General features: G+C 66.8%; 43 protein-coding genes and 1 tRNA gene (1 of these 44 only partly in view). 36 read left to right on the forward strand and 8 right to left on the reverse strand.

Annotated features, from left to right (window positions below; all coding sequences use genetic code 11):
• The 25 genes from ACODRZ_RS11655 to ACODRZ_RS11775 form a co-directional block, all read left to right on the forward strand.
• On the forward strand, positions 1 to 483 hold the 3' portion of the coding sequence (locus ACODRZ_RS11655) for a hypothetical protein (protein WP_488970232.1). Its footprint begins 87 nt before the window's first position; the window shows 483 of its 570 coding nt (coding positions 88-570); the start codon falls outside the window, past its left edge; the stop codon is at positions 481 to 483.
• Positions 480 to 2,255 carry a peptidoglycan D,D-transpeptidase FtsI family protein gene (locus ACODRZ_RS11660; protein WP_488970231.1) on the forward strand — a complete coding sequence of 592 codons (1,776 nt, stop codon included), beginning with the start codon at positions 480 to 482 and terminating at the stop codon, positions 2,253 to 2,255. Before ACODRZ_RS11655 ends, ACODRZ_RS11660 begins: the two co-directional genes overlap by 4 nt.
• Positions 2,252 to 3,712 carry a UDP-N-acetylmuramoyl-L-alanyl-D-glutamate--2,6-diaminopimelate ligase gene (locus ACODRZ_RS11665; protein WP_488970230.1) on the forward strand — a complete coding sequence of 487 codons (1,461 nt, stop codon included), beginning with the start codon at positions 2,252 to 2,254 and terminating at the stop codon, positions 3,710 to 3,712. The genes ACODRZ_RS11660 and ACODRZ_RS11665 overlap by 4 nt, the downstream gene beginning before the upstream one ends.
• 3 nt (positions 3,713 to 3,715) lie before the next feature.
• Positions 3,716 to 5,173, forward strand: a complete 1,458-nt coding sequence (locus tag ACODRZ_RS11670) for a UDP-N-acetylmuramoyl-tripeptide--D-alanyl-D-alanine ligase (protein ID WP_488970229.1) — start codon at positions 3,716 to 3,718, stop codon at positions 5,171 to 5,173.
• Between the two features lie 17 nt (positions 5,174 to 5,190).
• Positions 5,191 to 6,261: a phospho-N-acetylmuramoyl-pentapeptide-transferase gene (mraY, locus tag ACODRZ_RS11675; protein WP_488970228.1), complete on the forward strand. Its 1,071-nt coding sequence runs from the start codon at positions 5,191 to 5,193 to the stop codon at positions 6,259 to 6,261.
• Positions 6,262 to 6,274: 13 nt separating this feature from the next.
• Entirely contained in the window at positions 6,275 to 7,612 is a 1,338-nt protein-coding gene (murD, locus tag ACODRZ_RS11680; RefSeq protein WP_488970227.1) for a UDP-N-acetylmuramoyl-L-alanine--D-glutamate ligase, read from the forward strand.
• Entirely contained in the window at positions 7,612 to 8,802 is a 1,191-nt protein-coding gene (locus ACODRZ_RS11685; RefSeq protein WP_488970226.1) for an FtsW/RodA/SpoVE family cell cycle protein, read from the forward strand. Before murD ends, ACODRZ_RS11685 begins: the two co-directional genes overlap by 1 nt.
• On the forward strand, positions 8,799 to 10,058 hold the full coding sequence (gene murG, locus ACODRZ_RS11690; protein ID WP_488970225.1) for an undecaprenyldiphospho-muramoylpentapeptide beta-N-acetylglucosaminyltransferase: 1,260 nt from the start codon (positions 8,799 to 8,801) through the stop codon (positions 10,056 to 10,058). Before ACODRZ_RS11685 ends, murG begins: the two co-directional genes overlap by 4 nt.
• 121 nt (positions 10,059 to 10,179) lie before the next feature.
• Positions 10,180 to 11,601: a UDP-N-acetylmuramate--L-alanine ligase gene (gene murC, locus ACODRZ_RS11695; protein WP_488970224.1), complete on the forward strand. Its 1,422-nt coding sequence runs from the start codon at positions 10,180 to 10,182 to the stop codon at positions 11,599 to 11,601.
• Complete coding sequence (murB, locus tag ACODRZ_RS11700) at positions 11,598 to 12,497, forward strand: UDP-N-acetylmuramate dehydrogenase (protein ID WP_488970223.1); 900 nt, start codon at positions 11,598 to 11,600, stop codon at positions 12,495 to 12,497. The genes murC and murB overlap by 4 nt, the downstream gene beginning before the upstream one ends.
• Positions 12,494 to 13,009 carry a DUF4262 domain-containing protein gene (locus ACODRZ_RS11705; RefSeq protein WP_488970222.1) on the forward strand — a complete coding sequence of 172 codons (516 nt, stop codon included), beginning with the start codon at positions 12,494 to 12,496 and terminating at the stop codon, positions 13,007 to 13,009. Before murB ends, ACODRZ_RS11705 begins: the two co-directional genes overlap by 4 nt.
• Positions 13,006 to 13,950 (forward strand): D-alanine--D-alanine ligase, encoded by a 945-nt coding sequence (locus ACODRZ_RS11710; protein WP_488970221.1) that lies wholly within the window; start codon positions 13,006 to 13,008, stop codon positions 13,948 to 13,950. Before ACODRZ_RS11705 ends, ACODRZ_RS11710 begins: the two co-directional genes overlap by 4 nt.
• Complete coding sequence (locus ACODRZ_RS11715; protein ID WP_488970220.1) at positions 13,947 to 14,900, forward strand: cell division protein FtsQ/DivIB; 954 nt, start codon at positions 13,947 to 13,949, stop codon at positions 14,898 to 14,900. Before ACODRZ_RS11710 ends, ACODRZ_RS11715 begins: the two co-directional genes overlap by 4 nt.
• Complete coding sequence (ftsA, locus tag ACODRZ_RS11720; protein ID WP_008830196.1) at positions 14,900 to 16,180, forward strand: cell division protein FtsA; 1,281 nt, start codon at positions 14,900 to 14,902, stop codon at positions 16,178 to 16,180. The genes ACODRZ_RS11715 and ftsA overlap by 1 nt, the downstream gene beginning before the upstream one ends.
• A 179-nt stretch (positions 16,181 to 16,359) precedes the next feature.
• Positions 16,360 to 17,883: a cell division protein FtsZ gene (gene ftsZ, locus ACODRZ_RS11725; protein WP_488970219.1), complete on the forward strand. Its 1,524-nt coding sequence runs from the start codon at positions 16,360 to 16,362 to the stop codon at positions 17,881 to 17,883.
• Between the two features lie 264 nt (positions 17,884 to 18,147).
• Positions 18,148 to 20,103, forward strand: coding sequence for an SPOR domain-containing protein (locus ACODRZ_RS11730; protein ID WP_488970218.1), 1,956 nt, complete (start codon positions 18,148 to 18,150; stop codon positions 20,101 to 20,103).
• A gap of 176 nt (positions 20,104 to 20,279) precedes the next feature.
• Positions 20,280 to 20,798 carry a type III secretion system chaperone family protein gene (locus ACODRZ_RS11735; RefSeq protein WP_488970217.1) on the forward strand — a complete coding sequence of 173 codons (519 nt, stop codon included), beginning with the start codon at positions 20,280 to 20,282 and terminating at the stop codon, positions 20,796 to 20,798.
• Between the two features lie 104 nt (positions 20,799 to 20,902).
• Positions 20,903 to 21,712 (forward strand): pyrroline-5-carboxylate reductase family protein, encoded by an 810-nt coding sequence (locus ACODRZ_RS11740; RefSeq protein ID WP_488970216.1) that lies wholly within the window; start codon positions 20,903 to 20,905, stop codon positions 21,710 to 21,712.
• A gap of 138 nt (positions 21,713 to 21,850) precedes the next feature.
• Positions 21,851 to 22,585, forward strand: coding sequence for a Bax inhibitor-1/YccA family protein (locus ACODRZ_RS11745; protein WP_488970215.1), 735 nt, complete (start codon positions 21,851 to 21,853; stop codon positions 22,583 to 22,585).
• A gap of 173 nt (positions 22,586 to 22,758) precedes the next feature.
• The gene (locus ACODRZ_RS11750; protein WP_488970214.1) at positions 22,759 to 23,529 is read left to right on the forward strand and encodes a hypothetical protein; all 771 of its coding nucleotides are present in this window, start codon (positions 22,759 to 22,761) and stop codon (positions 23,527 to 23,529) included.
• A gap of 118 nt (positions 23,530 to 23,647) precedes the next feature.
• Positions 23,648 to 23,723: transfer RNA gene (locus ACODRZ_RS11755), tRNA-Ala, on the forward strand.
• Positions 23,724 to 23,875: 152 nt separating this feature from the next.
• Positions 23,876 to 24,934 (forward strand): GTPase ObgE, encoded by a 1,059-nt coding sequence (gene obgE / locus ACODRZ_RS11760; protein WP_488970213.1) that lies wholly within the window; start codon positions 23,876 to 23,878, stop codon positions 24,932 to 24,934.
• Between the two features lie 188 nt (positions 24,935 to 25,122).
• A complete protein-coding gene (proB, locus tag ACODRZ_RS11765; RefSeq protein WP_488970212.1) occupies positions 25,123 to 26,253 on the forward strand; it encodes a glutamate 5-kinase in 1,131 nt (376 codons plus the stop codon).
• Positions 26,250 to 27,185, forward strand: coding sequence for an NAD-dependent epimerase/dehydratase family protein (locus tag ACODRZ_RS11770; RefSeq protein ID WP_488970211.1), 936 nt, complete (start codon positions 26,250 to 26,252; stop codon positions 27,183 to 27,185). The genes proB and ACODRZ_RS11770 overlap by 4 nt, the downstream gene beginning before the upstream one ends.
• A gap of 19 nt (positions 27,186 to 27,204) precedes the next feature.
• On the forward strand, positions 27,205 to 28,182 hold the full coding sequence (locus tag ACODRZ_RS11775; protein ID WP_488970210.1) for a bile acid:sodium symporter family protein: 978 nt from the start codon (positions 27,205 to 27,207) through the stop codon (positions 28,180 to 28,182).
• 134 nt (positions 28,183 to 28,316) lie between these two features.
• On the opposite strand, the gene ACODRZ_RS11780 is transcribed toward ACODRZ_RS11775, so the two are convergent.
• Positions 28,317 to 29,543 carry an MFS transporter gene (locus tag ACODRZ_RS11780; protein ID WP_488970209.1) on the reverse strand — a complete coding sequence of 409 codons (1,227 nt, stop codon included), beginning with the start codon at positions 29,541 to 29,543 and terminating at the stop codon, positions 28,317 to 28,319.
• Positions 29,544 to 29,778: 235 nt separating this feature from the next.
• Between ACODRZ_RS11780 and ACODRZ_RS11785 the strand changes: the two genes are divergently transcribed.
• From ACODRZ_RS11785 to ACODRZ_RS11805, 5 genes are all read left to right on the forward strand, one after another.
• The gene (locus ACODRZ_RS11785; protein ID WP_488970208.1) at positions 29,779 to 31,026 is read left to right on the forward strand and encodes a CaiB/BaiF CoA transferase family protein; all 1,248 of its coding nucleotides are present in this window, start codon (positions 29,779 to 29,781) and stop codon (positions 31,024 to 31,026) included.
• A gap of 88 nt (positions 31,027 to 31,114) precedes the next feature.
• Entirely contained in the window at positions 31,115 to 31,642 is a 528-nt protein-coding gene (locus tag ACODRZ_RS11790; RefSeq protein WP_488970207.1) for a Csu type fimbrial protein, read from the forward strand.
• The gene (locus ACODRZ_RS11795; RefSeq protein WP_488970206.1) at positions 31,642 to 32,340 is read left to right on the forward strand and encodes a fimbrial biogenesis chaperone; all 699 of its coding nucleotides are present in this window, start codon (positions 31,642 to 31,644) and stop codon (positions 32,338 to 32,340) included. Before ACODRZ_RS11790 ends, ACODRZ_RS11795 begins: the two co-directional genes overlap by 1 nt.
• Before the next feature lie 17 nt (positions 32,341 to 32,357).
• The gene (locus tag ACODRZ_RS11800) at positions 32,358 to 34,751 is read left to right on the forward strand and encodes a fimbria/pilus outer membrane usher protein (RefSeq protein WP_488970205.1); all 2,394 of its coding nucleotides are present in this window, start codon (positions 32,358 to 32,360) and stop codon (positions 34,749 to 34,751) included.
• Between the two features lie 2 nt (positions 34,752 to 34,753).
• The gene (locus ACODRZ_RS11805) at positions 34,754 to 35,248 is read left to right on the forward strand and encodes a Csu type fimbrial protein (RefSeq protein ID WP_488970204.1); all 495 of its coding nucleotides are present in this window, start codon (positions 34,754 to 34,756) and stop codon (positions 35,246 to 35,248) included.
• Position 35,249: 1 nt separating this feature from the next.
• Here the strand turns inward: ACODRZ_RS11805 and ACODRZ_RS11810 are convergent, their stop codons facing one another.
• The 4 genes from ACODRZ_RS11810 to ACODRZ_RS11825 all read right to left on the reverse strand — a co-directional run bounded on the left by ACODRZ_RS11810 (position 35,250) and on the right by ACODRZ_RS11825 (position 37,821).
• A complete protein-coding gene (locus tag ACODRZ_RS11810; RefSeq protein WP_488970203.1) occupies positions 35,250 to 36,023 on the reverse strand; it encodes a sulfite exporter TauE/SafE family protein in 774 nt (257 codons plus the stop codon).
• 169 nt (positions 36,024 to 36,192) lie between these two features.
• Complete coding sequence (locus ACODRZ_RS11815) at positions 36,193 to 36,369, reverse strand: YezD family protein (RefSeq protein ID WP_008830176.1); 177 nt, start codon at positions 36,367 to 36,369, stop codon at positions 36,193 to 36,195.
• Positions 36,370 to 36,471: 102 nt separating this feature from the next.
• Positions 36,472 to 36,933 (reverse strand): RrF2 family transcriptional regulator, encoded by a 462-nt coding sequence (locus tag ACODRZ_RS11820; RefSeq protein WP_488970202.1) that lies wholly within the window; start codon positions 36,931 to 36,933, stop codon positions 36,472 to 36,474.
• A 138-nt stretch (positions 36,934 to 37,071) separates the two neighbouring features.
• On the reverse strand, positions 37,072 to 37,821 hold the full coding sequence (locus ACODRZ_RS11825; protein ID WP_488986200.1) for an energy transducer TonB: 750 nt from the start codon (positions 37,819 to 37,821) through the stop codon (positions 37,072 to 37,074).
• A gap of 150 nt (positions 37,822 to 37,971) precedes the next feature.
• Between ACODRZ_RS11825 and ACODRZ_RS11830 the strand changes: the two genes are divergently transcribed.
• The 4 genes from ACODRZ_RS11830 (at position 37,972) to ACODRZ_RS11845 (ending at position 40,842) form a co-directional block, all read left to right on the forward strand.
• Positions 37,972 to 38,241, forward strand: a complete 270-nt coding sequence (locus ACODRZ_RS11830; RefSeq protein WP_488970200.1) for a GlsB/YeaQ/YmgE family stress response membrane protein — start codon at positions 37,972 to 37,974, stop codon at positions 38,239 to 38,241.
• A gap of 118 nt (positions 38,242 to 38,359) precedes the next feature.
• On the forward strand, positions 38,360 to 38,635 hold the full coding sequence (locus tag ACODRZ_RS11835) for a hypothetical protein (protein ID WP_488970199.1): 276 nt from the start codon (positions 38,360 to 38,362) through the stop codon (positions 38,633 to 38,635).
• 253 nt (positions 38,636 to 38,888) lie between these two features.
• Positions 38,889 to 39,491, forward strand: a complete 603-nt coding sequence (locus ACODRZ_RS11840; RefSeq protein WP_488970198.1) for a superoxide dismutase — start codon at positions 38,889 to 38,891, stop codon at positions 39,489 to 39,491.
• A gap of 190 nt (positions 39,492 to 39,681) precedes the next feature.
• Positions 39,682 to 40,842, forward strand: a complete 1,161-nt coding sequence (locus ACODRZ_RS11845) for an MFS transporter (protein ID WP_488970197.1) — start codon at positions 39,682 to 39,684, stop codon at positions 40,840 to 40,842.
• A gap of 48 nt (positions 40,843 to 40,890) precedes the next feature.
• Here ACODRZ_RS11845 and ACODRZ_RS11850 read toward each other — a convergent pair whose 3' ends face one another.
• Together ACODRZ_RS11850 and ACODRZ_RS11855 are read right to left on the reverse strand one after the other, a co-directional pair.
• Positions 40,891 to 41,439 carry a sigma-70 family RNA polymerase sigma factor gene (locus ACODRZ_RS11850; RefSeq protein ID WP_488970196.1) on the reverse strand — a complete coding sequence of 183 codons (549 nt, stop codon included), beginning with the start codon at positions 41,437 to 41,439 and terminating at the stop codon, positions 40,891 to 40,893.
• The gene (locus tag ACODRZ_RS11855; RefSeq protein ID WP_488986201.1) at positions 41,432 to 41,824 is read right to left on the reverse strand and encodes a NepR family anti-sigma factor; all 393 of its coding nucleotides are present in this window, start codon (positions 41,822 to 41,824) and stop codon (positions 41,432 to 41,434) included. Before ACODRZ_RS11855 ends, ACODRZ_RS11850 begins: the two co-directional genes overlap by 8 nt.
• Positions 41,825 to 41,889: 65 nt before the next feature.
• On the opposite strand from ACODRZ_RS11855, the gene ACODRZ_RS11860 reads away from it, so the two are divergent.
• Positions 41,890 to 43,575: a CHASE domain-containing protein gene (locus ACODRZ_RS11860; protein WP_488970194.1), complete on the forward strand. Its 1,686-nt coding sequence runs from the start codon at positions 41,890 to 41,892 to the stop codon at positions 43,573 to 43,575.
• 90 nt (positions 43,576 to 43,665) lie between these two features.
• Positions 43,666 to 44,013: a PilZ domain-containing protein gene (locus tag ACODRZ_RS11865; RefSeq protein ID WP_488970193.1), complete on the forward strand. Its 348-nt coding sequence runs from the start codon at positions 43,666 to 43,668 to the stop codon at positions 44,011 to 44,013.
• Positions 44,014 to 44,084: 71 nt separating this feature from the next.
• Here the strand turns inward: ACODRZ_RS11865 and ACODRZ_RS11870 are convergent, their stop codons facing one another.
• Positions 44,085 to 44,876, reverse strand: coding sequence for a response regulator (locus ACODRZ_RS11870; RefSeq protein ID WP_488970192.1), 792 nt, complete (start codon positions 44,874 to 44,876; stop codon positions 44,085 to 44,087).
• Positions 44,877 to 45,113: the final 237 nt, after the last annotated feature.

The following is a 45,113-nucleotide window of genomic DNA, read 5'->3' on the forward strand; positions in this document are numbered from 1 at the left end:
CGCGTCAATGCGGTGAAGAGCCAGGTCCACGATACCGACAAGAAGATCGTCTGGGTCAAGCGTGACATCGACTTCCTCCAGACCGAGTTCCAGACCCGCTCCAACCAGCAGGCGCTGCGTGACCTGAACGACCTGGAGTTCGGCTACAAGGCACCGACTGCCGGGCAGTACATCGAGGGCGAGCGCCAGCTTGCCGCGCTCGGCGTTCCGGCAGGCCCGGGCGCGCCCGCGCCGATCCGCTATGCCAATGCCGAAATGCCCAATGGCGGCTCGGGAGAGGGCAAAGTGGCAAATGGCGGGGAAAGCGGTTCCCTGCTTGCGATGGTTTCGCCTGTCGCGGGGGCGACGGCGGCTGCCATTACCGAAGCGCCGAAGGCAGGAACCGGATCTCGCGACCCGGAACGCGAGGCCATTGCGCGTGACGCAGCCGCGTTGGGCAAGCGCCTTGCCCGTATCGAGGTCGCGGAGGCTGCCCAGCAGTGAACGCCCCGGCGTTTCCCCTCGGGACGATCCCCACTACCGTTTCCGTCGGCCGTCGCCGTCTGGTGAACGTTCGCCAGCGCTCGCTGCTGGTGGCGAAGATGCGCAGCCTGTGGATTCTTGGCGTCTTCGTGCTGGTGACGGTACTGGCGATCTTCCGCATCGTCTATCTCGGCTTTACCGGCGTGACGCCCCGGCAGGGTGATCTTGCCGACATTCTGATCCCGGCGCGCGGCGACATCGTCGATCGCAACGGGGTGCCGCTGGCCCGCGATTTCCGTGTCTATTCGCTCTGGTACAACCCCAAGGCCATGACCGAAGGGTCGGCACTGATCCACTCGCCCGAGGAAGTGACGGCCGGTCTCCTGCGCATCTTCCCCGATCTCGACCGCGACGAAATCCTCGCCAAACTGCGGGCGGGCAAGCCCGCCTATCTGCGCAAGTCGCTGATGCCCGAGGACGCCAACAAGGTGCACGCACTGGGCGAGCCTGCGCTGGAATTCCCGCTGGAGGCGACGCGCTTCTATCCGCAGGGATCGATGGCGGCGCACGTGCTCGGCTATGTCGACAGCTACGGCAAGGGCAAGGTCGGCATGGAGGAGGCCTTCAACGACCAGCTCATCAGCCATGAAGGCCGCACCGGCCACGCGACGCTGTCGATCGACTTCCGCGTGCAGAGCGCACTCGAGGACGAATTGGCCCGCGCGATGCAACTCAGCGCCGCCAAGGGCGCAGCGGGCGTGGTGCTGGATGTGGACAGCGGCGAAATCCTCGCGCTGGCCTCGCTGCCCTCGTTCGACCCGAACCACGTGAAGCCGACCGACATGGTCATCTCCGCCGAGGAAGCGCGCAACGGCGATGTGCCGCACGGCTTCAACCGCGTGACCAACCAGGTCTACGAACTGGGTTCCACCTTCAAGCCGATCACCGTCGCCGCCGCGCTCGACGCGGGCGTCGTGACCGATATGGGCAAGCAGTGGCCCGCGACGCCGCTGCACGTCGGCCGCTTCACGATCCACGACCTGCACAACTACGGCGCCTCGCTGAACGTGCCGGAAACGCTGATCCATTCGTCCAACACCGTCACCGCGCGCATCGCCGACGAACTGGGCGGCGTGCGTCTCAAGAAGACGATGGAAGCGCTGGGCATGAACCAGCGGCCTTACGTGGAACTGCCCGCGAAGGGCTTCCCGATTTGGCCGCGCGGTGAGTGGCCGCGTTTGCGCACGATGACGGTGGCCTACGGCCACGGCATCGCGGTGACGCCGCTCCATCTGGCCTCGGCCTATGCAGCGCTGGTCAACGGCGGTGTGTGGCGCCCGGCCACTCTGAAGAAGCTGGCGCCTTCCGACATTCCCGCCGGTCGCCGCGTATTCACCGCCGCCACCAGCGCCCGTGTACGCCAGTTGCTACGCATGATCGTGCAGTACGGCACCGGCCGCAAGGCGGACGCCCCGGGCTTCCGCGTCGGCGGCAAGACCGGATCGGCCGAGAAGCCGGGCGTGGGCGGCTATCGCCACCACTCGCTGATCGCGACGTTCGCCTCGGCCTTCCCGATGGACAAGCCGCGCTACGTCGTCATCGCCATGATGGACGAGCCGCAGGGCACTGCCGCCACCTCGTACCAGCGCACGGCTGCTTGGAACGCCGCTCCGGTGATCCAGCGCGTGGTGCCGCGCATCGGGCCTTTGCTGGGCGTCATGCCCGACGAGACCCGCGATATCGACACTACCGATCTGCGGCCGCTGGTGCCGCAGGGGAGCGACGGAGAATGAAGCTCTCGACCCTTTGTGCTGCAGCCGGACTGCCTGTGATTGACGGCGACGCCAACGTCACCGGCTTCGCGATCGACAGCCGCAAGGTCGCACCGGGCACCGTGTTCGGCGCATTTCGCGGCACCAAGTTCAACGGCGAGGACTTCATCGACGCCGCCGTGAAGGCGGGCGCGGTGGCGATCGTCGCACATCCCGACGCCGTGGTCGAAGGCGCGATCCATTTCGCTGCCGAGGAACCGCGCCGCCTCTTCGCGCAGCTGGCCGCGCCGTTCTTCGCGCCGGTGCCCGAAACGCTGGTGGCGGTGACCGGCACCAACGGCAAGACCTCCACCGTCGAACTGACGCGCCAGCTCTGGCGCATGGCGGGCGAACGCGCCGCCTCGATCGGCACGTTGGGTGTGACAACGGGGGACGAAACCGTCTCCACCGGCCTGACCACGCCTGACATCGCGACATTCCTCGCCAACCTTTCTGGTCTGGCGCGCGAGGGCGTCACGCATGTCGCTTACGAGGCGTCGAGCCACGGCCTGTCGCAGTTCCGCATCGAGGGGCCGCGCGTCGTGGCGGGCGCCTTCACCAATCTCAGCCGCGATCACCTCGACTATCATGCGACGATGGACGAGTACTTCGCCGCGAAGATGCGTCTGTTCGACGAAGTCGTGGTTGACGGCGGCACGGCGGTCGTCTGGGCCGACGATGTGTGGTCAGACAAGGCGATCGAGCATGCGAAGGCGCGCGGCCTCACGCTATTCACCGTGGGCGAGAAGGGTGAAGCGATCCGCCTCGTCAAGCGCACGCCTACGAGCCTGGGCCAGACGCTGCAGATCGAATATGCGGGCAAGGTCCGCAAGATCGACCTGCCGCTGATCGGCGCTTATCAGGCCGCCAACTCGCTTGTCGCTGCAGGTCTGGTGATCGCCAGCGGCGGCGATGCCGACGCGACGTTCGATGCGATGAAGCGCCTCGTCACCGTGCGTGGGCGGATCGAGCGGGCGGGCCTGAACACGAACGGCGCGCCGATCTACGTCGATTACGCGCATACGCCCGACGCGCTGGAAGCCGCCATCGCGGCGCTGCGGCCGCATGTGACTGGCAGGCTCATCGCCGTGTTCGGCGCGGGCGGCGATCGGGATCAGGGCAAGCGCCCGGAAATGGGCAAAGTGGCGAGCGCGGGGGCAGACCTCGCCATCGTCACCGACGACAATCCGCGCGGGGAAGACCCGGCGACCATCCGGGCGATGATCCTCACCGGAATGGAAGAGGGTGCGCGGGAAGTGGGCGACAGGCGCGAGGCGATTCGTCTTGCCGTCGCCGAGGCCGGTGCGGGGGACGTCGTCCTCATCGCCGGCAAGGGGCACGAACAGGGGCAGATCATCGGCAGCGGGGACAATGTCCGCGTCCTGCCATTCGACGACGTCACCGTGGCCAGGGAAATGGCCGGTTCACTGGGAAGGTAGGACATGAACGCCATCACCCGGATCCTCGACTGGCCCGCCGCGCCGCTGGAGGACAACCCGCTGGTCCTGTGGGACGCAGACGCCATCGCGCGCGCGGTGAAGGGGGAGGCGAGCAGCGACTTCACCGTCTCCGGCGTCGAGATCGACAGCCGCGACGTCCAGCCCGGCGACCTGTTCTTCGCGCTCAAGGGCGAGGCGATGGACGGCCACCGCTTCGTCGAGGCCGCGTTTGCGAAAGGTGCAGCCGCCGTGGTGGTGGACCGCCCGGTCGATGGCCCGCATATCCTTGTAGAGGACACGATGGAGGCGCTCGAACGTCTCGGCGCCGCAGCCCGGCTGCGCGCGCGTGGTCCGATCATCGGCGTCACCGGCTCGGTCGGCAAGACGGGCGTGAAGGAGATGATCTTCGCCGCGCTCGACCGCTCCAGCCGAGGTGACGCGCACCGTTCGGTCAAGAGCTACAACAACCATGTCGGGGTTCCGCTAAGCCTTGCCCGCATGCCCAGCCGCGCGCGCTACGGCATCTTCGAGATGGGCATGAACCACGCGGGCGAGATCGCCGCGTTGACCCGGCAGGTGCGTCCCAACGTCGCGCTCATCACCACGATCGCCCCCGCGCACATCGAGATGCTCGGCTCCGAAGAGGCCATCGCCGACGCGAAGGCGGAAATCTTCGAGGGACTGGAAGAAGGCGGCACCGCCGTCATCCCCGCAGACAGCCCGCACTTCCTGCGCCTGCGCGATGCGGCGCTGGCCTTGGGGGCGAAGGTCGTGTCGTTTGGCAAGGCGGCGGACGCGGACGTGCGGCTGCTCGATGCGGTGCCGGCGATCGGCGGCGGCTCGCTCGTCACCATCGACATGGGTGACCGGCGCGTGTGCTACACCGTCGGCGCGCCCGGAGAGCATCAGGCGATCAACTCGCTGGCGGTCATGGCTGCGGTACGTGCCGTTAAGGGCGACCTGGGTGCCGCTGGGGTCGCGCTCGCCGAGATGGGCGGGCTGGCCGGTCGCGGCGCGCGGATGGAGATCGATGTAGAGGGCGGCAAGGCGCTGCTCATCGACGAAAGCTATAACGCCAACCCGGCTTCGATGCGGGCCACGCTGGCGCAATTGGGCCGCACGCCTGCCAAGCGCCGGATCGCCGTTCTCGGTTCGATGAAGGAACTCGGCAGTCACGGTCCCGACTACCACGCCGGCCTTGCCGAACCGATCCGCGAGGCGGGTGTCGACTACGTCGTTCTCGTCGGCGACGAGATGACCGCTTTAGCGGTGGAACTGGGGAAATCCGGGGCTTCCGGCCTTGGCAAACCTTTGCCTTTCGCCCATTGCGCAACTGTGCGGGAAGCTGCCGAAAACTTGCGCGCATTCGGCCTCGAACGGGATGACGCCATCCTCGTCAAGGGCTCGAATTCGGTGGGTCTGGCAGCGCTCGTGGCGACGCTTAGCAAGACGGAAGGGTAGGGGCGAAAGCCCGCAAGATGCTGTATCTCATCGCAGAATGGTTCCACTACGAGGGACTGTCCAACCTCTTCCGCTACCAGACGTTCCGTTCGGGCGCGGCCTTCATGACGGCGCTGTTCCTCGGCCTGCTGATCGGGCCGAAGTTCATCAACATGCTGCGCGTCCGCCAGGGCAAGGGCCAGCCGATCCGCGAGGACGGCCCCCAGAGCCACCTCGCCAAGCGCGGCACGCCCACCATGGGCGGGTTGATGATCCTGACCGCGCTGATCGGTTCGATGATCCTGTTCATGGACGTGACCAACCCGTTCGTCTGGGCCTGCGTGGCGGTGACGGTGGGCTTCGGTGCGATCGGCTTCCTTGACGACTACGACAAGGTAACCAAGCGCCACCACGCCGGATTGTCGAGCAAGATCAGGCTGCTGCTGGAATTCGTGGTGGCGGGAATCGCCGCCTACATCATCGTCAGCCAGCTCAATACCAACCTCTACGTGCCGTTCCTGTCGGGCCGCTACATTCCGCTCGGCCCGTTCTACTACGTCTTCGCCGCCGTGGTGATCGTGGGTGCGGGCAACGCGGTGAACCTGACCGACGGCCTCGACGGCCTCGCGACGATGCCGGTCATCATCGCGGCGGGCACCTTCGCGATCATCTGCTACCTTGCGGGCCGCGTCGACTACGCCACCTACCTTGGCATTCCGCATGTTCCGCGCGCGGGCGAACTGGCGATCTTCTGCGCCGGGATCATGGGGGCGGGCCTTGCCTTCCTGTGGTTCAACGCGCCGCCTGCGGCCGTATTCATGGGCGACACCGGCAGCCTCGCCCTCGGCGGCGCGCTGGGCTGCATCGCCGTCGCCGCGCATCACGAGATCGTGCTGGCGGTCGTCGGCGGGCTGTTCGTGCTGGAAGCGGCTTCGGTCATCATCCAGGTCTTCTGGTTCAAGCGCACCGGCCGCCGCGTGTTCCGCATGGCGCCGATCCACCACCATTTCGAGCAGAAAGGCTGGAAGGAATCGACCGTCGTGATCCGCTTCTGGATCATCTCGATCGTCCTTGCGGTGCTGGGCCTCGCCACTCTGAAACTGCGTTGAGGAGAGCGGTCGGGTGATCGTCTCCTCCATCTTCGCCGGCAAGCGCTACGCGGTCCTCGGCCTCGCGCGTTCGGGCCTCACCGCCGTCGCCACGCTGGTCGAGAGCGGGGCGCACGTCATGGCCTGGGACAGCCGCGACGAAGCGCGCCAGCAGCTGTGCGAGTGGACCGACTGCGGCAAGGTGGAACTGGCCGACCCGGTCAGCGCCGACATCACCGGCTATGACGGCGTCGTCGTCTCGCCCGGCGTACCGCTGAACCGCCACCCCATCGCCGAAGCTGCCGAGCGTGCGGGTGTGCCGGTGATCGGCGACATCGAACTCTTCGCGCTGGCCAGGCAGAGCTTGCCCGCGCACCGCGTGGTCGGCATCACCGGCACGAACGGCAAGTCCACCACAACCTCGCTGGTCCACCACCTGCTCGACGTGGCGGGCGTGCCCGCGCGCGTGGGCGGCAACATCGGCGTGCCGGTGCTGGGGCCTGAGCCTCTTCCCGAGGGCGGCGTCTACGTGCTTGAACTGTCGAGCTATCAGATCGACATCACCCGCAGCCTCGATTGCGATGTGGCGGCGCTCCTCAACATCACCCCCGATCACCTTGACCGCTACGATGGGTTCGAGGCTTACGCCGCCTCCAAGGGGCGCCTTTTCTCCATGCAGGGGCGTGAGCGCCAGGCGGTGTTCGGCGTCGGCGACAAGGAGACGCGGTCGATCGCTCATATCGAGGCCGCGCGCCGCGCGCCCGGTCTTGTGCGGTTCGCTGACGGCGCCGATCTTGTCGAGATCCAAAAGGAATGGCCCTCCCTGCAGGGGCCGCACAACCTCCAGAACGCCGCTGTGGCCGTCGCCATCGTCGAGGCCCTGGGGGTGAAGAAGGCGCAGTGGCGCAAGGGTCTGCGCACCTTCAGCGGCCTGCCGCACCGCATGGAGCGCGTCGCGGTGGCGAACGGCGTCACCTACATCAACGATTCCAAGGCAACCAATCCGGCCTCCACTGCACCCGCGATCGCCGCCTTCCCACCCGATCCTGAGCCGCGTATTCACTGGATTCTTGGAGGTCTGCCCAAGGGCGACAACCTCGATGAGTGCGTGCCCTTCTTTGGCAACATCGCCGCCGCTTATACCATCGGTGACGCCGGACCGCTGTTCGCCGAGATTCTTGCACCTTATACACAGGTCCACCGCTCGGAGATGATGGCGGAAGCCATCCGCCAGGCGATGATAGCGGCAAAGCCCGGCGATGTCGTGATGCTGTCTCCGGCCTGCGCCAGCTTCGACCAGTTCCGCGACTACGAAGCGCGTGGATTAGCCTTTCGCCAGATTGTCGAAGCGCTTTTGGAGGAACAGGGCTGATGGCCACTCTCGCGCCCACTCCGAGCGCGCAGCGCTATAATCGCAACCGCCGCAGCCAGCTTGCTATCTGGTGGCAGGAGATCGACCGGCCCACGCTGGTGCTGGTCCTGATCCTGATGGCTATCGGGGCGGTGGCGGTTGCTGCTGGCTCTCCGGCCAGCGCCAGGCGATTGTCAACCTCGGTCGAGAAGCTACGCTCGCTGCACTTCTTCTACCTGCACATGCGCTGGCAATTGGTCGGGCTCTTCGCGATGTTCTGGGCCTCCAGCCTCTCGCGCGAGAATGCGCGCCGTTTCGGCATCCTGCTGGCGGGCGCGATGCTCTTTGCGCTGGTACTGGTGCCGGTGGTCGGTTCGGAAGTGAACGGTGCCAAGCGCTGGCTGCGTTTCGGCATCTCGCTCCAGCCGTCCGAATTCCTCAAGTGCGGCTGGCCGATCCTGCTTGCGTGGATCGTGTCGTGGCGTGCGCGTGATCCGAATATCCCGGTTGTCGGTATCTGCTTCGCACTGATGGGCCTGCTCGGCGCGCTGCTGATGCTGCAGCCCGACTTCGGCTCGACGATGCTGTTTTCCGGCGCCTTTCTGGTGCTGATTCTGCTTTCGGGCATCGACGTGAAGCGCATCGGCATGTTTGCGGGGGCAGGCGTCCTCGGTCTTGTCCTTATGTATTTCACCTATGACAACGGCCGCAATCGCATCGACAATTTCCTGTTCGGGGGCTCGGCCTTCGACCAGGTCGATCTGGCCCAGCGCACCATCCTCAACGGTGGGTGGACCGGGCTCGGCTTCTGGATGGGCACGCGCAAGATGGCGCTGCCCGAGGCGCATACCGACTACATCTTTTCCGTCATTGGCGAGGAGTTCGGGCTGCTTGCCTGCATGGTGATCGTGGTGCTCTACCTCGCCATCCTGACGCGGGTGATCCTGCGACTGGTGGACGAGGAGGACCTGTTCACGGTGCTGGCCGCATCGGGCTTCGCCGCGCAGTTCGGCGGGCAGGCCTTCATCAACATCCTCGTCAACCTGCAGCTGTTCCCGTCCAAGGGCATGACCCTGCCGCTTATCAGCTATGGTGGTTCGTCCACCGTGGCGATGTGCCTGAGCATGGGGCTGCTGCTGGCGGTTACGCGGCGCAACCCGTTCATCCAGCGCGAGAAGTTCAGCCTGCGCGCCATCGGAGATATGTCATGAGTTCGGTTTCGCGCCACTATGTGCTTGCGGCCGGCGGCACTGGCGGACACCTGATCCCCGCCTTCGCGCTCGCCGCCGAACTGCACGCGCGCGGCCACCACGTCGCGTTGGTGACCGACGAGCGCGGCGCCGCGATCCCCGGCAAGCCTGACTACTTGACCACCCACGTCCTGCCGCAGGGCCGCATCGCGGGGAAGAACCCCCTCGGCTGGCTCAAGGGCGCGAAGGGCGTGCTGGCCGGTCGCCGCATGGCGTTGCGCCTGTTCGAGAGCTTCGAACCGACCGCCGTGGTCGGCTTCGGCGGCTATCCGGCGATGCCGACGATGCTGGCCGCGCGCGCCGCGAAGCTGCCGATCGTGCTGCACGAGCAGAACTCGGTGCTGGGCCGCGTGAACCGCTGGTTCGCCAAGAAGGTGGACGCCATAGCCACCTCGGCCGAGAAGACCGAGAAGCTGGACCCGGCGCTGGCTGGCAAGGTCACCGTCGTCGGCAACCCGGTGCGCGAGGACGTGCTGCGCCTGCGCGAACAGCCGTTCCCCGAGTTCACCGAAGACAGCCTGTTCCGCATCCTCGTCACCGGCGGCAGCCAGGGTGCGCGGGTGCTGTCGGACGTCGTGCCCGAGGGGCTGGCGATGCTGCCCCCGGCGCTGCGTTCGCGCCTGCAGGTGATCCAGCAGGCCCGCGCCGAAGACATCGAGCGGGTGCGCGAGCGCTACGCTGCGCATGGCATCCCTGCCGAACTCGCGACCTATTTCGAGAACATGGCCGAGCGGCTTGCCGGTGCGCACCTGTTCATCGGCCGCTCGGGCGCCTCGACAATTGCGGAACTGACCGCCGTGGGCCGTCCGGCGATCCTGATCCCGCTGCCTTACGCGATGGACGACCACCAGAGCGTCAACGCGCGCGAGATGGTCGCGGGCGGCGGCGCGCGGGTGATCCGCCAGCCGGCGGTAACCACCGAGAATCCTGACGCTTGCAAGGGCGACAAGCGCAATGCGCTGCTCAGCGAACAGGCCGAGGTCCATCAAAAGATGGCCAAGGACTTGTGCCTGCAGATTCAGGCGATCGCCCAGCATCCCGAGACGCTGGCGAATGCGGCGCATGCCTCGTGGAACTGCGGCTATCCCAATGCCGCGCGTGATCTGGCCGACCTCGTCGAGAGCTTCGGCGCGGCGCCGATCATGGACGTCATCAGAATGGAAAAGGCTTCTGCGCCGCAAGGTGGCGAGGCGCTTGCCCGTGAGGTGGCGCCGTGATCCTTCGACAAGCTCAGGATGAGCGGAACTTTGTGTATTTGGCGGATATGAATATCATCCACGTTCTCTCCACCCCGCTCATGCTGAGCTTGTCGAAGCACCGTCGGCAAGGCGCCCCCGCATGAAGGGCGTCGGCACTGAAATCGGGACCATCCATTTCGTCGGGATCGGCGGCATCGGCATGTCGGGCATCGCCGAGGTCATGCACAACCTCGGCTACTCGGTGCAGGGCAGCGACATTGCCGAGGGTTATGTCGTCGAGGGCCTGCGCGCGCGCGGGATCAAGGTCTCGATCGGCCACGCTGCCGAAAACGTCGAAGGTGCGGCGGTGGTCGTCACCTCCACGGCGGTGAAGCGTGAGAATCCCGAGGTCGTCTACGCCCTCGAACACCGCATCCCGGTGGTGCGCCGCGCGGAAATGCTGGCCGAACTGATGCGCCTCAAGAACACCGTTGCGGTGGCGGGCACGCACGGCAAGACCACGACGACCTCGATGGTCGCGGCGCTGCTCGATGCGGGCGGCGTGGACCCGACCGTCATCAACGGCGGCATCATCAATTCCTACGGATCAAATGCGCGTCTCGGCGCGTCGGACTGGATGGTGGTGGAGGCCGACGAGAGCGACGGCTCGTTCCTGCGCCTCGACGGTACGATCGCGATCGTCACCAACATCGATCCCGAGCACCTCGATCACTACGGCTCTTTCGAGAGGATCAAGGAATCGTTCGTCGAGTTCATCGAGAACGTGCCGTTCTACGGCGCGGCGATGCTGTGCATCGATCACCCCGAAGTTCAGGCGATCATCCCCAAGGTGCGCGACCGCCGCGTGGTGACCTATGGCTTCTCCGCCCAGGCCGACATTCGCGGCGAGAACGTGACGCCGATCCCCGGCGGCAACCGCTTCGACGTGGCGCTGCGCCAGCGTGACGGCTCGTTCCGCCGGATCGAGGGCATCGAGTTGCCGATGCCGGGCCGCCACAACGTCCAGAACGCGCTCGCGGCGGTGGGCGTGGCGGTGGAGATGGGCTGCTCGGACGCCTGCATCCAGACCGGCTTCTCCAAGTTCGGCGGCGTCAAGCGGCGCTTTACCAAGGTCGGCGAAGTGGAACTGGACGGCGGTTCGGTCACTGTGATCGACGATTACGGCCACCACCCCGTCGAGATCCGCGCCGTGCTGGCCGCCGCGCGTGAGGGCGTGAAGAACCGCGTCATCGCCGTGGTGCAGCCGCACCGCTTCACCCGCCTGCGCGATCACATGGAGGACTTCGAAAGCGCCTTCAACGATGCCGACGTGGTCTATGCTGCCCCCGTCTACGCGGCGGGCGAGCAGCCGATCGAGGGCGTGGACAGCGCCGCGATGGTCTCGGGCATGAAGGCGCGCGGGCATCGCTCGGCGCAGGGCATCGCCGGGCCGGACGCGCTGGCCGATGCGCTGGCGGGCTCGATCCAGCCGGGCGACATGATCGTGTGCCTCGGCGCGGGCGACATCACCAAGTGGGCCGCCGGCCTTGCCGACAGCATTCGCGTGCGGAGGGCGGGGTGACACTGACGCTCGATCAGACGGCGGTTCGGGGCAAGCTGACGGCGAATGCGCCGCTGGCCCCGCTCGTCTGGTTCAAGGCGGGTGGCCATGCCGAATGGCTGTTCGAGCCCAAGGATCTGGCCGACCTGCAGGACTTCCTGCGCGCTCTGGACCCGGCGGTGCCGCTGATGGCGCTGGGCCTCGGCTCCAACATGATCGTGCGCGACGGCGGCGTTCCCGGCGTGGTGATCCGGCTGGGCAAGGCCTTCGCCAAGGTCACCAAGCTTGATGACGTCACGCTCGATTGCGGCGGCGGGGCGAGCGGCATCCTCGTCTCCTCGACCGCGCGCGACGCGGGGATTGCGGGCGTCGAGTTCCTGCGCTCGATCCCCGGCACCGTGGGCGGTTTCGTGCGGATGAACGGCGGCGCCTATGGCGGCGAGGTGAAGGACATCCTGATCGACTGCGACGTGGTGCTGCGTTCGGGCGAACTGGTGACGCTGGGCAACGCCGATCTCGGCTATACCTACCGGCATTCCGAGCTGCCCGAAGGCGCGGTGGTCGTCTCCGCGCGCTTCAGGGGGCGCCCCGGCGAACCGGCCGCGATCCAGGCCGAGATGGACCGCATCTCCGCCGCGCGCGAGGCGTCGCAACCGCTGCGTTCGAAGACCGGCGGCTCCACCTTCAAGAACCCCGAAGGCCACGCCGCGTGGAAGCTGGTGGAAGAGGCAGGCTGTCGCGGTCTCTCGCTCGGTGGCGCGCAGGTCAGCGAGAAGCACACCAACTTTCTGCTCAACACTGGCGAGGCCACCAGCGAGGACATCGAGAACCTCGGCGACGAAGTGCGCCGCCGGGTGAAGGACAAGTCCGGCGTCGATCTCGAATGGGAAATTCAACGGGTAGGAACCCGCCCATGAGAGATGATCGCCTGTCCCGCCACGAACAGCAGATTCTCGACAACATCGAGGAATTCGGCTGCCACATCACCGTCGTCACCCCGCCCGAAGAGCCGGACGAGGACGATGAGGAAGATGGCGAAGAGCAGTTCGCCTACTCGGTCGGCTTTCGCACCACCGTCAGCCAGCCCGAGGTGATCGTGTTCGGCTTCTCGACCGAACTGTCCGCCGCCGTCATCAACGGCGTGCTCGACATGTGCCGCGAGGGGCTGGTGCTGGAGGACTGGAAAGAGATCGACGGTCTCCTCAAGGGCCACCGCTGCATGATCCGTGAGGTCGAGCCCGAATGCCTGATCCCGCACTACTTCAACTCGGCGATGTGGTACGCCGAGCATGAGGGCGAGGAGATGTCCCGCGCGATGCAGATCGTCTGGCCGGGCGTGGACGACGGCCTCTTCCCCTGGGACAAGGGCTGCTCCGAAGCTGTCCGCGACCTTCAAACCCCGCTTTACCGAACGAGTCTGAATTCATGAGCCTGAATCTCTTGCATGTCGCAGTCCTGATGGGCGGTTGGTCGAGCGAACGCCCGGTCTCGCTGATGAGCGGCGAGGGCGTGGCCAAGGCTCTGGAATCGAAGGGCCACACCGTCACCCGCATCGACATGGACCGCGACGTCGCGCTGCGGCTGGCCGAGGCGAAACCCGATGTCGTGTTCAACGCCCTCCACGGCGCGCCGGGCGAGGACGGCACAGTGCAGGGCATGATGGACCTGATGGGCCTGACTTACACGCATTCGGGCCTCGCGACATCGGTGATCGCGATCGACAAGGAACTGACCAAGCAGGCGCTGGTCCCGCACGGCGTGCCGATGCCGGGTGGCCGCGTGGTCAAGTCCGCCGACATTCACCTCGCCGATCCGCTGCCGCGCCCCTACGTGCTCAAGCCGGTGAACGAGGGTTCGTCGGTCGGCGTCGCCATCGTCACGGCAGAGGGCAATTACGGCAACCCCATCGCGAAGGACGTGACGGGGCCGTGGCAGGAATTCGCCGAACTGCTGGCAGAGCCCTACATCCGTGGCCGCGAACTGACGACCGCCGTGATCGGCGACCGCGCGCTGCTGGTGACCGAACTCAAGCCCAAGTCGGGCTTCTACGACTTCGATTCCAAGTACACCGACGGCATGACCGAGCACGTCTGCCCGGCGGACATTCCCGACGAGATCACGCAGGCCTGCAAGGACATCGCCTTGCGCTCCCATCAGTTGCTCGGCTGCAAGGGCACCAGTCGTTCCGACTTCCGCTGGGACGATACGCAGGGGATCGAGGGGCTGTTCCTGCTCGAAGTGAACACCCAGCCCGGCATGACTCCCTTGAGCCTCGTGCCCGAGCAGGCGCGCGCCTGCGGCATGGACTATCCCGAACTCGTCGAGGCGATCATCGCCGAGGCGCTAAGCGACAAAGCAAAGGCCAAATGAGCCAGACCATCCGGCGCAAGGGCACGACCGCCCGCAAGGCCGCCGCGCAGGCAGGCGCGCAGCGCAAGGTGCGCGTCGCCAAGGCGCGGACCGGATCGGCGCTCGATTCCGTCATGGCGTGGCTGCCATTCTCCGAAGGGCAGCTCCACAAGATCTTCCTCGTCGCCATCCTCGGCGGCGCGGCGGCGCTCGTCTGCGTGGTGGCCAGCTTTGCCGGGCTGCCGGGGCTGGCCGGGCACCAGATGGCGCTCGTCGCGGGGCAGACCGGATTCGAGGTGAAGCGCGTCGAAGTGCGCGGCGTCAAGAACATCAACGAACTCAAGGTCTACGAGAAGGCGCTGGCCGAGCGTGATCGCGCAATGCCGCTGGTCGATATCGAGGCGCTGCGGCAGGACCTGCTGACGCTGTCGTGGGTCAAGGACGCGCGCGTCTCGCGCCAGTTGCCTGATACCCTTGTCATCGACATCGTCGAGCGCGAGCCGCATGCGGTGCTGCGCAAGGCCGACCGCTTCGTGCTGATCGACGAGACGGGGCATGAACTGGAAGCCATCAGCCGCAAGGATGCGGGCGGCAAGCTGATCGTCTCCGGCCCCGGCGCGGGGCAGCAGGTGATCGCGCTCGGACACTTGCTGGAGGCTGCGCCCGCGATGAAGCCGCGCGTGTCCGAGGCGGAATGGATCGGCAATCGCCGCTGGAACCTGACGTTCCAGTCGGGGCAGGTGCTTGCGCTGCCCGAGGGAGATCGCGAGTCCGCCGGGGCGCTGGTCACGTTCGCGCGGCTCGACGGCACCAACCGACTGCTCGGTGGCAAGGTGACGGCGTTCGACATGCGCGCCAAGGACCGCATCTACATGCGCGTGCCGGAGCAGGACGGGCAGGAACTGGCCTTGAAGGCGGGCTCGGTTCCGCACACCGGCGCCACCGAAACGACGGCGGGGGAAGAACAGTAATGGCTAACCAGCGCATCACCCGCGTGTTCGGCGCGGTCAACATCGGCTCCTTCCGGATTTCCGCGATCGTTGCGGGGATCAACGAGGTCGGCGACATGGTCGTGCTCGGCTCGGGCCACCGCGCCAGCCAGGGCATCAAGCGCGGCTTCGTCACCGACATGGCCGCAGCGACCTATGCCGTGCGCGACGCCATCGACCGGGCCGAGAAGATGGCCGACACCGCCGTCCAGAAGGTCTGGATCGGCTGCTCGGGGGCAGGGCTCGCCAGCCGTATCGACCAGTTCGACGCCGAAATCGGCGGCCGCCGCATCGAGCAGGAGGATATCGACCAGCTGCTCATCTCCGCCAAGGACGTGATCCAGCCGGACGGGCGCATGGTGTTGCATGCGCAGCCCGCGCAGTACAGGCTAGACGGCGCGCACGGGGTGATCGACCCCAAGGGCCTGCACGCAGAGCGCCTCGGCGTCGACATCCACATCATGCTCGCGGACGGCGCGCCGATCCGCAACCTGACCGAAGCCGTGCAGTCCGCGCACCTCGAAGTCGAGGCCGTCGTCGGCTCGCCGATCGCGGCGGGGCAGGCGTGCCTTTCGCCCGAGGAGCGCGATCTTGGCGTCGCCCTCGTCGAGTTCGGCGGCGAGGTCACGAACGTCGCGATCTACGAGCAAGGGATGCTCAAGGACATGATGTCGATCCCGATGGGCTCGGCGGACATCACCGACGCCATCGCCTCGGCCTTCGGCATCCGCCGCTTCCAGGCCGAGCGGCTGAAGTGCGTCAACGGCTCGGCCATCGCCAGCCCGCACGATCACCGCGAGATGATCCCGGTCAACGCGCCGGGCGAGGAAGGCACCGGCCCGATCGCCCGTCATGCCGACGACAAGAACCGCATCCCGCGCGCCGAACTGATCGGCGTCATCACCGGCCAGCTTGGCATGTTGATGGAAGAGGTAAACAAGGCGCTCAAGACGATGCGCTTCACCGGCCAGCGCGGCAAGCAGGTGGTCTTCACCGGCGGCGGCGCGGAACTGGTGGGGCTGGCCGACTATGCACAGGCCGCGATCGGCAAGCCGGTCCGCATCGGCAGGGTCGCGCACCTCTCGGGGCTGGCCGAGGCGCATGTGAAGCCGGGCTTCTCGACGCTGGCAGGGCTGGTGCTCTACGCCGCTGCCGACCCGCAGGACATCCGCTCACTGGGGCGCAGCCACCAGAGCACTGTCCGCCTCGGCAAGCTGGGCATGGTGGGCCGTGTCTATCAGGCTTTGCGCGAATACTTTTGACCGTTTCGAAGGCCTTGAAGACCAGCCGTGCAAACCGGACGACAAACGCGGAGGAAATGGCGGAATTGGCGGCTTTGGCTGTGGACAAAGGTTTATGGTCCTTTGCCTAGACGAATCGAAGCGTGCAATCAGAGTGGTCAAGGAATTTTCTTCGCGCGACGTGCCTGCAGGAGAGCGAAATGAGCATTAACATCGGACCGCCGGCTATCGAGGAGCTTCGTCCTCGCATTCTCGTCATCGGCGTCGGCGGTGCGGGCGGAAACGCGATCGCCAACATGATCGGCGCCCAGATCGAGGGCGTGGACTTCGTGGTGGCCAACACCGACGCACAAGCGCTGAACAACTCGATCGCGGAAACGCGCATCCAGCTCGGCCCCGAGATCACCCAGGGCCTCGGCGCCGGTGCGCGCCCCGAAGTGGGCCGTGCGGCGGCAGAGGAAACCCGTGAGGAGCTGGAGCGCCTGCTCGACGGCGTCCACATGGTCTTCATCGCAGCCGGCATGGGCGGCGGCACCGGCACGGGTGCGGCCCCGATCATCGCGCAGGCCGCGCGCGAGAAGGGCGTCCTCACCGTGGGCGTCGTCTCCAAGCCGTTCATGTTCGAAGGCACGCGCCGCATGCGCGCTGCGGACTCGGGCATCGAGGAACTGCAGAAGCACGTCGATACGCTGATCGTCATCCCCAACCAGAACCTGTTCCTGGTGGCGAAGGCGGAAACGACCTTCAAGGAAGCCTTCACGCTCGCCGACGAAGTGCTCCAGCAGGGTGTGCGCTCGATCACCGACCTGATGATCATGCCGGGCCTCATCAACCTCGACTTCGCGGACGTCCGCTCGGTCATGGGCGAAATGGGCAAGGCGATGATGGGCACCGGCGAGGGTGAAGGCCCCAACCGCGCCCTCGAAGCCGCCGAACGCGCCATTGCCAACCCGCTGCTCGACGGCGTGTCGATGCAGGGCGCTAAGGGTGTGATCATCTCGATCATCGGCGGCGACGACATGAAGCTGCTCGAAGTCGACGAGGCTGCCAACCACATCCGCGAACTGGTCGATCCCGACGCGAACATCATCTGGGGTTCGGCGTTCAACCCGGACCTGCAGGGCAAGATCCGCGTTTCGGTGGTCGCCACCGGCATCGAGCAGACCACGGAAATGGCCGAGATCGCCTCACGCCCGCTGAACCTGGGTGCCTCGCGCGGGCTCGCCCGTCCGGCACTGCAGACACCGCCTGCGGCGCCGACCTATCAGGCGCCGGTTACGCCGCCAACCGCTCCGGTCGCGGCGCCCGTGGCGCAGCAGTCGGCCCCGGCACCTGAACCCGCGCCGTTCGTCGCTCCGTCGACCGAACTCGAACTCGGTGCCGAGGACGAGGCACAGCCCACTTACGCTCCCGCAGCGACGCCGAGCTTTGCCGGTCTGCGTGGAATCCAGAAAGAGCCGCTGGATCTCAGCTTCGAAGCTCCGGCAGAGCCTGTCCCGGCACCCCGGCGGACGCAGGACGAACTGCTGCTCGACGGCGGTCAGGCCGCTCAGGCTCCCGCTGCGGCGGCACCGCGCGTCAAGCCCGCCAGTGGCGGCAGCACCCTGTTCGAGCGCATGACGAGCCTGTCGCGCCCGCGCGCGGGTGCAGAGCCGGCTTCGGAAGAGGAAGATGCAGGATCGATCAGCATCCCGCGTTTCCTCGGGCGCCAGAATAACCAGTAAATCGTGAGAGGCGGGGGTGCCCCGCCTCTCGCTCCTTCGGGTCGCAATCCATCGAAGGGGACGCCCAGGAAGCCGGCGCATTCGTTTTAGGTTCATCTGCGTGGGTCCATGGCCGCAAGGCGTGCAGGCTGGCGCCTTTTGGATTCACGTGGCGTCCGGGCCTGCGGTGCGACCGTCTGGGACATGAAGCGTTGGTGGCCATCGTGCGGAAGGCTGCCTGCCTGGTTTCCAGTGGCTGGTTCATGAATGACAGAGGACTTGCGGGTGGATCACTTGGTTTCGCGGTTGCTCGGCGGCGCAGCGCTGGTGAGCGCGCTCGCGAGCTTTCCGGCTTTGGCGCAAGGTGCTCCGGCCGTCTCGCATCCCGTGGTCCAGGCCGTTCCAGGCGAGAACAACAAGAAACTCAGCGCCGCCCTCGCGCGGCTCGGCCGCGATGCCCGTGACGTCGCCGCGCTGATAGACGCGGGGGACGCGGCCCGCGCCTTGCAGGACAATGCCGCCGCGATAGGCTTCTACCGCCGCGCAGACGAAGTCAGCCCGGGTAATCCGCGCGTGCAGGCCGGGCTGGGCAGCGCCTTCGTCCACAATGGTGATCCGGTGAGCGCGATTCCGTGCTTCGATGCCGCCGAAAAGGCCGGCGCGACGCCTGCACTGATCGCGGCCGACCGTGGCCTGGCCTTCGACCTCGTCGGCGACAATACGCTTGCACAGCGCTATTATGCGTCAGCGATGACGAGCGTGTCCGGCGACAAGGCGGATGAACTACGCAGCCGGCTGGCCGTCAGCCAGGCGATCAACGGCGATCTCGACGCGGCCTACACGACGCTGCTGCCGCTGCTGAACAAGCAGGACAAACCGGGCTGGCGTACCCGCGCGTTCACTCTTGCCATCGCGGGCAATCCCGACAAGGCGGTCGAGATCACCAATACGATCCTGCCCGGCCAGCTGGCGCAAAGCATCGCCCCGTACTTGCGCTACATGCCGCGCCTGACCAGGGCGCAGCAGGCGGCGGCGGCGAACCTCGGCCGGTTTCCGCGTGCTTCCGAGATAGGGCGTGACGATGCCCGTATCGCTGCTTACGCCCCGCCGCGCAGTACGGCGGCCGGCGCGGGGCTGATCCCCAAGGGAGAGCCGCTTGGCGGCGCGGGCGGCACGAAGCTGGCGAAGGCCGCCAAGCCCTCCCGTACCCGGGCGCAGCGCCCGGAACTGGCCCAGGCAGGGCGTCAGTCGGCTACCGCCGCGAAGGCGACGAGCCTTGCCTCCATTGACCCGGACCGCGTGGCGCCGCCCGAGCCGAAGCCCGCGATCGAGCGTGACACCGGCGAGTTGCCGCCGGTCGGGCGGAGCACGGAAATGCCTAAGGTCGCGGCGCCGTTGACGTCCGCTCCGGTCCCGGCTGCGGCTTCCGCTTCCGTCTCTGCCCCCGTGCAGTCCACGCCCCCGGCTCCGACGCGAGTTGCGCAGGCGACGGCTCCTGTAGCGTCTGCGGCGACGCCGGGCTTCGATCTCCGGCGCCTGCCGGCCTCGCAGGCGCCTGTCTCGACGCCGCCCGCCGAACCTGCGGTATCGGCGCCCGCGAGCCCGCCCCCGGTGCCGGGACCGAACCAGCTTTCGCTTTCCGAGATATTCGCCGACATCGGCAAGCCGACCGTCGATGTCATGCCGACGTCGGGGGCGGTCGACATCCGGCTGATCACCCCGGCCGCCCCGCCGCCGCCGCCGCCGCCGCCGCCGTCTCCGCGCGTGCAGTTGCCAAAGGTGGAAGATGCCAAACCGGTCGAAACCAAGGCTGCGGAGCCACCGGCCGCCGAGGTCAAGGATGCCAAGGTGACCAAGGCCAGGACCGCCGCGGCCAAGGCCGCCGAGGCGAAAGCGAAGGCCAAGGCGGACGCAGAGGCCAAGGCAAAGGCCGAGGCTGCGGAAAAGGCCAAGAAGCCGTCGCACCCCAGCCGCATCTGGGTGCAGATCGGCGTGGGCCGGGACAAGAGCGCCATCGCCTTCGACTGGCGCCGCTACACGCGCGAGAATGCGGTGCTGCTCAAGGGGCATAGCCCTTACGTCAGCGAGATGGGGCGTACCAACCGCGTCCTGATTGGTCCTTTCGCGACGCAGAAGGCCGCGAATGCGTTCCTCGTCGATGCCAAGAAGCAGGGCTTCTCCGATGCGCTGCCCTGGACCAGTCCGGCGGGGCAAGTCGTGGATCCGCTTTCCGCCAAGTAATTCTGCGGGTTTTCTGCCTTCGGAACGCCGCCCGGTCGCCTTGTGTTAACACGCATTCATATTTATCCACACGCTGTGAACAGGCTTGTGCAGTTATGCGCAGGCGATGTCGGGCAGGTGGATTGTGCTTCCCCACCCGCAGGCAGCATCCATGCACCCGTATTCTCGGAGGGCTGATGTCGCAGATTATGAGGACCGTTCAGGACGATATCGACCGGGACGACGAGGCTGCCCCCGTGGAAATGCTCGCCTCGCTGTTCGAGGCGCGCGACTGGCCCTTCGAATATGCCGGAGAGGACGAGATCTCTGCCGAGATCAAGGGCGCCTGGGCGACTTACCAGTTACAGGCTATCTGGCGTCCGGAGGATCGGGTGCTGCAGCTGCTGTGCCTTCCCGACATCCGCGTTGCCGACGCGAAGCGCGCCGCCGTGTTCGAGGCGCTGGCGCTCATCAACGAGCAGGTCTGGCTCGGCCACTTCGACATGTGGTCGAACGGCGGCGTCGTGCTCTATCGCCACGGCCTTATGCTCGGCCCGGACGGGTTGCTGGGGCCGGGTCAGGCGCAGATGGTGGTAGAGGCCGCGATCGAGGAATGCGACCGCTTCTACCCGGTCTTCCAGTTCATCCTGTGGGGCGACAAGACACCCTCGGAAGCGCTTGCAGCCGCCCTAGTGGACGCTGCCGGAGAAGCATGAGGCTGCCTAGCGGCTGACCGGCATCGCTTTTGGTGCCGGACTCTTGTCGCCTGCGATCCGCTCGCCTAAGTCGCAGCCCGATCCAGTTTCGAGGGAAAGTGCGCATGGACCGGTTTCAGAACATCCTGCTCGTGGGCTGCGGTAACATGGCCGGGGCCATGCTGGCGGGCTGGCTGGCCGGCGGCATTTCTGCCGCGCGCTTCACTGTCGTCGATCCGCACCGCGACAGCGTTCCCGAAGGCGTTACGCTGCTTTCCGAGCTGCCTGCCGAGGGGCGTTTCGATGCCGTGCTTCTGGGTGTCAAGCCGCAGGGGCTCGACGCCGTTGCGCCGGCCCTGAGCCCGCTTGTCGGGCGCGGGACGGTGCTGTTCTCGATCCTGGCGGGTGTCGAGTTCGACAGCCTTGCCGCGCGCTTCCCGCAGGCGGGGGCGCTGGTCCGGATCATGCCGAACCTCGCCGCCGCCATCGGCAAGTCGCCGATCGCGCTCGACGCGCGCGGCCTCGACGAGACGGGGCGCGCCGCCGTGACCGTCCTGATGGACCCGCTCGGCACGCCTGAGTGGCTGGCGGGCGAGCACCTGTTCGACGCCGTCACCGCGCTTGCGGGTTGCGGCCCGGCTTTCGTCTATCGCTTCATCGATGCCCTCGCCGGGGGGGCAGTCGCGCTAGGGATGGACGAGGGACAGTCGCAGCGTCTCGCCCTGGCGATGGTCGAGGGGGCGGCGCTGCTCGCCGGAGCGTCCGAGTTTTTGCCGGGCGAACTGGCCGACAAGGTCGCGAGCCCTGGCGGTTCGACCCGCGCCGGGATGAACGTGCTCGATGCGGACGGCGCTTTGGCCGGTGTGGTGGCCGAAGCAATGACTGCTTCGCGCGATCGCAACGCCGAAATGGCTGCCGAAGCTCGCCGGAGCTGATCCGGACGAGATTGATCCGTTTTACACTTTGTCACAAATGACGCGGACCGGTTCTTCTTGAAACTTTTCGGCGCGAGCGCGATATTCACTCCTGAGCGGGACCGCATTGTGCTGGCTTTCCGCTAAAGGGAGTTTGAAATGGCGAATTGGAACGACCCCCAGCCCCGTCAGGGCTTCGGTGCGTCTCCGAGCCTCGACGGACGTTCCGCCGGCCGGACTGCGTACGATGCGGGCCTGCGTCGGCACATGCTGTCGATCTACAACTACATGGCCTCGGGCGTGCTGCTTTCGGGCATCGTCGCGCTGCTCTTCGCGCCTTACGCGGTGCAGATGATGCAGTCGCCGATCAAGTGGCTGGTCATGCTGGCCCCGCTCGGCTTCGTCTTCGCGATCAGCGGCGGCGCGGCGCGCTTCAGCGAGGGTACGCTCAAGGTGCTGTATTGGGCCTTCGCGGCGGTGATGGGCGTGTCGCTCTCGACGATTTTCGTGATCTACACGGCGACTTCGATCGCGACGACGTTCTTCGCCACGGCGGCGGCTTTCGCGGGCCTCAGCCTCTACGGCTACACGACGAAGAAGGATCTGTCGGGCTTCGGCACCTTCCTGATCATGGGCCTCGTCGGCATCCTGATCGCCTCGCTCGTGAACATCTTCGTGGGTTCGAGCATGTTGCAGCTGGTGATTTCGATCCTTGGCGTGCTGATCTTCGCGGGCCTTACCGCCTACGACACGCAGATGCTGAAGAATCAGTACTATCACCTGCGCGGCACCGATTTCGTCGGCAAGGCGGTCGTGCTCGGGGCGCTGAGCCTCTATCTGGACTTCATCAACATGTTCCAGTTCCTGCTCAGCTTCCTCGGCCAGAGGGACTAAGAGCGGCACCGGATGAGGCTGATCGCCACCGGAATGGAGATAATTTTCCTCCGAAGCGATTAATCCACAGTGCAGTTTCACCTAAGCATGATGCCCGGTGCGTTTTATCGCACCGGGCATTTGCTTTACGACTCAGCGGGGTTAGACCTCTTGCCCGCGATGGAGAATGATGCGTGTATCGAGGGCTTGAGATGATCGACAACGGGCAGGGGCGTCGACGCCTTTCCTTGCTGGCGGGCTCGGCGGTCGCCGTTACGCTCGCGGCGTTGGCGGGCTGCGCGAAGCCGCCGCCGCCTCCTCCCCCTCCGCCGCCGGTCGTGGTGATCCCGCCGATGCCGACGCCGCCGATGGGTGCGCCGCTCGAAATGCGGATTCCGGCCAAGGCCGAGGATGGTACGCGGCAGACGGTGAATTACGGGATTTCGACGTCGCAGACGATCTGGAACTTCCGTTCGGCTTACAATGTCGCCGCACTGAACTGTGTCGAGATTCAGTTCACCCCGATCCTTGAGGGCTACAAGCGTTTCCTCAAGGTCTACGACAAGTCGCTCGACCGCGCGAGCAAGGAGATCGATGCGAGCTTCCGCACGCAGCACTCCGGCCGTGCGGCGATCGTCGCGCGCGAGACCTACCAGACCCAGGTCTACAACTTCTTCTCGCTGCCGCCGGTGGATTCCAGCTTCTGCCAGGCCGCGATGGAAGTGAGCACCGAATTGAACACGGTCGAACCGAGCCAGTTCGAAAATTGGTCCTACACCGGCCTCGCCAAGCTGGAAGCGCCGTTCAAGGCGTTCTTCGACGCTTACGACCAGTACCGCGCCGACCTTGCCGCATGGCAATCGCGCTATGGATCGAACGGGCTCATCACCGTGCGCCCGAACGCGGAGCAGGTCATGGCCCAGCCGGTCGTCCAGCCGCAGGCGAGCGTACCGCAGGTCCAGTAATGCGGGAAACGGGCGCGAGAATCTTCGTGCTCTCCCATTTTTGCTCTTCCGTGCGGGAGGTCTCTTCGCTAAGGGGACGCTCCCGATGCGGTGACGCCTTCGGATTTGATACTGGAACGGGGCCGTAGCTCAGCTGGGAGAGCGCGTCGTTCGCAATGACGAGGTCAGGGGTTCGATCCCCCTCGGCTCCACCAGTATCGCACATTGCAGTATGCCCGGGTGAGCCGGGCATCACCCGGCCCGAGACACGGCCGGGTTTTTTGTTTATCTGCGGCCAGCGGCGTTCATGACGACCGGGATCCGGTCGCGATGGGGCGCTTGATCAGCGCTGGAAGCGATAGGACCGATGCATTTTCTCGACCAGGCCAAGATTTACGTGCGTGCAGGCGGCGGCGGCCCCGGTGCGGTCAGCTTCCGGCGTGAGAAGTACGTCGAATACGGCGGCCCCAACGGCGGCAACGGCGGCAAGGGCGGCGACATCATCTTCGAGGCCGTCCCAGGCCTCAACACGCTGATCGACTTCCGCTATACCCAGCATTTCAAGGCTCCGCGCGGCGGTCATGGCATGGGCCAGAACCGCAATGGCGCGGCGGGCAAGGACCTCGTAATCAAGGTGCCGATCGGCACCCAGGTCATTGCCGACGACGAAGGGCGCGATACCGTGCTCGTCGATCTCACCGAAGCGGGCCAGCGCGTCACCTTCCTTGAAGGTGGTATGGGCGGGCGCGGCAACGCGAGCTACAAGACCAGCACCAATCGCGCCCCGCGCCAGCACCAGCCCGGTATGCCGCCGACGGAACAGTGGGTGTGGCTGCGCCTCAAGCTGCTGGCCGACGTCGGCCTCGTCGGCATGCCTAATGCGGGCAAGTCCACTTTCATCAATGCGCTGTCGAATGCCAAGGCGAAGGTGGGCGACTATGCCTTCACTACGTTGCGCCCGCAGCTGGGCGTGGTGAACCACAAGCACCGCGAGTTCGTGCTGGCCGACATTCCCGGGCTGATCGCAGGCGCGGCGGACGGCGCCGGCATCGGCGACCGTTTCCTCGGCCATATCGAGCGCTGCCGTGTGCTCGTCCATCTGATCGACATCTCCAACACCGATCCGGTCGAGGCGATGCAGATCGTGGAAGAGGAACTGGAAGCCTATAGCGAGATGCTGGCCGACAAGCCGCGTCTGGTGGCGCTCAACAAGGTCGATCTCGTCGATGATGCGCTGGCGGAGGAATATGCCCGCGAACTGCTCAAGGCGGGCGCGCACGAGGTGTTCCCGATCTCCGGCGCCACCGGCAAGGGAATGCCGCGCCTGCTGGACGCGGTGATCGACTACCTCCCCGCCGCCACCGTGACCGAGCGTCCCGACGGCGAGCGCGAAGAGGCCGACGACACGCCGTGGTCGCCGATCTGAGGTAAGGCTTAAGTGGCGGGGGCTTCGACAAGCTCAGCCGTGACCTTCGACAGGCTCAGGGTGAGCGGAGGTAGATAAATCTCCAACCCGGCTCAGGCTGAGCTTGTTGAAGCCCCCGCCGCATACGCCCGCCCGAGCAACCTTGCGCTTTCCTCAACTGCGCCTTTCCCCTAGAGGCTGGCACGCCCATGCCCATTGCCCGACTCTCTGACCTCGCCGATTCCTCCCTCGCGCCGCGCCTTGTCATCAAGGTGGGGTCCGCCCTGCTCGTGGGGCCAGAGGGTGTGCGCCGCGCGTGGATCACGCAACTGGTGGCCGAGATCGCGGAAGCGCGCGGGCGGGGGCAAGACGTCATCGTCGTATCCTCGGGCGCGATCGCGCTGGGGGCGGCGACGCTGGGGCTGGAGAAGGGCGGGCGCGGCAGTCTGGCGGATGCGCAGGCCAGTGCCGCCGTCGGGCAGATCGCGCTATCGGGGCTGTGGGCGCAGTTGCTCGGCGCGCACGGCATCACCGCTGCGCAGATGCTGCTGACGCTGGAGGATCTGGAGGATCGTCGCCGCTACCTCAACGTCACCGCCACGCTGACCCGCCTGCTGGATGCGGGCGCGGTGCCGGTTATCAACGAGAACGATTCGGTGGCGACGCAGGAAATCCGCTTCGGCGACAACGACCGCCTCGCCGCGCGCGTGGCGCAGGCCGCGCAGGCGAGCGCGGTGGTGCTGCTCTCCGACATCGACGGGCTTTACGATCGCCACCCCAAGCTGCCCGGCGCGAAGATGATCCCGGTGGTCGAGGGCGTCACCGCCGAGGTCCGCGCGATGGCGAGCACCGAATCGAATTCCGGCATGGGCTCGGGCGGCATGGTGTCCAAGCTGCAGGCGGCGGAGATCGCCGAACTGGCGGGCATCTGCCTCGTCATCGGCAACGGCCAGCATGAACGCCCCGTCGCGCGTATCGTCAACGAGGGCGTGGGCACGCTGTTCGTGCCGAAACGCAAGGCCGCCGCGCGCAAAGCATGGCTGGGCGGGCGCCTGCGCCTCAAGGGTGAGATCGTCGTCGATGATGGCGCCGCTGCGGCGCTCGCGCGCGGATCGAGCCTGCTGGCCAAGGGCATCACGGCGGTCGAGGGCGTGTTCTCGCGCGGCGATCCCGTCGCCATCATCGACGCCGCGAGCAAGGTCCTAGCCCACGGCCTGTCCGAATACGACGCCGCCGAATGCGCCGCGATCGTCGGCCTCCATTCGAGCGAGCAGGAACGGGTGCTGGGCTACAGCCCGCGCTCCTCGGTGGTCCACCGCGACCAGATGGTGCTGAAGTGAACCGCCGCTCTCTCATCGACCGTCCCGTCATCGCACTCACCGGCGCTACCGGCTTCGTCGGACAGGCGGTACTGGAAGCCGCCATCGAGGCCGGTTTCGCGGTGCGGGCGCTGACCCGCCGCAGCCAGCCCGAGCGGGCGCATGTCGACTGGGTCGGCGGCGAGCTGGGCAATCCCGCATCGCTGGTCGAACTGGTGCGCGGCGCCGAGGCCGTCATCCACGTCGCGGGCGTCGTCAATGCGCCCGACCCTGTGGGGTTCGAGGCGGGCAACGTCACCGGCACCCTCAATCTCATCGAGGCGACGGTGGGCGAAGGCGTGCGCCGGTTCGTCCACGTATCCTCGCTTTCCGCACGTGAGCCGGAGCTCTCGGCTTATGGCGCCTCCAAGGCGCGGGCCGAGAAGATCGTCATGGCCAGCCCGCTCGACTGGACGATCGTGCGCCCGCCCGCGATCTACGGTCCGCGCGACAAGGAGATGTTCGAACTGTTCCGCGTGGCGCGCTGGGGCTTCATCCCGATGCCGAAGGAGGGTCGCGCCTCGATGGTCCATGTGGAGGATCTGGCGCGGCTGCTCGTCGCGCTGGAGCCGGGCGGACTGTCGGTGACCGGCAAGGTTTTCGAGCCCGACGACGGCAAGCCGCAGGGCTGGGAACATTTCGAGCTCGGCCTCGCGATAGGCTGGGCGCTGGGCAAGCGCCCGCGCGTGATCGGGCTGTCGCCCGCCATGCTTCACCGTGCTGCGCGCATCGACAATTTTTTGCGCGGTCCCCGTGCAAAAATGACGCTCGACCGCGCCGCCTACATCAGCCATCCGGACTGGGTGGTCTCACCGGAGGCCGCGCCGCCGGTTTCGCTCTGGCGCCCGCGTGTGGAGACGCGCGAGGGGCTGAAGGCCACGGCGCAATGGTATCGTGAGCACAAGTGGCTCTGAAGAGGTAACGCCCCGCCCCATGAATCCGCTTAACCGCCTGCTCGCCCGCCTGAACATCGATCCGTTCCTGCTGATGCTGCTGGGCACGGTGGCGCTGGCGACGGTGCTTCCCGCGCAGGGCGTGTGGGCTCGGATTGCGGGCGGAGTGGCTGACGCAGGGATCGCGTTGCTGTTCTTCCTGCACGGCGCCAAGCTTTCTCGCGAGGCGATTCTCGATGGCGCGAAGGCGTGGAAGCTGCACCTGACGGTGGGGGCGACGACCTTCGTACTGTTTCCGATCATCGGCCTTGGCGTGCGGGCGATTCCCGGCATCGAGCCTTCGCTGGCGACGGGCGTGTTGTTCCTGACGATGCTGCCGTCCACCGTGCAGTCCTCGATCGCCTTCACCGCGATCGCCGGGGGCAACGTGGCCGCTGCCGTGGTGAGCGCCTCGTTCTCGAACCTCGCAGGCATCTTCATCACGCCGCTGCTGACGGCGCTGTTCATCACCGGGCAGAGCCAGGGCTTCTCGACTGATCCGATCATCGACATCTCGGTGCAGTTGCTGCTGCCGTTCCTCGCGGGACATTTCCTGCGGCCGTGGATCGGCGGCTTCGTGACGCGCAACAAGAAGGTGCTGGGCTACGTCGATCGCGGCTCGATCCTGCTGGTGGTCTACACCGCGTTCGGCGCGGCGGTGCTCGAAGGGCTGTGGCACAAGGTGACGGTGGGCGAACTGGCGCTGATCGCGGCGATTTCGCTGGGCGTGCTGGCGGTAGTCATGGTGGTGTCGAGCTTCGTCGGCAAGGCCATGGGCTTCTCGCGCGAGGACCGGATCGTGCTGCTGTTCTGCGGTTCCAAGAAGAGCCTCGCGACCGGTGTGCCGCTGGCGGGCGTGCTGTTCCCGGCGGCGCAAGTGGGTGCGATCATTCTGCCGCTGATGTTCTTCCACCAGATTCAGCTGATGGTCTGCGCCGTGCTGGCGCGCCGGTTCGCGGCCTCGGCAGAGAGCGCCTGACTTTCGGGGCCTGATCCCGCTGCCAGGTTCCGGTATTGCCTTTCGTCATTACGAGAGCAGCAAAGCACAATCCGGAGCGGTTTGGGCTGTCCTGGATTGCTTCGCTGCGCTGGCAATGACGAGGCCAGGTATTGCTAGGCCGGCACCGGTTCTGCCCCGGCGTCATCCTCCTGCGGCCCCTTGCGCAGCATGAGCAGCAATAGCGCGCCCGCCACTACGGACGTGCCCACCGTCACCAGGAAGCTGTCGAAGTTGCCAGTGCGCGCCAATGTCCAGCTCAGTAGCGCCGCGCCCGAGGCGGCCGCCAGTGAGCACACGCCCGTCAGCAGGCCGAGCACGCTCGAGTAGATGCCCGTGCGGAAATGCCGGGCGACGAGGAAGGCGAGGATGTCTCCCTCTGCTCCCACCGCGAAGCCGAGGCTGAAGATCGCGGCAGTCACCACCATCGGCGCGTCCCAGCTGCTCGCCAGCACGAACAGCCCGAGCCCCGGCAGCGCCAGCATCACGAACGAAACCATCTGCGGCGCAAGGCGATCAAGCGCCACACCGGTCACGAAGCGGCCCAGCAGCATCCCCACCGCCAGCGCGGTGAACATGATCGAGGCGCCTTCGCCGCTGATCCCCTGGTCGAGCACCAGCATCTTGAGCTGAACGAGGATCAGGGTCAGCGGCAGGTTGCACAGGTACATCGCGCCGAACAGGATCCAGAATGCCCGCTCGCGGAAGATCTCCGGATAGTCGTCGCGGGCGCGGCGCTTGGGCGCGGTGACGAGCGCCGCATGGGGGCGGCTGGACGGTATGAGCAGGAAGACGACGATGCCGGACAGCACCGTGAACAGCGCCAGCGCCCGGTAAGTCGCGGCCCAGCCGTGCGCCTCGACGAATTCGTTGATGACCGGCCCGCCGATCGCGCTGAACAGTGCCGGACCGCAGGCGGCGATCGCCAGGCCGAGACCGCGCGCATTCTCGATGTGCTGCACGACGAGGCGGGTATAGACCGTGGCCGTCGTCGTCACGCAGATGATGCTCTGGAAGATGAAGATCGCGAGGTACGCCTCGAACGAGCCTCCGATGAGGCTGAAACCCAGCATTGTCAGCGGCATGGCGGCGATGCCGACAAGCGCCGTCAGTTTCACGCCGAACAAGTCGGCGAGGCGGCCGATGAAGGGCATCGACAATGCGGTCAGCATTCCCAGCATCCCGGTCATCGCGAACTGGGCCTTGGACCATCCGGCATCGGCCACCAGCGAAGGCGCGATGGCGCTGGTGACGGTGCCGATGATCGACATGCCGGTCCCCATGCCCAGCGTCGCCGCCAGCAGCGGGCGCCACGCGGCAGCGATTTCCGATAGATAGCGCAAGGTCAGGTCTCTCCGGGGCGGTTCTCGTTATGCGCGGCAGCTTGCCACCGGACCGGCCGGGGCAAAAGCGCGCGACCGCCGGACACGGGCGATTTCCCGCCAGGGCAATTGGAAATCGCCGGAGCGTTGGTTGGTCCTTGCAGTCGTCGCCATGAACCGGAGCGCATAAACCAAGCGCTTGCTACAAATATGAGGCTCAGCTATCTCTGGTCGGGCAGGCGAGAGGGAGAAGAGGATGTTCGCGACGCAAGTGTTCAAGGGGGTGCGGGTGCTGGAGCTGGCGCAGTTCGTGTTCGTGCCTGCGGCGGGGGCGGTGCTGGCTGACCTCGGCGCGGACGTCATCAAGATCGAAATGACCGAGGGCGACCCTTATCGGCGGCTCAAGATCACTGACGGGCGGCAGACGGCCTCTGCCAATCTCGCGATGGAACTGAACAACCGGAACAAGCGCTCGGTGGCGATCGACCTCAAGACGGAGGAGGGGCGCGAACTGCTGCTGCGGCTGGTCGAGACGGCCGATGTGTTCCTCACCTCGATCCGTCCTGCGGCGCTGCGGCGGCTGGGGCTGACGCTCGATGTGCTGCGTGCGCGCAATCCGCGCATCGTCTATGCGCATGGCAATGGCCTCGGCTTCCGGGGCGAGCAGGCCGACCGTGCGGGCTACGACGCCTCGTGCTTCTGGGCGCGCGGCGGCTTCGCGCACATGCTCTCGACGCCGGGGCAGCGGCCTACGCGCCCGCGGCCGGCGCTGGGCGATCATGCGGGCGCGATGAATGTCGCCTTCGGGATCGCCAGCGCCCTGTTCCACCGCGAGCGGACGGGCGAGGCGACGACGGTGGAAGTCTCGCTGCTCTCCTCGGCGATGTGGATACTCTCGGCCGACGTGACGATGGGCGCGGCGCTCTCGGACGAGCAGCTTGACCGGTTGGCGAACCCCGGGCGCCATGCCCTGACCAGCGCTTACGAGACTGCGGACGGGCGCTACCTGCAGCTCATGTTCCTCGATCCCGAACGCTACTGGCCCGAGCTATGTCGGCGCATCGGGCGCGAGGGGCTGCTGCAGGACGCGCGCTTCGCCTCGGTCGAGAGCCGGGTCGATCATGGCGAGGGGCTGCTCGAAGCGCTCGACGAGGCCTTCGCCGCGCGCACGCTGGACGAATGGCGCGCGACCTTCGAGGACTGGGATGCCCCCTGGGAAGTCGTCCAGAACCTGCGCGAACTGGTCGACGACCCGCAGGGTGCGGCCAACGATTCGTTGTTCGATGTCGTGGTGGAGGACGGAACGCCGGTCACGATCGTCTCCGGGCCGGTCTCGTTCGGGGGCAGTCCGCTGCCCCCGCGCCCCCGGTGCGCGCCGACGATGGGCCAGGACACGGCCGAGGTCCTCGGCGAACTGGGGCTGGCGGACATGCAGGTGGAAGCCTGGGCACGGCGCGGCGTGGTGGCTGGAGTGAAGGCCGGCGTGGTGGCCGGCGGGGGGTGAGGCTGAAGGCCGGTTTGCCGCCTTACTAGGGATACTACCGGGGAGGGCGTTGGAAGGCTGGGCAACCCTGTCTTGGTAAACGATTGCCATGAGCAACGTTCACCATGCCTGCGGCACGCGCCGCCTTCGCCCGCTTGCCGCAGGAGCCATCCTTGCGGCAGGTTTCGTCCTCGCGCCTCAGGCCGCGTTCGCGGCGACGGTGACCGACACCATCACGGTGACGGCGACCGTGCAGTCAGCCTGTGTCGTCGCCGCCAGCCCGCTGGCCTTCGGCAACTACAACCCGACGTCGTCCTCCAACGTCGATGCGACCACCACCGTCAACGTCACCTGCACGCAGGGCACTCCCTATACGGTCGGCCTGAACGCCGGCACCACCACCGGCGGCACGACCACCGTGCGCAAGCTCAATTCCTCGGGCCACACGCTCAACTACGCGCTTTACCAGGACTCCGGCCGCAGCACGAACTGGGGCAACACCGTTGGCACCGACACCGTCGCGGGCACCGCTGGCACTTCGGCAACCGCCTATACCGTCTACGGCCGTATCCCGGGCAGCCAGAATACCACGGCTGGCGCCTACAGCGACTCGGTCACCGTCACGGTGACCTACTGATGACCGTTCGGCGCGCACCCATGCTGCTGGCGGCCATGCTCGTTGCCATATGGGGCGGTTCGACCGTCCCGGCACGGGCTGGCTCGCTCAGCGTCATGCCGGTGCGCGTCGACGTGGCTTCGGGGCGCCGCTTCTGCTCGTTGACACTGGGCAACGATTCCGACCGGCCGGTGACGGTACAGGTCCGCGGCTTCGCATGGAGCCGGGACGAGGGCGGCGCCGACCTGCTCGATCCCGACGCCGGTTTCGTCGTGAACCCGCCGATCGCGACGATCGCGCCGCACGCCACCCGGTTGGTGCGCTGCAGCCTCCCCGCCGACACCGCAGGGCAAGCCGAGAAGCAATGGCGCCTGATCGTCGATGAACTGCCCGATCCGGCGCAGGCCCGGCCGGGCGTGGTACAGACGCTGCTCCGACTTTCGGTCCCGGTGTTCCGGGGCGGCGAGAACGTAGCGCCGCGGTTTGCGGCATCGTTCAGGGGCAGGGACCTTCGCCTTGCCAATACCGGCAATGGCCATGCCAAGATCATCACCCTGACCCTGAAGGGCACGGGCGAGCCGGTGACACTGGACAAGCCGTTCTACCTGCTTGCGGGAGGGACGCAGCTGATCCCGGCCGAGCGCCTGCCGCACGCCCTGTCGTCCATCCACGTCCGCGCCGAGGAGGGCGAATACACCCTCGCTCTCTCCGCGCCGTGAACTGATGGCCGCCCGAGGTGAAGCACGCCTTCCGCCGCCTTGCGGCAGCCTTTGCGGCTGCCGCTTCTCCCCGTCACGTGGCAGCCCTTGCGGCTGCCGCTACATCCAGCAACGTGGCAGCCCTTGCGGCCGTCCTCGCCCTTTCGCCGCTGATCGGGGTAGGAACTGCCCGCGCGCAGCAGGTGGGCGAGGTCGCACCGATGCCGGTGGGCGTCGTGCTCAACGGGCAGACCATCGCCGAGCCCGGCCTGCTGGTCGTGCGTAACGGACGCCTTCTCGCGCGGCGCAGCGATGTCGAGAGCTGGGGCCTCGCCACCCATTCCATGACCGCCGCCGAGACGCTGGGCGGCGAAAGCTACGTCGCACTGGACCGTGTGAAGGGTCTCGTCGCGCGGCTCGACGCCGACGGGACGACGCTGCTGGTCGACGCCGACGTCAGCCTGTTCCCGCGCTATACTTTCGATCCCGGGCGCCATGTCGTGCCGCTGGCGCAGACGATCCCCGCGCAGTTCCTCGACTACGACCTGACGCTGTCCAACTGGAACGGGCATGCGCGCCTGGGCGGGTTCGTCGATGCGGGCGTGTCGGGGCCGTGGGGCGTCGCGAATTCCAGCTTCCTCGTCGACACAGAACGTGGCGGCCTGGTGCGGCTCGACACCGCGCTGCGACGCGACTTCCCGGACCGGCGCATGCGGCTGGTCGCGGGCGATACGATCGGCACCGGGGCACCGTGGAGCCGGCCGGTACGCTATGGCGGGGTGTTCCTCGGCACCGACTTCTCGCTCGATCCGCAGAGCATCAATTTCCCGCTGCCGGTAATCTCGGGCAGCGCGCTCACCGCCTCGACGGTGGAGTTGATGGCGCAATCCTCCCGTCAGTCGATGAATGTCGGGCCGGGAGCATTCGACCTCACCCTCCAGCCCCGCCTGACCGGCGCCGGGCAAGTGACGATGAGCGTGCGCGATCTGGCGGGCAATACCCGGCAGGTGACGCGCAGCTTCTACGCCAGCCCGAGCCTGCTGCGCCCGGGCCTGTCCGAGTTCGCGATCGAGGCGGGGGCACTGCGCAAGGGTTTCGGCTTCGACAGCTTCGGATACGGGCCGCTGTTCGCGGCCGCCGGGCTGCGCCGCGGGATCACCGGCAAGCTGACCCTTGAGGGGCGCGTCGAGGTCAGCGGGCGAACGCGCATGGCGGGGCTGGGCGGCGCGATGGTACTGGGCGTGGTGGGCGAGGTTTCGGTTGCCGGGGCGGTGTCGCAAGGGGCGGCGGGGACCGGTACGCTGGTGCGCGCGCAAGTGCAGCGCGTCACTCCGGTCTATACGCTGACCGCCAGCTACGAACGCGCCGATGCACGGTTCCGGCAAGTGGGCGAGAGCCGCTTCAACGGCGGTGGGCGCAGCGAGCTGGCGATCGCCGGCGGGATTTCGCTCGGCCGCATCGGCAGTCTCAACGCCAGCTATGCAAGGCTGATGCAGGGCATCGGCGGCGATGCCCCGACGCGCTACGACCTGGCCTCGGCCTACTACACGGCGAACCTTCGCGGCGCCTACCTCTCGGCCGGAGTGCAGCACGCCGCTTATCGCGAAGGGCGGCGCAACGTGGGCCTGTTCGGTTCGCTGACCGTCCCGCTGGGGCCGCGTCGCAATGTGTCCGTGATCGCGGAGCCCGGCCGCGCGGCGGCGACTTTCACCCAGAACCTGCCCGATCGCAGCGGCTTCGGCGCCCGGGCGCTGGCCGGGCGGGAGCGCGGCACGGCGTGGCTGGAGGGCGGGCTCGCCTATCGCAGCGGGGCTGGCGACATCCGCCTCGATGCGGCGCAGCGGCGCGGACAGCAGGGCGTGCAGCTCAATGTGCGTGGCGGCCTGCTGCGGGTGGACGGCACCCTCGTCGCCAGCCAGCACATCGATGACGGCTTCGCACTGGTCGACGTGGCGAGCGACGCGCCGGTCACCGTCACCGTCGAGAACCGCCCGCGCCCGACGAGAGCGGGGCGCGGGCGCGGGGTAATCGTGACGGGCCTGCAGCCTTATGCCGAGAACCGCATCGGCATCGACGCCGCCGAAGTGCCGATCGAGGATGACCTCGACACCGCGCAGCAGGTCGTCGCGCCCGGCTGGCGGCAGGCGGTGCGGGTGCGCTTCGGCACGACGGGCGGGCAGGGCCTGCGCCTGAGAGTGCTGGATACGCAGGGGCTTCCGCTCCCGACCGGATCGAGCGTCGCGTGGGCGGGCGGGGTCGGCGTCGTAGGGTACGACGGCGAAGTCTGGATGGAAGGTTATCGGGGCGCGGCGGGCGTGCTCAGCATCTCGGGTGTGGGCGGCTCCTGCCGCGCCGCGATCCCGGTGCCGGCCGAGGATGCGCGGCTGTCGGCAACCCCCGTTACCTGTGTGCGGGACAACGAAAGGACATGACGATGAAGCACGCCATTCGGTCCGCAGGGGTGCTCGGCGTGATGGCGGGAGGGCTCGTCCCCACGGCGGCAGCGGACGCGGCGGGGTGCCTGGTGTGCATCTGCTCCGTCTCCACCACGAATCTCAGTTTCGGGACCTATAACCCGGCCGGTTCCTCGCCGACCACCGCCACGGCAACGGTGAGTGCGAGCTGCATCTCGGTCAGCATACCGATGAACGCGAGCGTGGACCTTGCGCTCAGTGCCGGGACCTCGGGCAATGCGGCGGCGCGGCAGATGGCCAACGGGACGGCGCGGCTGAACTACAACATCTACCAGGATGCGGGCTATGCGACGGTCTGGGGGAACAACGGCAATGGCGGCTCGTCGCAGTCGATGCTGATCAACAACCTGCTCAACTTCAACGCGACGAAGACCGCCTACGGGCGCATTCCGGCGCATCAGTACGTGAAGACGGGGGCCTATTCTGACTCGATCGTGGTGACCTTCACGTTCTAGTTCAGAAGATCGGCCACGACTTCCAGATGCTGAACACGCTGGTCGCGATCAGCACGACCGAGACGGAGGCCAGCAGCGTGCGCGGCTTGATGCGCTTTGCGAAGAGGGCACCGAAGGGCGCGGCCACGACGCCGCCGATGATCAGACCGACCGTCGCCACCGTGAAGGCCGAGAGCCCGATGGTGGAGATGAAGGCGATCGAGATCGAGGTGGTCAGCAGGAACTCGGCGGTGTTGACGGTGCCGATGGTCTTGGCCGGCTCGCCGCCCTGTACCAGCAGGTTGGAGGTCACCACCGGCCCCCAGCCCCCGCCGCCCGCCGCGTCGAGGAAGCCGCCCGCCAGCGCCAGCGGTGCGGTGTACCTGGGATCCGCGAAGCTCGGCTTGCGCATGCGGATGGCGCGGATCATCAGGTAGATGCCGATGCCGGTAAGGTAGATCATGACGTAGGGCCTGGCCACCGATGCGTCGATGCTCGACAGCAAATAGGCGCCGCAGACCCCGCCGACGATGCCTGTCGGCACCAGTCGCAGGAACAGGCCCCAGTTCACGTTGCGGTGCAGGATATGGCTGATGCCCGAAGTGCCGGTGGTGAACAGCTCTACCAGATGGACGCTGGCCGAAGCGGCAGCCGGGGCGACGCCGACCACGCTGACCAGAAGCGTCTGGGTGATGACCCCGAAGGCCATGCCGAGTGCGCCGTCGACGATCTGCGCGGCGAAACCGATGGCGATGAAAGGGGCGATCTCGGCCAGTGTCGGCAGCGAATCGAGCATTCGTACTCCTCCCGGGGCGGGGTTGGATATGGTCGCGGCCTGTCGGCCCCTGTACCAGCTGAGATGTAATGGCTAGGCTAATGCCGCGCGGATGGGAACCGCGCGGGCAAGATGTCGGAAGGAAGCCGCCCGGTCGTCCGGTGTATTCGGCTTCGCCCGGTCAAGCAGGTCAGTGGTTGAAGCGGCGGCGCTCGGTAACGTCTACCTGCATCAGCTTGCCGTCATGGACCGTCAGCTGGATCACGCCGAAACGCAGACGCTGCAGCGCCTCGATCACGTGCTGGACGCCTTCGTTGAGCAGCGGGTGCTCGGTTGCGGTCGCATCGGCGGGCTTGGCAATTCGCATGCACATCTCCTCTCGCAGCGGGGCGAATGCGAACTTGGTATTCTCTATCTCAAAAGTTGACAATGGGGTTGTGGGAGAAGGTTTGCTTTCAGGCTCCCAAGTTCAACCGACTTCCACGTCCTCGACGGCTTCAAGCCCTTCGGCGGCGGGAACGGGGTCGATCTTGTCCGAAAGCCGCATCCCGTCGAGCAGGCCCGCAGTGGCGTCGCGGACCTGCAGCATAAGAGCGCGGGTGCGGCAGTCCTTTTCCTCGACGCAGTTCTTGCAGGTTTCGTGCGCGAAGCGGCTGGCGCACGGCACCAGCGCGAGCGAGCCGCGCATCACGCGGATGAGATCGCCGTAAGTGATGTCGATCGGCGGCACGCCCAGCCAGTAACCGCCGTCCTTGCCGCGCTGCGAGGCGACGATGCCGTAGCGCGACAGTTCGGACAGGATGACGGTGAGGAACTTGGCCGGGATGTTCTGCGTCTCGGCGATGTCGGTCAGCGGGATCGGCCCCTGGCCGTACTTGTCCGCGAGGTGCTGCATGGCCCGGATCGCATAACGGGTTTTCTGCGAAAGCATCGGTGCAATTCTCGCGAGGACTTCGAAGGGTTCGTTTGCTCCCTTTGACGCAGTCGCGTCAACCCGTAGCGTCCATGTGGGGGATCTGCCGCAGTGGATTACTTCAGCAACGCATGAAGGCCGACCGTGTTCGCCTCGTCACTGCGCTTGCTCGGGCGGGAAGTACCAGCCATGCGTCTCGACCATGATCGAGGCGACCGGCTCCCCGGCCCGGTTGCGGGAGGGCTTGAAGCGGAACCGCTCGGTGATCAGCCGGCACGTCGTCGCGTCCAGTTCCGGACGGCCGCTGGAGGCAAGGATGCGGCAGTCGCTGACCCGTCCGTCGATGCCGATGCGGTACTGCAGCTTGAGTTCGCCGCCGGTCTTGGCTTCGCGCAGGTCCGGGGGAAGGTCGGAGAAGCGCAGGCGTCCCCGGATCTGGAGCGGGCGGGTGAGGGCATCGTCGTCTCCTTCGCCCGCGCCGTCGCCATTGCCTCCGCCGCCGTCACCATCGCCGATACCGCCTGCGCCCTGCCCGGGGCCGAGCCGGTCGGATGCACCGCTCTGAGCGGCGGATCCGATGCCGGCCCTGGGTGCGGTGACGATCGGGGGTGGCACGATCAGCGGCGGCAGCCGGGGCGGCGGGGCCACCACCTGCGTTGCCTTGTTACGCAAGTTGGGGGGCGAGGGGCGGCCCTTCGCCGCCGTGGAATCCGCCTTGGCCGGAATCTCTCTGGGCCGGGGTTTTTCCGGCTCGTCGCGCAGGGGAATGATCGCGGCAAGCGTCTCGCGCCTTTCCCGCGGCGTCATCTGTGCGGCGAGCCCGGCGATCATCGCCACCAGTCCGCCCGCCACGATCAGCAGCGATGCGAGGGCGGACAGCGCGCGGTCCCGGGCCGAAGTATACACGGGCGACATCTCCTTGCAGGCCAGAACCCGGAGCGTGCGGAGTTGGTTGCCGCAAAGTGCAGGTTGCGACGAGACGTTCGTATTGTTGCGGAACCTTGCTCGGCGAGGCCCGTTATTAGGGTCAGCAAACTCAATTCGGAGACAGAAACCATGACCCTCCTGCTCATCCTCCTTGTCGGTGGCATCATCGGCTGGCTCGCTTCGATCCTGATGCGCACCGACGCGCAGCAGGGCATCTTCCTGAACATCGTCGTCGGCGTCGTCGGCGCGGTACTTGCCGGCTTCATCATTACCCCGCTGATCGGCGGTGCGCCTATCACCAGCGGTGCTTTCGACATCATGTCGCTGTTCGCCTCGTTCCTGGGCGCTGTCGTCCTGCTGGCGATCGTGAACCTCTTCCGTCGCGGTTCGGTTCGCTAAGAACCGCGCGGCCGGAGCCCGCTCTGGCGGGTTCCGGAAAAAGGGGGAGGCGGGCGCGTCCTCCCCTGATTCTTGCCAACGCGCCCTATGCCATAAACAGGGAAAAGGATTTCTCGCCATGAAAGCCATTGCCACTTCGCGTCTTGCCATGATCGCCGTTGCCTCTGCCTCGCTGGGCCTTGCGGCCTGCAACAGCCCGCAGCAGGAAGCGACCGAGAAGGCCGCCGACGCCGTGGAGGCTCAGTCCGACGCCGCAGCCGACGCGATCGACGCCCAGGCCGATGCCACCACCGGCGCTGCAGAGGACGCTCTCGAGAACAAGGCCGATGCCGTCGAAAAGGCCGGCGAAGCCAAGTCCGACGCGATGAAGGACTCGGCCGACAAGCAAAACTGACAAACCTAGCGGCCGGACCACACGGCCGAGATGGGTTGGTTCGCCGGCGTCTGCTCCCCTTGCAGGACGACGGCGACCACGGGAGAGGATGGCGGAGACCCCGCCATCCTTTTTCGCATGAGAAATTCAAAATGCCGCGATTGCGCGCTTGAATTGTTGCGCCGCACGTCAGACATAGGCCGCGATCTCTTCAGCGCGTCACGGCTCCCGCCGGGATGCGGCCCAGCTTCAAAACCTGAATAAGGACATGACCATGACCATTGCCCTGATGCCGCTGCCCTACGCGCAGGACGCGCTTGAACCGCACATCTCGAGCAAGACGCTGGAGATCCACCACGGCGCCCACCACAAGACTTACGTGGACAAGCTGAACGCCGCGATCGCCGGCACCGAGAACGAAGGCAAGTCGGTCGAAGAGATCGCCAAGTCGGCTTCCGGCCCGCTGTTCAACAACTCGGCCCAGACCTGGAACCACGGCTTCTACTGGCACTCGCTGAGCCCTGAGAAGACCGCTCCCAGCGAGAGCCTGGCGGCTGCCATCACCGCCGACTTCGGCTCGCTCGACGCGCTGCTCGAAGCGCTCTCGAACGAGGCCGTCAACCACTTCTCGAACGGCTGGGCCTGGCTCGTCGTCGAGGGCGGCAAGCTCAAGGTGATCTCGACGCACGACGCCGACAGCGCGCTCGTCAAGGACGTGACCCCGCTGCTCACCGTCGACGTGTGGGAGCACGCCTACTACATCGACCAGATGAACAAGCGCCCGGCCTACGTGAAGGCGGTCCTTGAGAACATCCTCAACTGGAAGTTCGCCTCGGACAACTTCGACCGCGGCACCGCCTGGACCTACCCGGCCTAATCCGGCCGGCGCAGGCCGAACGCCAGACAGGCTTTTCGAAGCCCCCGCTTCCGGCAAGGGAAGCGGGGGCTTTGTTTTTGCAGGTTCGATGACGAACGGGGCGCATCGAACGCAGGCCTCGCCTTGCGTTGCCGTTGGTCCCCTGCGACAACCCCTTGGGGCCAGCGGAAAGGCGGGGGCGGGCAATCTCGTGAAGCGTGCGTGGATCACACTGGGGCTGGTGGTCGGCGGAACCATCGTCGGCTTGATGGGCACCGATCTGGTGCTGCCCGCCGTGCCGCGCCTGCCCGAAGTGCTGGGAGGCGATCCCGCCCATGCGCAACTGGTGCTCGCGGCCTATGTCGGCGGATCATGCCTCGGCCTGCTCGGCTTCGGCGCGCTTGGCGACCGGGTCGCGACATCGCGGCTGTTCCTCGGCTCGCTGCTGGCGACGGCGCTGGTGTCACTGGCCTGCGCGCTGGCGAGCAGCATCGGCGTGCTGATCGTCCTGCGCGCACTGCAGGGCCTCGTCGCGGCGGGGCCGGCCGTCTTCGCGCCGGGCATCATAAAAGCGATGTTCGACGAGACCCGCGCGGTGCGGGCGATCGGCCTGCTCGGCAGCATCGAATCGCTGGCTCCCGCGCTGGCTCCCATCGCTGGGGCCGGGTTGCTGGCGCTAGGCGGCTGGACCCTCAATTTCGAAGTCATGGCTGCCGTTGCCGCCGTGGTGGCGGTGCTGCTGGCCTCGACCGGCGGGTTGCCGCAAGTGAGCCGACGCGGGCGGGGCAGTTATGCCGAGCTGCTGCGAGACCCCACTTTCCTGCGCTATGCGCTGAGCCAGGCGGCGGTGCTGGGAGGGCTGCTCGTCTTCGTGTTCGGAATGCCCACGGTCTTCGTGCGGGTGCATGGCGGGACGCTCGGGGATTTCATCATGATGCAGCTTTGCGGCATCGCCACGTTCATCCTCGCGGCCAATACCTCATCGCATGTCGGCGCGAGGCTGGGGGCGGAGCGGGTGATCGCGCTGGGCACCTGGCTGGCGGCGGCGGGCGCACTCGGTCAGTTCGCCTATGCGCTTTCGGGCGGGACATCCGCGTTGGTGATCACCGCGCTGTTCGTACCGGTGAACGGCGGCCTCGGCCTGCGGGGGCCTGCGGGCTTCTTCCGGGCGATTCTCGCCAGCCACGGAGACGACGCGCGCGGCAGCGCGCTGGTTGTGCTGTTCATCCTGGGCGCGGCGGCGGTGGGCACCGGACTGATTTCGCCATGGATAGAGCAGGGAACCGTGCCCTTGGCCGGCACGGCCCTCGCATTCCATGGGCTTTCGGTCCTGTGCCTTCTCGCGCTACCGCCGCTGCGGACGGCGGGCTGAGCCGGCGCCGCGAAATTCGCCGTCAGCGAATTTCCAACCAGACCAAGTCTAACCCGCCTTGCGGGTCTTGACCTCGACCTGCTGCGGCTCGTCGCCATCGAGCATCCGCGCAAGGTCCGCGCGGGCGCGGGCGACGCGGCTCTTCATCGTGCCGATCGGGCAGCCAGCGATCTCGGCCGCCTCCTCGTAGCTGAATCCGGAAGCGCCGACGAGCAGCACGGCCTCGCGTCGTTCGGGGGCCAGCTTCTGCAGCGCGGTCTCCATGTCGTCGAGGTGGAGCGGCGCTTCCTGGTCGGGCTCCATCACCAGCATCTTCTCGACGACGCCTTCGTCGAGATCGGTCTGGCGCCTGGAGCGGCGCAGTTCGGACAAGTAGTGGTTGCGCAGGATCGCGAAGGTCCATGCGCGCATGTTGGTGCCCGCCTGATAGCGTTCGCGGGCGGTCCATGCCTTGATCGCGGCTTCCTGCACGAGATCGTCTGCGAAGTCGGAGCGACCGGAAAGACCGCGGGCAAAGGCGCGCAAGTGCGGGAGGACGGCGAGCAATTCCTTGCGGAAACCTTCGTCGGCGGCGCTGGGCGAAATCCGCTCAGACATCGCCGTCGTCGTCCAGCTTCTTCAGGAGATCCTTGAAGCTGTCCGGCAGCGGCTCTTCCACTACGGAGTTGTAGAGCTTCCTCAACCCCCCGGCCCAGCCGGGTTCTCCGTCTCTACGGACTTCGGGCGGCAAGCCGGGCACAGGGCCGGATTCACCACGTCCATTGGGCTGATTCAACACGAACTCCCTTTCACCGAAAGCACACTTGCGGCGAGACCGGGGAACGGTCAAGCCCGGCGCGCAGCCTGATCTCCTTTGGCGCGAACGCTGGCGGGTAGGGGGCGCTGTCTCGGGCATCGTCCGGTCTGCAAGCCGAGCGGACGTCGTTTGCAGATGGAACAATCCACGTCGACCATGGTTCCCCTCGGCGTAAAGTGTTGGCATAGCGCAATGCTTGTGGTCATAACTGATCGCAACGCGACGGAGTTTATGGTGCAGGACGTTGCCGGGTGATTGACCAGGCTCTGCTCGACAGGGTTCAGAAGCAGGCGTGGTTCCACAAGTATCCGCGCGGTTGGCCGTTCCTGCTGTTCATCATCGCCAGCATGACGACGGCGGTGTCGGTCATGGCCATCGAGCGCGCGGACAAACAGACGCGCGCGATCGAGCTTGACCGCCAGCTTACCGAGATTTCCTCCGCGCTCCAGCGTCGCGTGACCGAGAACATCGCGCTCCTGCGTGCCGGCAGCGCCCTGTTCGCGACGCAGGACGTCGTCTCGCCCGAGCAGTTCGCCGAGTTTTCGCGCGATCTGCAGGGCGACGGAACGCTCTACGGCTCGCTCGGCATGGGCTGGGCGCCGCTGATCCCGGTGAACAAGCTGGCCGACTTCGAAGTGGCCACGCAGACCGCCGGGCGTATGGACTTCAGCGTCGATCCCCGTCCCGAAGCCGGGCAGAAGTACGTCGTCCCGGTCTATTATCTCGAGCCGCAGTCGCCAGGCAACAAGCGCGCGATCGCGTTCGACATGTTCTCCGAGCCGGTGCGCCGCCGCACGATGGAACGGGCCATGGCGCGGCGCGGGCCTGCCGCGACGGGCGTGGTCCATCTCGCGCAGGACGGTTTCCGCGCGCCCGGCCGCGACCCGGACGTCGCTGACGCGGCCTTTCTCATTTACATGCCGGTCACCACCGAACGTGGCGGGCGGCGCTGGGTCAAGGGCTTCGTCTATAGCCCGTTCCGCGCGCAGACGTTTCTCGGCTCGGCCAGCGAACTCTATCGCAACGACGCCATCGACATCGCCATCTACGACGATCACGTCGCGCCCGACACGCTTCTGGCCGAGCAGCGCGGTGCCGACGGATTGACTGGCCCCACCATCGAGCGCCGCATCGACGTCGCCGGGCAGGCGTGGATCGTCGAGGTCAGCGACCGCAAGGCCAATGCGCTCTCACCGCTTTCGCGCCTGACGCTGTTCTTCGGGGCACTCGCCTCGCTGATGGTCATGGCGATCGGACGGCTGATCACCAAGCGCGCGGCGGAAGACCGGGTGGTGCTGGAATGGCTGACCAACCAGGCCTCGATCCGCAATTCGCTGACGCGCGAGCTGAACCACCGGGTCAAGAACACGCTGGCCAACGTGCTGTCGATCGCGGCGCTGACGCGGCGGCGCTCGAAGGGCATCGACGATTTCACCGAGAGCCTGACCGCGCGTATCCGGGCGCTGTCGGCGACGCACGACCTGCTCTCGCAGTCCGACTGGGGCCATGCGGCGCTGGGCGACATCGTGCGTTCGGAACTGGCACCTTACATGGAAGGCAACGAGAGCCACGTCGTCATGTCAGGCCCGGCGATCAAGCTGGCGCCCAACGATGCCATGTCCCTCGGGCTCGCCATTCACGAACTGGCGACCAATGCCGCCAAGTATGGCGCCCTCAGTACGATAGAGGGGCGCATCCACGTGCAGTGGACCCTGGCGTCCCCCGACCTTGCCGAGATCCACTGGCGCGAAGAAGGCGGCCCGCCGGTCGCCGAGCCGACCAAGCGCGGCTTCGGGCGCGATCTCATCGAAAAGATCGTCGCGCATGAACTGAAGTCGGAAGTGGATCTGCGGTTCGAGCCGGGCGGCGTCGAGTGCCGCCTCAAGGTGCCGGTGCGCGCCTCGCGCGAGTTCGTGTTGCGGAACGAACGGCGATAATACCCGGGCCGCCTTCGCGCCTGGATCCATTATCGATTACTTAAGCGGTGCCATAGTAATGCCCTGCCGACAACATCGGGGGTAATTGCGATGGAAGCGCGTAACTGGAGCCGTCACATCGTCGAGCAGGACGTCACCTGCCTGGTCGACGGGATGCGGGAGCAGGTCTTTCTCTACGACCTCTCCGTCGGTGGCTGCATGTTCGAGATGACCCGCGACCGCGACATGCGCGAGCGATCGGCGATCCTGGACCTGCAAGGGCAGGGCACCGTGCAGGGTCAGGTGGTCTGGCAGGTCGGTCGCTGCATCGGCATGCGCTTCGATGCGCTGATCCGCGAGACGGTCGTGCGGCGACTGGGCTTCACGCCGCCGGTCGAGGACTTCGCCATCCACGCCGCGCGCGAGCCCAGCGGCCACGCTCCGCTGCCGCCGTTTTGATCCGGCGGCTTTGTAGCGAAGCCCCGGCAGTCATCCCCGCCTTCACGGGGATGACGAGGATGTAAAATTCCTTAGGCCTGCGGGCGCGTCGAGTTGAAGAACAGCGCCTGGCTGATCGTTGCGCGCACGGTGGTTTCCTGGAACGGCTTGGTGACGAGGTAGGTCGGTTCAGGCCGCTCGCCGGTGAGGAGGCGTTCCGGGTAGGCGGTGATGAAGATCACCGGCACTTCGCCGAACTTGAGCAGATCCTCCACCGCATCGATGCCCGAGCTGCCATCGGCCAGCTGGATGTCGGCGAGCACGAGGCCGGCGGGGTGCTTCTCGAAGATCTCGACAGCCTGCTTGTGGGTGGCGGCAGTGCCGACGACGGTGTGGCCGAGATCGTTGACGAGGCCTTCCAGCTGCATCGAGATAAGCGGCTCGTCCTCGATGATGAGCACTTGCGTGGTGCTTTCACCTTCGATCTCGGTGATGGCCTGCGCGACGAGTGCGTCGACTTCCTCCACCTCGAGGCCAAGGATCGTCGCGGTTTCCTCGCGCGTGAATTCCTCCACCGTGGTCAGTAGCAGGGCCTGGCGGTGCGTCGGTGCGACGGCAGACAGGCGTTCCTGCGCAGCCTGTTCGTGCACGCCGCCGACATCGCCTGCGGGTTCCTCGACATGGCCGGTCGACCAGATGCGGGTGAAGGCTTCGTAGAGGGCCGCGCGGCTGCGGGCGATGGCGTCTCGCAGCGAGCGATCCGCAAGCGCCGCCTCCAGCGTCGCGCGGACATAGGCGTCGCCCGAATGCTGCGAGCCGGTAAGGGCGCGCGCATAGCGGCGCAGGTAGGGCAGCTGGATCGCAATCTGATCAGAGACGGACATTCAAGTTCCTCAAGGCCTATGGGGGAAGTCGACTTCCCGATTGCACGTCGATGGGCGCCCTTTGCGCCTGAAGGCCGGTGTCGTTTGTCTGACTCCGCCGGGCGTATAGGGCAACCGGAAAATTTTTTGCGGTGAGACGCTTTTCCGGGAACCAACGAAAGGGCGCTACGTTCCCACAATATCACCACTGGCGGGGGGGGGGGGGGGGGGGGGGGGGGGGGGGGGGGGGGGGGGGGG

The sequence above is a fragment of the Novosphingobium sp. FG90 genome, from assembly GCF_057808725.1.

Bases quoted from the DNA above. Each gene is read 5' to 3' on its own strand.
- ACODRZ_RS11840 (WP_488970198.1), top strand. From the start codon at position 38,889: ATGACCATTGCCCTGATGCCGCTGCCCTACGCGCAGGACGCGCTTGAA.
- ACODRZ_RS11785 (WP_488970208.1), top strand. From the start codon at position 29,779: ATGTTCGCGACGCAAGTGTTCAAGGGGGTGCGGGTGCTGGAGCTGGCG.
- ACODRZ_RS11815 (WP_008830176.1), bottom strand. From the start codon at position 36,369: ATGCGAATTGCCAAGCCCGCCGATGCGACCGCAACCGAGCACCCGCTG.
- ACODRZ_RS11805 (WP_488970204.1), top strand. From the start codon at position 34,754: ATGAAGCACGCCATTCGGTCCGCAGGGGTGCTCGGCGTGATGGCGGGA.
- ACODRZ_RS11835 (WP_488970199.1), top strand. From the start codon at position 38,360: ATGAAAGCCATTGCCACTTCGCGTCTTGCCATGATCGCCGTTGCCTCT.
- ACODRZ_RS11790 (WP_488970207.1), top strand. From the start codon at position 31,115: ATGAGCAACGTTCACCATGCCTGCGGCACGCGCCGCCTTCGCCCGCTT.
- ACODRZ_RS11715 (WP_488970220.1), top strand. From the start codon at position 13,947: ATGAGCCAGACCATCCGGCGCAAGGGCACGACCGCCCGCAAGGCCGCC.
- ftsA (WP_008830196.1), top strand. From the start codon at position 14,900: ATGGCTAACCAGCGCATCACCCGCGTGTTCGGCGCGGTCAACATCGGC.
- obgE (WP_488970213.1), top strand. From the start codon at position 23,876: ATGCATTTTCTCGACCAGGCCAAGATTTACGTGCGTGCAGGCGGCGGC.
- ACODRZ_RS11740 (WP_488970216.1), top strand. From the start codon at position 20,903: ATGGACCGGTTTCAGAACATCCTGCTCGTGGGCTGCGGTAACATGGCC.
- mraY (WP_488970228.1), top strand. From the start codon at position 5,191: ATGCTGTATCTCATCGCAGAATGGTTCCACTACGAGGGACTGTCCAAC.
- ACODRZ_RS11865 (WP_488970193.1), top strand. From the start codon at position 43,666: ATGGAAGCGCGTAACTGGAGCCGTCACATCGTCGAGCAGGACGTCACC.
- ACODRZ_RS11735 (WP_488970217.1), top strand. From the start codon at position 20,280: ATGTCGCAGATTATGAGGACCGTTCAGGACGATATCGACCGGGACGAC.
- murC (WP_488970224.1), top strand. From the start codon at position 10,180: ATGAAGGGCGTCGGCACTGAAATCGGGACCATCCATTTCGTCGGGATC.
- proB (WP_488970212.1), top strand. From the start codon at position 25,123: ATGCCCATTGCCCGACTCTCTGACCTCGCCGATTCCTCCCTCGCGCCG.
- ACODRZ_RS11775 (WP_488970210.1), top strand. From the start codon at position 27,205: ATGAATCCGCTTAACCGCCTGCTCGCCCGCCTGAACATCGATCCGTTC.
- ftsZ (WP_488970219.1), top strand. From the start codon at position 16,360: ATGAGCATTAACATCGGACCGCCGGCTATCGAGGAGCTTCGTCCTCGC.
- ACODRZ_RS11710 (WP_488970221.1), top strand. From the start codon at position 13,006: ATGAGCCTGAATCTCTTGCATGTCGCAGTCCTGATGGGCGGTTGGTCG.
- ACODRZ_RS11870 (WP_488970192.1), bottom strand. From the start codon at position 44,876: ATGTCCGTCTCTGATCAGATTGCGATCCAGCTGCCCTACCTGCGCCGC.
- ACODRZ_RS11855 (WP_488986201.1), bottom strand. From the start codon at position 41,824: ATGCCAACACTTTACGCCGAGGGGAACCATGGTCGACGTGGATTGTTC.
- ACODRZ_RS11820 (WP_488970202.1), bottom strand. From the start codon at position 36,933: ATGCTTTCGCAGAAAACCCGTTATGCGATCCGGGCCATGCAGCACCTC.
- ACODRZ_RS11850 (WP_488970196.1), bottom strand. From the start codon at position 41,439: ATGTCTGAGCGGATTTCGCCCAGCGCCGCCGACGAAGGTTTCCGCAAG.
- ACODRZ_RS11810 (WP_488970203.1), bottom strand. From the start codon at position 36,023: ATGCTCGATTCGCTGCCGACACTGGCCGAGATCGCCCCTTTCATCGCC.
- ACODRZ_RS11670 (WP_488970229.1), top strand. From the start codon at position 3,716: ATGAACGCCATCACCCGGATCCTCGACTGGCCCGCCGCGCCGCTGGAG.
- ACODRZ_RS11745 (WP_488970215.1), top strand. From the start codon at position 21,851: ATGGCGAATTGGAACGACCCCCAGCCCCGTCAGGGCTTCGGTGCGTCT.
- ACODRZ_RS11830 (WP_488970200.1), top strand. From the start codon at position 37,972: ATGACCCTCCTGCTCATCCTCCTTGTCGGTGGCATCATCGGCTGGCTC.
- ACODRZ_RS11685 (WP_488970226.1), top strand. From the start codon at position 7,612: ATGGCCACTCTCGCGCCCACTCCGAGCGCGCAGCGCTATAATCGCAAC.
- ACODRZ_RS11705 (WP_488970222.1), top strand. From the start codon at position 12,494: ATGAGAGATGATCGCCTGTCCCGCCACGAACAGCAGATTCTCGACAAC.
- ACODRZ_RS11795 (WP_488970206.1), top strand. From the start codon at position 31,642: ATGACCGTTCGGCGCGCACCCATGCTGCTGGCGGCCATGCTCGTTGCC.
- murG (WP_488970225.1), top strand. From the start codon at position 8,799: ATGAGTTCGGTTTCGCGCCACTATGTGCTTGCGGCCGGCGGCACTGGC.
- ACODRZ_RS11665 (WP_488970230.1), top strand. From the start codon at position 2,252: ATGAAGCTCTCGACCCTTTGTGCTGCAGCCGGACTGCCTGTGATTGAC.